Consider the following 56188-nt stretch of genomic DNA (forward strand, 5'->3'; position numbering starts at 1 on the left):
GGCAGCGAACCGCCCGACAGCCTCGAACACGTCGATGACGGTCAGGTCCTCGCGATCCTTATACTGGCCGGGGAGGATGGAGCCGCCATAGACGAAGATGCTGGGCACGTTGAGCCGCAGCATCGCCATCATCATGCCGGGGAGCGACTTGTCGCAGCCGGCGAAGGTGACTAGCGCGTCATAGCAGTGGCCGCGCACCGAGAGTTCGACCGAGTCCGCGATGACCTCGCGGCTGACGAGGCTGCTCTTCATGCCCTGATGACCCATGGCGATGCCATCGGTCACCGTGATGGTGTTGAACCGGAACGGCGTGCCGCCTGCCGCCATCACGCCCTCGCGCGCCCAATTGGCCTGCGTATCGAGCGTGGTGTTGCACGGCGCGCTGTCATTGCCGGCGGAGGCGAGACCTACGAACGGCTTGGCAATATCCTCTTCTTTCCAGCCCATCGCGTAATAATAGCTGCGGTGGGGGGCGCTCTCGACGCCAACGGAGACGTAGCGGCTGGGGAGTTTGGATTTGTCGAAGCTGTGGGTCATTTCATTCACCTTCCTGCGGGCAGCGCTCTAGGCCCGTTGCGGGGCGGCTTGCAAGCATGGAGGGCGCAAAACCCGCCTGTTGCGAGCCGCTCTCAGGAAAAGGCCGCACGGCAGGCGCGCAGCACCGGGCCGATGATGCCCGCCAGCCGCGCCTGACCGGCGCCGTCGCTCACCAGATCCTGCCGCATCTCGATGCCAAGATAGGGCCGCCCATGGGCCTCGGCATGGCGGTTCATCGTCGCATTGAGCAGCTTGCCCGAATAGGGCTCCTGATCGCCCACCACCAGCCCGGCGGCGGCCAGCAGTGGGATGGCGATCCGCGCGCCGCGATCGTCCTGATTGTAGAGCACGCCGATGTCCCATGGGCGCGCCTCCTCGGGCCGGCTGCGCAATTGCGGCGTAAAACTGTGCAACGAGAGCAGGAACGGCCGATGCCCCTGCCCGGCCAGCACGGCGACCTCGGCATGATAGGGATCGTAGAAGCGCGCGAGGCGGTCGGCGACCTCGGCGGTGCTGTTGCCCTCGATAAGGTGGCTATCGCTATGCACCGGCACCAGCCCGGCCGAATCCGCCTCGCGATTATAATCGATCACGAGGCGCGAAACGCCGCCCAGGATGGAGCAGCACCCGCCCTGATCCACCAACAGCCGCGCGACCTGCGCGACGCCGATATCGATCGCGACATGCTCCTCCAGCACGGCAGCGGGCAGACCGAGATCGATATCCTCCGGCACATGGTTGGAGGCATGATCGGCGATGATCAGAATCGGTGCGGACGGATCGCCCAGGATTTGAAACGCATCAGTCATGCCCAAGGCCTAGCGCAGTTTGGGCCCAGCCAAAAGACCACGTGTTCAGCGCAGCAGGCTGGTCATCACCCACCAGTCGGGATGGTCGGCGATGATGCGGTCGGCGGCTGCATCCCGCTCGGCCTCGCTCGCGAAAACGGCAAAGCAGGTCGCACCGGAGCCGGACATGCGGGCAACTTGAGGAAGCTGCGCGCGTAGCACCGCCAGCACGTCCTCGATTTCCGTCACCAGAGCCATCGCGCTCGCCGTCAGATCGTTGCGGCCCCGCGCCCATGCCAGCGGGTCCAGCGCGCCCCGGTCGATGCCGTCCCATCCGCCGAACACAGGCCCGGTCGGGCAGGCGACCAGCGGATTCACCAGCAACACGGGCGTCTCTGCCAGATCGAGATCAATCGTCTCCAGCCGATCGCCCACGCCCGTCCCGAATACGGTGCCCGAGCCAAGGCAGGCGGGCACATCGGCGCCCAGCGCCGAGGCGATGGCCGGGAAATCGATCTCCATCGGCCGCACGTCCCACAGACGCACCAGCAGCCGAAGCGCAGCGGCAGCGTCGGCCGAACCGCCTCCGATGCCGGAAGCAACCGGCAGGCGCTTCTCGAGCAGCAGATCGGCGCCCAGATGGCCGCCAGTCGCGGCTTGCAGGGCGTGCGCCGCGCGCATCACCAGATTGCGCTCATCGGTCGGCAAGCCATCGGCGAACGGCCCTTCGCCCCGCAGCGCGATCTCGCCGTCCTCGCGGAGCGTGCCGCTCAGCCCGTCGCCATCCGCGCAAAAAGCGAACAGGCTCTCCAGCTCATGATAGCCATCGGCGCGGCGCGCGCGGACATGAAGAGCAAGGTTGAGTTTGGCGTAGGCGGTTTCTCTGAGCACGGCCGCGCTCTTAGCTGCTCTGAACGCCGCTGTCTCGCCTGCATATGCTGGTTGCGTGATAAGGGCACGCCGCGCCCTCCGAGGGCGACGGGAACCATTCCGTCCGAAAACCGTCTCCCTATCGTCAAAACATTGTGTTGAAAGGGACCTCCATGCTCTGGACCATCATCGGTATTCTGATCGTTCTGTGGCTGCTTGGGTTCGTCCTGCATGTCGGCGGCGGCTTGATCCACATTCTCCTGCTGATCGCGGGCGTGGTCTTCGTATTCCAGCTCATCACCGGTCGCCGATCTCTCTGATCGCGCCAGATGATCGATGAACAAACGGGGCCTTGATCGGCCCCGTTTTTCTATGCGTCAGCGAGGATATAGGCGCAGCTACATGTTCGGATAAGTCGGCCCGCCGCCGCCCTCGGGCGCCACCCAGTTGATATTCTGGGTCGGATCCTTGATGTCGCAGGTCTTGCAGTGGACGCAGTTCTGCGCGTTGATTTGGAAGCGCGGATTTCCGGCGCCATCCTCTACCACTTCATAGACACCCGCCGGGCAATAGAGACGGGCCGGCTCGTCGTAGAGCGGCAGATTGTAGCGGATCGGCACGTCCGGGTCCTTGAGCTGCAGATGGACCGGCTGGTCCTCCTCATGATTGGTGCCCGAGAGGAAGACCGACGAGAGCCGATCGAAACTGAATACCCCGTCCGGCTTGGGATAATCGATCTTGTGAACGGCATCCTTGCGCCAGAGCTTGGTATGATCGGCCTTGTTGCGCAGCGTAAACGGCAGCCCGATGCCGAGCGAGCGCATCCACATATCGATGCCAGCAAACAGCGTACCCACGACATTACCGAACCTGGCCAGCCCCGGGCCGGCATTGCGCACCAGCTTCAGCTCCTTGGCGATCCAGCTTTCGTCCAGCGCGGCTGGGTAGGCCTCCAGCACATCGCCCGAGCGGTCCGCCGCGACCGCATCCGCCACGGCGTCGGCCGCCAGCATCGCGGATTTCATCGCTGTATGCGTGCCCTTGATGCGCGGCACATTCACAAAACCGGCCGAGCAGCCGATGAGCGCCGCGCCGGGCATCACCAGCTTCGGGATGGATTGCCAGCCGCCCTCATTGATGACGCGGGCGCCGTAGGAGACGCGCTTGCCGCCTTCCAGCACCGCGCGGATATCCGGATGCTGCTTCCAGCGTTGGAATTCCTCGAACGGGCTCAGATAGGGGTTCTTGTAGCCCAGCCCGACCACGAAGCCGAGCGCCACCTGACCATTCGCCTGATGATACAGGAAGCCGCCCCCATAGGCATCGGTCAGCGGCCAGCCTTGCGTGTGGATCACCCGGCCGGGCACATGTTTGGCCGGATCGATGTCCCACAATTCCTTGCAGCCCAGGCCATAGGTCTGCGGATCACTGTCCGCTTCCAGATCGAAGCGGGCCTTGAGCTGCTTGGTGAGGTGGCCGCGCGCCCCTTCCGCGAACAGCGTGTAGCGGGCATGAAGCTCCAGCCCCGGCTGATAATCCGGCTTGCGGCTGCCACCGCGGGCCACGCCCATGTCGCCGGTCGCGACGCCCTTCACGGCGCCATTTTCATCGTACAGGATCTCGGCTGCAGGAAAGCCGGGGAAGATTTCCACACCCAGCCCCTCCGCCTGTTCGGCGAGCCACCGGCACAGCGAGCCCAGCGAGCCGGTATACGTGCCCTTATTGTGCATGAAACCCGGCGTCAGCAGATGCGGCACCGCGAATTTGCTCGAGCGGCTGAGCATCCAGTGATGGTTCTCGGTGACCGGCACCTGCGCCAGCGGGCAGTCGCTGGTCCGCCACTCCGGCAGCAGCTCATCAAGCGCCCGGGGATCGATCACTGCGCCCGAGAGAATGTGCGCGCCGATCTCCGAGCCCTTTTCCAGCACGCAGACGCTGATCTCGCTGCCCGCCGCCTGGGCGCGCTGCTTGAGGCGGATCGCCGCGCTCAAGCCTGCAGGGCCTCCGCCTACGATCACCACATCATAGGGCATGGATTCCCGTTCGGACATGTCTACCTCCCTAGGCGGGGACGCTCTGGAGTTCCGTCCGGTCGCCGCAATATTTTCACGCTTTACAGTCGCCAGCGATGCGGCAGAGTTGACCGCGCCGTCAACCTCTGTCTCTGTAAACCCATGGGTGAGCAGGACATGATGACGCCGGAGCAGGCGGCCTATGCCTATGCGCATTGGTGGCGGGAAGCGGGGCTGGATTGCGCCACCGACGAGGCGCCCCGGCGCTGGCGGGATGGCGAACCCGTTCCATTCTGGCGACGCTCTTCCAACACAGCCAGTGGCGCAGCAGACGTTGCCGCGCGGCCGGCCATTGATGCGCCTGCTGAAGCCCCCGGGCCGGCGCCGCAGCCCGCCCCCGTACAGGCCCGCACGCCGGATCAGGCGCCCAAGAGGATGCCGGGAGATTTACCGGGCTTCCTCGACTGGATTGCGCAGGATGCCGGCCAGCCGGAAGCCGACTGGCATGGCGAGCGGATCGCGCTCCCCGCCCTGCACGCGCCGCGCCTCGTTCTCCTCGTCGAGATGCCGGCCGCCGGTGCAACCGATCTGGCCCAGCTTCTCGAGCCGCAACAGCAGCGGTTCATCGCCTCGATGCTCGGCACGCTCGGCCTTGAGCCCGCACAGGCGCCCTGTCTGCCGCTGGCTCTGCGCCGTCCGCCGGGCGGTCATCTCGATGCCGCTTTGCTCCCCCAGCTCGCTGCGCGGATCAGCCGCTATCTCGATCTGGTCCAGCCGGGCGCGATCATCCTGCTGGGTGACCGGATCGGTCGCGCCATGCTCGGCGAGCGCTGGCGACCCGGCCTCGTGGGACTTGAAAAGATTGACCTGCCGCATGGCAGCGTGGATACGGTCGCCCTCGCGGGGCCTGATCTGCTAATGAACCGGCCGCTTGCCAAGGCCAGAAGCTGGCAAAGCGTGCGTATGCTCCATGGATTGTTGACGCAATGAACAGGTCTCCTTCCCGATCCCGTGTGCGCCGGTCGTTGCTCATTGCCTTGTCGCTGTGCGCGCTCGCTGGCCCGCTGGCGGTAGCCCAGCCGGCGGCGGCGGCTTCGGCGATCCCGACGCCGAGCCAGGATGAGCAAGGCCGATATGGCGCCATTCTCGCCATGCTGGAGGGCAAGCGCTGGGACGAGGCGCGCAGTGCCATTCTCGGCCTCTCCGAGGCGGACAGCATGCGCCCGCATCTGCTAGCCGAGTTGTATCTCGCCAAGGATAGCCCCCGCGTCGAGCTGTTCGACCTGCTCGACCTGCTGCACAAGACGCCCAACCTTCCGCAGAACGACCGCATCGCCTCGCTGGCCCGTAAGCGGGGCGCGCAGACGCTGCCGGACCGGCCGGCCACGCGCCAGCTCATGTGGACCGGCACCTCTCCCCAGCGGCAGATGCTCCGCTCCGTGAAGGGCGATGCCGCGGCTGATCAGTTACGCGGTACGCTGCTCCAGTATATCAAGGACGATCAGCCTAATCAGGGCGAGGCCCTGCTCGCCTCCGCCGAGGCCGGGCTCGGCATGGATGGCCGCACCGAATTGCGTCAGCGCCTCGCCTGGTCCTATTTCATCTGCGGCGATACCGCCAATGCCCGCCGCATGGGCGCGCTGGCCGTCGATGGCGGCACCGGCGAGTTCGTGGCGCCCTCTTACTGGGTGATGGGCCTCGCCGCCTGGCGCGAGAAGCAATGGGCCGCCGCCGCCGACTCTTTCTATCATGCCGCGATGAGCACGTCCGATGCGGACCTGCGCAGCCGCAGCTATTTCTGGGCCGCGCGCGCCATGATGGCCGACCGGAAGCCCGAGCGAGTCAATGCCCTGCTGCGCAGCGCGGCGCGCGATGAAGAGAGCTTCTACGGCCTGCTGGCCCGCGAAACGCTCGGCCTCGGCTTCAGCACCGCGCTCAAGCGGGAGAATGTGTCGTCGCAGGATTGGTCACTGCTCGCGGGCAGCGGCAATGTCCGCAACGCCGTGATCCTCGCCACGCTGGGCCGGAGCGCGCAGGCCGATGCCGTGCTACGCCACGAAGCGGCGCTGAGCGACGACACGCGCTATAGCGCACTCGTGCATCTCGCCAGCGACCTCTCGTTGCCGACCACCCAGCTCTGGCTCGCGCAACGCTCGCCAAGCGGGCGCAAGTCAGCCGCTTATGCGCGCTATCCGCGCCCGGAATGGTCACCGAGCAATGGCTGGCAAGTCGAGCGCGCGCTGGTCTTCGCGCACGCCCTGCAGGAATCCCGCTTTCAGACCGATGCACGCAGCCCAGCCGATGCACGCGGCTTGATGCAGGTCCTGCCGGGCACGGGCGCGCAGCTTGCCCGCTCCAGCGGCATGGCCGTTACGCCCGATCAGCTTTACGATCCGGCCGTCAGCCTCGCGCTCGGCCAGGCCTATCTGCGCAAGCTCAGCCAGATGCCGGCCACGGGCGGACTGCTGCCCAAGGTCGTCGCAGCCTATAATGCCGGCCCCACCCCCATCGAGCGCTGGAACGTGCAGATCCGCGATGAGGGCGATCCGCTGCTGTTCATCGAATCCGTGCCTTATTACGAGACCCGCGCCTATCTGAACGCCGTGCTGCGCAATTACTGGATCTACCAGATGGACGAGCAAGGCGGCCGCTCCCCGGCACTCTCGGCCATGGCGCAGGGCCTGTGGGTCCGCTTCCCGGATGGCAGCAAGGATGTCGCCGTCCGCGTCACCCCGCATGGGACTGCCGCCGGTGCCTATTGACGAGAGCCGCGTCTTCACCCCGGTTCAGATCGCCCTGCTCACCATCTCCGACACGCGGACGCTGGCAGACGACCGATCCGGCGATACGCTCGCCGAGCGGGTGACCGCTGCCGGCCATGTGCTGAAGGCCCGCGAGATCAGCAAGGATTCGGTCGAGACGATCCTTGGCCATCTGCACCGGTGGATCGATGACCCGCAGATCGATGTCATCCTCACCACCGGCGGCACCGGCGTGACCGGGCGCGACGTGACCCCCGAAGCGCTGGAAAAGGTGCAGGACAAGGCCATTCCAGGCTTTGGCGAACTGTTCCGCTGGCTCAGCTTCCAGTCGATCGGCACCTCGACCATCCAATCCCGCGCCTGTGCCTGTGTGGCGCGCGGAACCTACATTTTCGCCCTGCCCGGCTCGACCGGCGCGGTGAAGGACGGGTGGGACCAGATTTTGGTCCACCAGCTGGATAGCCGCTTTCGGCCGTGCAACTTCGTGGAATTGATGCCGCGGTTGCTGGAGAAGTAGGCTCAGGAAATCCACATCCCGTTCGTGTCGAGCGAAGTCGAGACACGCCTAGCACGGCGCTCATGTGTCTCGACTTCGCTCGACACGAACGGGAGATGGGGAGGTGCCCCTAAACCTCCTAAAATCTCAATAAGCGCGGCCGACCAGAACCCGCTCTACAGCCTTCTCGCCGGTAAAGATGCACGTCCCGCTCGCCGGCGTCGCATCCATCGGCACGTTGCGCAGCGTCAGCTTCTCGCCCTTCAGCCAAGCGACCACCTTGTCCAGCGCCGCGCCGGTGGGCTTGCTCCATTCGACTTCGACCCAGCCGGGCTTGTCCCCGCCGAATGCACCCGCCAGCGCCGTCAGTTCGCTCACGTCGCGGCGGATGTTCGCATCCAGACGCGCGCGCGCCTCACTGTGCAGGGTATCCTGAACCCCGCGCAGCATGTCCGCGACCGCCGCCACGAAAGCATCCCGCGCCATGACCTCGCTCGCCAGCTTGCCCGCCTCATTATAGAGCCGGTCTCGCCGCACGACCGAAACATTGCCGCCCGCCACATCGCGCCCGCCGACCTCGACGATGATCGGCGCGCCCTTCTTGACCCAGCCCCAGCGCTTGGGCGCAGCCTTGATCGGCTTCTTGTCGAACAGCACCCGCAGCGGCTCGCGGAACACGTCCACTGCGCCCAGATCCTTCGCCAACGCCTCGCAATAATCGATGACTGCCGCATCCTCGTCTGAATCGCGTAGCATGGGCACGATCACCACCTGATGCGGCGCGATCATCGGCGGGCAGCGCAGCCCGTCGTCATCGCCATGGACCATGATGACGCCGCCGATCATGCGGGTCGAAACGCCCCAACTCGTGGTGTGGCACAGGGCCTGCTGGCCGTCCTGATTCTGATATTGGATGCCGGCCGCCTTGGCGAAGCCCGTGCCCAGATAGTGCGAGGTGCCTGCCTGCAACGCCTTGCCATCCTGCATCATCGCCTCGATGGAATAGGTGGCGACCGCGCCGGGGAAACGCTCATTCTCCGGCTTTTCCCCCGCGACCACCGGCATGGCCAGCTCGGTTTCCGCAAAATCACGGTACATTTCGAGCGCGCGCATCGTCTCGGTCCGTGCATCGGCTTCGTCGGCATGGGCGGTATGCCCTTCCTGCCAGAGGAACTCGCTGGTGCGCAGGAACATGCGGGTGCGCATCTCCCAGCGCACGACATTGGCCCACTGGTTGGTGAGCAGCGGCAGATCGCGCCAGCTCTGCACCCAGCGCGCCATCGCCTTGCCGATCACCGTCTCGGACGTGGGGCGCACGACGAGGGGCTCCTCCAGCTTGCTGTCCGGATCGGTCTGCAATTTGCCGTCGATGTTCTTGAGGCGATGGTGGGTGACCACCGCCATTTCCTTGGCGAAGCCTTCGACATGGTCGGCTTCCTCGGCGAAGAAGGAGAGCGGGATGAACAGCGGGAAATAGCAGTTCTCAACACCCGCCGCCTTGATGCGCGCATCCATCAGCTTCTGGATGCGCTCCCAAATGCCATAACCCCACGGACGGATGACCATGCAGCCGCGCACGCCGCTTTCTTCGGCCAGATCGGCCTCGCTGATCACGGCCTGATACCAGGCAGCGAAATCCTTGGCTCGGGTGACGGGCAGCGCGTGCTTGATGTTGGACAATGTCTGGCTTCCGGGATCTGGATTGGGAATTGCGGCGGTGTTTATTTGGCGGTCTTTAGTGGCGGCGCGGGAAAATACCAAGGTGTTCGCGCAGGAACGCCCGGCGACGACCGGGAACTTTCCCTGACCTCACTCGTCCCGTCTCCAATGGCCCACTTCTCGTCGATGATTCGCACTACGCCCCGCCGCACCCGGATCATCGCGATGATCGCGGCCGCGCTGCTGGTTCTGCTTCTGGCCCTGTTGGTACTGGCTGCAACCTTCCCCGCTTCCTGGTTCAAGGATGCCGCCGAGCGGCGCCTGTCGGACCAGATCGGCACCAAAGCCACCATCGGATCGATGACGCGGGAAAGCGCATTTTCGTTCAGCCCCGTGATTCAGGTGCGGGATATCCGTGTGCCCCAGCCGGCCTGGGCCGGCGAAGGCGATCTGGCGCGGATCGAGGCGTTGCGGTTGCGTCTGCCCGTGATCGGACTGCTGCTCGGGCGCGGCGGGCCGCAGTTGCTCTCCGCCCGTGGCGTGCGGCTGACGCTGGTGCGCGACGAGAATCGCCGCAAGAGCTGGGACGCGCTCGGCAGCAAATCGAATAAGGACGACCAGGGCAGCTCGGAAACGCCTTTGGTCCGCGTCGATGATGCCGTGATCGATTATCGCGATGCCTTCCAGAGGCGGCAGTTCAAGGTCAACCTGTCGGTCGATCCGCAGCAGGGCCTGCGCGGCACCGGGACCGGCACCGTCGAAGGGGAACCGGTCACATTGCGGCTCACCGGCGCGCCAATGCGCGCCGGGCAAAGCTGGCCCTTCGATGCGCGCATTATGGGGGACGCCCTCACCATGCACGCGCGCGGCACGATGGCGGGCCCGATGCGCACGGACGACATGAGCTTCAAGGTCTCCGCCCGTGCCAGCACGCTCAAACTGGTGGACCGGATCATCGAGGCCGGGCTGTTCGGCACGCAGCCGGTTGATATCGCTGCCAATGTCCAACGGCGCGATGGCGTGTGGAGCGTGGCCGATCTGGGCGGCACCGTCGGCCGTAGCCGGTTCACGGGCGTGCTCACGGTTCGCAAGGTGGATGGCCGCACCAAGCTGGATGGCGAGGCGCGCTTCAGCCAGCTCGATTTCGAGGATCTGGCCGACGACAAGGGCAATGCGCAGGCAGTCGCGCTGGAGCGGGCACAGGGCCAGCGGCTGGTGCCCAACACGCGGATCAACATCCGCAAGATCGACAAGACGGACGGGCGCATATCGGTGCGCGTCGACCGGATTCTGGGCGGGCGGCGCCCCTCCTCCCTCACCAATGCCAGCGCGGTGCTAAATCTCGACAACCGCATCCTCACCGTCGATCCGCTGCGCATCGGCCTGACGCAGGGCGTGATGGCCGGGCGGGCCGTGGTCAATCAGCGCGATGGCCAGCCCAAGCCGACGGTCACGCTGGCGCTCGACATGCGCAACAGCAGCATCGCGGCGCTGGCGGGCGGAGACGGCAACAGCGAGGGCGACGTGCAGGGCCGCGTCGACGCCCGCGCGCGCCTGACCGGCGTGGGCGACACGATCCGCGAGGCTGTCGGGCAATCGAACGGAACCGTAGGCGCGGTCACCCGCGGCGGATCGATGCCGGCGCGGTTGGCCGGCCTGCTCGGCTTCGACATAGGCAAGGGCCTGTTTGCGGACGAGGACGGGCGGGAAGCGCTGCGCTGCGGTGTGGTCCTGCTCGATATGCGGGGCGGACGCGGCGTTGTGCGCACCTTGGTCGTCGACACGCCGGTCAGCCAGTCACGTGGCACCGGCACAGTCAGCTTCCCCGCCGAACGTCTCGAGCTGACCCTCAAGGGCCTCGCCAAGAACGAACATGCGCTGCAGCTTCCCGGCAATGCCCATCTGCGCGGCACATTGCGCAATCCCGATCTGGTCGTGCCGGAAAACACGCGCTCGGTCGGCAACATCCTGAAGGCAGTCGGTCGAGCGATCGGTGGTCGCGCGGAAACCGCACCGGATGCCAATTGCGCAGCGCTGATCGCTCGGACCGTGGGCCGCTAAGGCGCGGCCATCCGACCGCGCCAGATTGGTCAGCCGCCCAGCTTGTCAATCTTGGCGTTAAGCGCGGCAAGCTGTGCCTTCAGCTCGGAAACCTCGTCAGTAGAGTCGCCAGCCTTCGCGGGTGCGGCAGGTGCAGCGGGCTTGAAGGCATTGGCTGCGGCATTGAGCATTTCCATGTTGCGCTTGGCAATCTCCGCGAACGGGCCACCGGCGAACGCACCCTGCATCGCTTCCTGGAATTGCTGCTGGTTCTTGCGGAATGCTTCCATGCTCGCCTCAAGATACTGCGGCACCATGGACTGCATCGAGTCGCCGTAGAGCGAAATGAGCTGGCGCAGGAAGCTGACCGGCAGCATGTTCTCGCCGCGCTGTTCTTCTTCCATGATGATCTGGGTGAGCACATTGTGCGTGATGTCTTCGCCGGACTTGGCATCGACCACCACGAAATCGCGCCCCTCGCGCGTCATCTGCGAGAGCAATTCAAGTGTGATATAGCTGGAGGTTTCCGTGTCATAGAGACGCCGATTGGCGTACTTCTTGATGACAATGGTCCCTGATTCGCCACCTGATTTCGATCGTGCCATAGATGATGCTCCACCCTCCGTTGGGCGCAACATAGCATCGTTTCTTTCTGCACCGCAACATGGGCCGCGTCCGCTGCCGCTGTTTCTTTCCATATTGTGGCAAGTTACGGCACAAGATGCCCAATTACGGCGCAAGGCATTGGCAGGATTGCGCCGTTTTCAGACAGCATCGCGACCTGCGCCGAGTGACCTGCCGGAAATTGCTGCGCAAAATGGCCGCGCGGCTTTGCTCACGCGAAACGGCAATGCACAACGCAGCATGAGGGGCGCCGGCGGAGACCGGGCGCCGGTCATCCTCATCCCGTCGCTGATCAACCCGCCCCACGTCCTCGACCTCTCCGAACAACGCTCGTTGCTGCGCTATCTTGGACAGCAGGGCCATAATGCCCTGCTGCTGGACTGGGGGACGCCGGATGAAGGCGAGCGCGACGTCGATCTGGCCGATCATGTCGAGCGCCTGCTGCTACCCCTGTTGCAGCAACTGGATCGCCCGCCCCTGCTCGTCGGCTATTGCCTGGGCGGGACGCTTGCCATCGGCGCGGCTTCGCGGCTGCAGGCGCTGGGCAAGCCGATCGCCGGCGTCGCGACCATCGCGGCGCCGTGGGACTTTTCCGCTTATGACGGCCCCTTTCAGTCCCAGCTTGCCGAAATCTGGGCCAAGGCCAAGCCCGGCTGCGAGGCGCTGGGCCTTGTTCCGATGGAAGTGTTCCAGACCGGCTTCTGGTCGCTCGATCCCGATCGTACCATTCGCAAATATGCCGCCTTCGCCGAGATGGAGGCTGAAAGTCCGGCCTTTGAGGCCTTCATCGCACTGGAAGACTGGGCCAATGAAGGCGCGCCGCTCACGCTGGCGAGCGGACGAGACCTTGCCGAGCGGTGCTATGGCGCCAATATGACAGCGAGCGGCCAATGGTCCATCCACGGCACCGTCGCGGACCCGCAAGCGCTGGATTGCCCGACGCTCGCCATTGCTTCGACCACGGACCGGATCGTCCCCGCCGCCGCCGTGCCACCTGCGGCGGAACGGATCGACCTTGCGCTCGGCCACGTCGGCATGATGATCGGCAGCCGTGCGGAAGCGCAACTGTGGAGAGGATTGAGCGACTGGCTTTCGCGCTGTGGCGGCTGATGCTAGAGGCCCGGCACGAGAGAGAAACCTGCGCCCCTGGCGCCGCAATCGAGGGACTTGCCAATCCATGACCGATATCGTCATCACCGCCGCCAAGCGCACGCCGGTCGGCAGCTTTCTGGGCAGCTTCGCCAACACCCCCGCGCATGAACTCGGTCGCGTCGCCATCGTCGCAGCACTAGAGCAGGCCGGCGTCTCGCCCGATGAGGTGAACGAGCTGATCTTCGGCCAGGTGCTCACCACCGCCCAGGGCCAGAACCCGGCGCGGCAGGCGGCCGTGAACGCCGGCATCCCGATCGACCGCACGGCGATCACCATCAATCAGGTCTGCGGCTCGGGCCTGCGCGCCGTCGCGCTCGCCGCGCAGGCGATCCGCTGCGGCGATGCCAGCATCATGGTGGCCGGCGGTCAGGAGAATATGTCCCTCTCGCCCCACGCCCAGATGATGCGCGCGGGCACTAAGATGGGGCCGATCACGCTGATCGACACCATGGTCAACGATGGCCTGACCGATGCTTTCAACGGCTACCACATGGGCATCACGGCGGAGAATCTTGCCGAAAAGTACGGCATCACCCGCGAAGAGCAGGATGCCTTTGCGGCGGCGAGCCAGAACAAGGCGGAAGCTGCGCGCGCCGCCGGCCGCTTTGCCGACGAGATCGCGCCTGTCACGGTCAAGGGCCGCAAGGGCGACACGGTCGTCGATGCCGACGAGTATATCCGTACCGGCGCCACCATTGAGGCGATGGCGGGACTGCGCGCTGCGTTCAAGAAGGACGGCACGGTCACCGCCGGCAATGCCAGCGGCGTGAACGACGGCGCTGCGGCGCTGGTGCTGATGACCGCCGAAGAGGCCGCCCGTCGCGGCGCGCCGGTGCTCGCGCGCATCGCCAGCTGGGCGACCTGCGGGGTCGATCCCTCGATCATGGGCATCGGCCCGGCCCCGGCCAGCCGCATCGCGCTGGACAAGGCCAGCTGGTCGCTTGCCGACCTCGACCTGATCGAGGCGAACGAGGCCTTCGCGGCGCAGGCGCTCTCGGTCGGCAAGGAACTGGGATGGAACCCGGACATCGTGAACGTGAACGGCGGCGCCATCGCGCTTGGTCACCCCATCGGCGCCTCGGGCGCGCGCGTGCTCACCACGCTGCTCTACGAACTCGCCCGCCGCGACGGCAAGAAGGGGCTCGCAACGCTCTGCATCGGTGGCGGCATGGGCATCGCCATGTGCGTCGAACGCTAAGCCATACATATCCTCATTACAGGCGCCAGCTCTCGCACGGGCTGGCGCCTTTTTAATGGCCACGGCGCCTGACTGAAGATGCTCCAACCGACGGTCAGCGCCGCGCCCCGACAGCTATAAATCGTCAGCGAAGGCCGAAAATTCGGCGCTTTCGGGTTGTCCTCATGCCGCATTGTCTGGATAAGGTGGGCAGACCTTTTGAGGATCGTTCGATCCTGATCACCATCGGCCTGATCGCCATCGGATCGTCAATTACCTGCCGACGCATCACGGGAGCTGCGGATTTTTGTTGCTGATACTCGCCTTGCTGCCATTTCTTGGCGCGTTGCTGTTGGCGATGTTCAGGGACGCCAGCCGAAATCTTCAGGCGTGGATTGCTGCCGGCACGACCGGCGCGGCACTCGCGATCCTCATCGCGCTCATGCCGGCCGCTCTCGCCGGGCAGACGCCTACGATGCAGATCGACTGGGTGCCGGCCCTCGGCCTGTCCTTGGGGTTCTTCCTCGATCCGTTGGGCGCGATGTTCGCGGGGCTGATCCTCGGCATCGGCCTGCTCATCATCGTCTACGCCCGTTTCTATCTGGCAGCGGAAGACCCAATGGGGCGCTTTCTGGCCTTTCTGCTACTGTTCCAGGGCGCCATGCTGGGGATCGCCCTCTCCGACAATGTGCTGCTGCTGCTCGTCTTCTGGGAGATGACCAGCCTTTCCTCCTTCCTGCTGATCGGCTTCTGGCGCGATAGAGCCGAGGCTCGGCAGGGCGCCCGCATGGCGCTGGTGGTGACGGGCGGCGGCGGGCTCGCGCTCATCGCCGGGCTATTGCTGCTGGGCAGCATTGCCGGCTCCACCGATATTCGCACCATAATGGCCAGCAGTGACCTCATTCAGGCCTCGCCGCTCTATCCGGTCGCGCTGGTGCTCATCCTGCTCGGTTGCTTCACCAAGTCGGCGCAATTCCCTTTCCACTTCTGGCTGCCGCACGCCATGGCGGCACCGACACCGGTCAGCGCCTATCTCCATTCCGCGACGATGGTGAAGGCCGGCATCTTCCTGATCGCGCGCCTATGGCCGGCGCTGGCGGGTACGGATCTGTGGTTCTATCTCGTCGCGACAACTGGCCTCGTCACCATGCTGATCGGCGCCGCCATCGCGCTGTTCAAGACCGACCTCAAGGCCATCCTCGCTTATTCGACCGTCAGCCATCTCGGGCTGCTGACCATGCTCTTCGGCTTTGGCAGCGGCACGGCGGCGATGGTCGGCGTTTTCCACATCCTGAACCACGCCATCTTCAAGGCGGCGCTGTTCATGAATGCCGGCATTGTCGACCATGAGGCTGGCACGCGGGATATCCGCCGGCTGGGCGGTCTCGCCACGCTGATGCCGATCACCGCGACGCTGGGCATGATCGCGGCGGGATCGATGGCCGGCCTGCCTCCCTTCAACGGCTTCCTATCCAAGGAAATGATGCTCGACGAGGCGGCGCATACCGCCTGGCTGGGGATGGGCTGGCTGGTGCCAGCCATCGCGGTGGTCGCCGCGACGCTCTCGGTCGCTTATGCGCTGCGCTACGCTTTCCAGGTCTATCTGGGCCGCCAGCGCGATGACTATCCCCATGCGCCGCATGATCCGCCCTTCGGCCTTTGGGCGCCCTCTGGGCTGCTCGTCCTTCTGGTCATCCTCGTCGGCCTGTTCCCCGCCACGCTGACGACATGGCTCGTGCAACCGGTCGCCGATACCGTCACCGCAGGCAGCGCCGGGACATTCGCGCCGGCCCTCTGGCATGGCGTGAATGCTGCTCTGCTGATGAGCCTGTTTGCCGTGGCGGTGGGCGCGCTGATGCTCTGGCGGTTCGGCCTCGCCGAGCGCATCTGGCAAGCGCTCCCGCTGCCGGAAGCCAAGCGCCTGTTCGACAGCGGGATTGCGACGCTGGTGGACGCCGCCCGCGGCTTCATCCATGCCGTGCACAACGGTTCGCTGCAGCGGCAGCTTGCGCTGATCTTCGTGCTTGCCATTGCGCTGACGGTCGAGGGCGTGCTGGTCGGGGGCGGCAGCGGCACCGGGCCGCGCGCGACCCTGCCCGCCTCGCCCCTCGCAATCATCGGCTGGCTGCTGCTGGTCGGCGCGACGGTGGCGGTCGTCATCTCCCAGCGCGAGCGGTACCTCACGCTCGTCTTCATCAGCGTGGTCGGCCTCATCGTCTCGCTGGGCTTTGTCTATCTCTCCGCGCCCGACCTGGCCCTGACGCAGATTTCCGTCGAGACGGTCACGATTCTGCTGCTGCTGCTGGCGCTCAACCTGCTGCCCAAAAAGCCCGCCCGGCTCTCCAGCAATGGACTGCGGCTGCGGGACGGCTTGCTCGGCCTGGTGGGGGGCACCGTGGCCGGGCTCGGGGCGTGGGCCGTGCTCACCCGCGCGCCCAATCAGCCCATCTCGACCTTCCACTGGGAGAACAGCTATTCGGGCGGTGGCGGCACCAATGTCGTGAACGTGACGCTGGTGGATTTCCGCGCCTTCGACACCTTCGGCGAGATCATCGTGCTCGGCATTGCCGCGCTGACCATCTTCGCCCTGCTGCAGCCCGCGACGCGCGGCGCGGCCGGCGCGCGGTTGCGGGCCTGGCTCCCGGACCTCATTCGCTCGCCCGAACGGCACCCGATGATGTTCGTCGTCGCCACGCGCCTCCTGCTGCCGCTTGCGATGATGGTCGGCATCTACATCTTCCTGCGCGGGCATAATCTGCCGGGCGGCGGTTTCATCGCCGGGCTCATCATCTCCATTGCCGTGCTGATGCAATATATGGCGTCGGGCTTCGAGTGGGCCGAACAGCGCCGCAAGTTCGACGAGCATCTGATGATCGGCCTCGGGGTCATCATCGCCGCGCTTACGGGCATCGGCTCGCTCGTCTTCGGCGCCCCGTTGTTCACCAGTGCCTTTGGCTATGTCACCCTGCCCGTCATCGGCACGTTCGAGCTGGCGACCGCCATGCTGTTCGACATCGGCGTGGCGATGACCGTGATCGGCGCCGTCATGCTCGCGCTGGCCGAACTCAGCCACATCGCCCAGCGCGCCGACAAGGAAGATCATAGCGACGACGCGCCCATGGATGTCGACCCTGCGCGCAACCTGGAGGCCAAGGCATGATCAGCATGGAAATGCTCGTCGCCAGCGCCATCGGCATCCTTACCGCGGCCGGCATCTATCTGTGCCTGCGCGGGCGGACCTTCCCGGTGGTGCTCGGCCTTGCCATGCTGTCCTACGCCATCAACGTGTTTCTCTTCGCGATGGGGCGGCTGGTCGTGGATCGCCCGCCGATCTACGAGAAAGGCATCACGGATTATACGGACCCGCTGCCGCAGGCACTGGTCCTCACCGCCATCGTTATCGCCTTTGGCATGACGGCGCTGGTGGTGGTCCTTTCCCTGCGCAGCTTCCTCGAGACGGGCACGGACCAGGTCGACGGCAAACCGGATGACGAGCCGGAGGACATCGTGCCATGACCGCGCTGATCGCCGCGCCCCTGCTGTTGCCCGCGCTCATGGCCGCAGCCACGCTGATCTTCATGCGCCGCCACCGCTGGATCGGCGCGGCGATTTCCATCGCCGGCGCGACCGGCCTCCTCGCCCTCGCCATCTATCTGCTGGGCGTCGCCAGCAGCGGCACGATCTCCGTTTACGCGCTGGGTGACTGGGCCGCGCCCTTCGGCATCGTGCTGGTGCTGGATCGGCTCTCGGCGATGATGTTGCTGGTTACCGCCCTGCTCGCCCTGCCCGTGCTGTGCCATGCCGTGCTGACCGGGCTGGACCGCAAGGGCTGGCATTTCCACCCGCTGTTCCAGTTCCAGTTGCTCGGCATCAACGGCGCGTTCCTGACAGGCGACCTGTTCAACCTCTTCGTCTTTTTTGAGGTCTTGCTGATCGCCTCCTACGGCCTGATGCTCCACGGCCAGGGCGCAGAGCGCCTGAAGGCCGGCGTGCAATATGTGATCGTCAATCTCATCGGCTCGACGCTGTTCCTTTTCGCGATCGGGCTGCTCTACGGCATCACCGGCACGCTCAACATGGCGGACATGGCCGCCCGCATCCCGGCCCTGCCGGCTGCAGATCAGGGCCTGCTGCGCGCCGGCGCGCATCTGCTGACGCTGGTCTTTGCACTCAAGGCGGCCCTGCTGCCGCTGCAACTCTGGCTGCCGCGCACCTATGCCGGCACCTCCGCGCCCGTGGCGGCTTTGTTCGCCGTCATGACCAAGGTCGGCGCTTATGCGATCATCCGCACATCCTCGCTGATCTTCGGCGATCAGGCCGGCGCGGCGGCGTGGGCGCCGGAGGTGTGGATGATGCCGGCCGCACTGGCGACGATGGTGATCGGTTTTGCGGGCCTGCTGGCAGCGCGCTCCCTACGCGATCTTGCCGCATTCGGGCTGCTCGGCTCCACCGCCACATTGCTGGTCGCCATTGCGGCGTTCGACCCCATAGTGCTGACGGCGGGACTCTATTATCTGACGCACACCACATTGGCTGCGGCCTTGCTCTTCCTCGTCGTCGATCTCATCCGGCTGCGGCGCGGTCGTTACGGCGACACGATCGTCCCCTCCCCACGCTTTGCCGGCATCGAGCCACTGTCCGCGCTCTACCTGCTGGCGGCCATGGCCCTCGCGGGCCTCCCGCCGCTTTCGGGCTTCATCGGCAAATTGCTGATCCTGCAGGCGACATTGGCGGACCCTTGGGCGGCGTGGATCTGGGCGGTCATTCTCGGCACCACGCTCCTCGCCATTCTCGGCCTCGCCCGCGCCGGCAGCGCCATCTTCTGGAAGAGCGCAGCGCACCCCGACAATCCACACGAAGATGCCGCGACGGCAAAGCCCGATGCCCGTCTGGTGGAGATGTTGCCCGCCACTGCCTTACTCGCTACGCTGGTCGTGCTCACCGCCGCGGCGGGGCCGGTCACGCGATACATGGACGCAACGGCCCAGCAGCTTTTCGCGCCGACGCACACGATCGAGGCCGTTTTCGGCCCGGCGACGGGAGGGTGAGGCAATGCTGACCAAGCTCTTCCCCCATCCGGGCCTGACGGTGATGCTGCTCATCGTCTGGATCCTGATCCAGAACAGCCTGACGGCCGGTGGCTTCCTTCTCGGCCTCTTGCTAGCGACCGTCATACCGGTGTTTACCGCACCGTTCTGGCCCAACCGCCCGCGCCTGCGCTTCGGCTGGGCGATGCTCGATTATCTCGGGATCGTGCTCTACGATATCGTCGTGGCGAACTTCCATGTCGCCAAGCTCATCCTGTTCCGGCGCAACTGCGACCTCAATTCCCGCTGGATGACCATCCCGCTCGACCTGCACTCGGCCGAAGCCATCACCGTGCTGGCCGGCACCATCAGCCTCACGCCCGGCACCGTCTCTGCCGACGTGTCGGCCGACGGGCGCTATCTGCTCGTCCACACGCTCGACACAGGCGATGTCGCGCACGAGATTGCCCATATCAAGGCGCGCTATGAGGCCCGGCTGCAGAGGATTTTCCGATGATCGCGCTCGCGCTGACCTTCGCCTTCGCCTGCATCGCGCTGGCCGTGCTGCTCAACCTCTACCGGCTGCTGCGCGGCCCGACGCGGTGCGACCGGATATTGGCGCTGGATACCATGGTCATCAACGCCATCGCGCTGATCGTGCTGTTCGGCATCGACGAAACCAGCACCACCTATTTCGAGGCGGCGCTGCTGCTCGCGATGGTCGGCTTCGTCGGCACGGTGGCGTATTGCAAGTTCCTCCTGCGCGGCGACATTGTGGAGTAGGCCATGGCAGTGATCGCAGAAATCCTGATCGCCGCTCTCATCGTCCTCGGTGGCGCCTTCGCGCTGATCGGCAGTTGGGGCCTTGCCCGGCTGCCCAGCCTGATGACGCGGCTGCACGGCCCGACCAAGGCAACCACCCTCGGCGTCGGAAGCTGCCTCGTCGCATCCATGGTCTACTTTCCGTTCCGGGACGGCACCTGGTCGGCCCACGAACTGCTCATCACTCTGTTCCTGTTCATTACGGCGCCGGTGTCCGCCAACCTCATTGCCAAGGCGCATCTGCACCGGCAGCGCACCAATACCGACGTGCAGCCAATGGACGGTGTGCGGGATGCCTTGCCTGAGCCGGGCGGCGACACCGAATGGGCGACGTTCGGCGTCGATCGGCCGGAGGGGCGCTGAGCTATGGGTTTCGCTGCATGAATCCGGACGACGAGACGCCCGGCGGCCTTCTCCACTGGCTACGCGAACGGCTGCATATCGTCATCGGCACGGGCGGTCTGATCGCCTGGCTGGTCATGCTGTGGCTGATGTTCGGCGACGTCCTTTAACCCTCAATCGGGCGCGCCCCTAGCCCCGGGCGGCCAGTTGGTCTAGCATCGGGCCATGACAGGACTCTCACCGACCGAAATCGGGATCGTGGAGCATCTTAGGAGACGACAGGCGGACATGGCGACGCAAGTCGTCGACTGGGCGCAGGTCAACTCAGGTAGCCGCAATCTCGCCGGGCTGGAGCAGATGCGCCAGCATCTCGCGGCTCGACTGACGGAGATTGCCGATACCGTCGCAACCGTTGCGCCAGAACCCGCTGAAACGCTGGATGAGGCCGGCCGCACCGTTGCGCTCGCTCATGGCGCCAATCTGCTCGCCCGCAAGCGTGTCGCCTGCGCCCGTCGCATGATCCTCACCGGGCATATGGATACGGTGTTCCCGCCCGATCACCCCTTCCAGACCTGCCGCCTGATCGATGACGACCGCCTCAACGGCCCCGGCACCGCCGATATGAAAGGCGGGTTGCTCGTGATGATCGAGGCGCTGGCTGCGCTGGAGGCGGCGAATGCCATTCCCGATTTCGGCTGGGATGTGGTGGTCAATGCCGATGAGGAAGTGTCCTCGCTGGGGTCTGCAGCGCTGCTGCGCGAGACGGCGCGGCGCTGCCAGACCGGCATGACCTTCGAGCCTTCCGTCACGGTGGATGGCACGCTGGCGAGCGCCCGGCGGGGCAGCGGCAATTTCACCGTCGCTGTGACTGGCCGATCCGCCCATGCTGGCCGCAATCCGCTGGATGGCCGCAATGCCGTGGTGGCCGCAGCCGATCTCGCGGTGCGGCTGGACGCACTTAAGCATGAGATCGAGAGGCTTTCCGTCAATGTCGCGCGCCTGTCCGGCGGCGGCGCCAACAATGTTGTGCCCGATCAGGCGCTGCTGAGCTGGAACATGCGGCCCGTGGACTTGGCCGGCCAGCAGACCGCCGAGCAGGCCATCGCCCGGATCATTGCGCAGGTCAGTGCGGATCATGGCGTGACGATCGCGCTCGCAGGCAGCTTTGCGCGACCGCCCAAGCCCTTCGACGCGAAGCATCAGGCGCTGTTCGGGCTGGTCCGGGAAACCGGCGCGGACCTCGGCCTCGCTATCGACTGGCAGTCCAGCGGCGGCGTTTGCGACGGCAACAACATCGCCGCCCAGAATGTTGCGGTGGTGGACACGATGGGCGTGCGCGGGGGCGCCATCCATACCGATGAGGAGTTCATGATCCTGAGTTCACTGAGCGAACGCGCCGCGCTGGCCGCCATCACCATGCTGCGGATCGCGCAAGGACGGCTCGACCACGCCCTCGGTTCCGCGCCGGATATGGCAGGGGCCGCCCATGACTGACGGCTCTTTTAACAACTGGTTCGTCCGCCCTGCGACGACCGCAGACATCGACGCTATCTACACGCTCGCCGGCCAGACCGGCCCGGGCTTCACCAATCTGCCCCATGATCGCGAGGCCCTGTTCGCACGCCTCGAACGATCCCAGCGCAGCTTTGAGGCGCAGTTGAGCCAGCCCGATGATGAGCTTTACATGTTCGCGCTGGAAGAAGCCGGCACCGGGCGGATCGGCGGGACGGCGCTCATCTTCTCCAGCGTCGGCACCAAGAAGCCCTTTTATTCCTATAAGCTCACCCGCCTCTCTCAGCACTCGCGCCAGCTGGACCGGATCGTGACGACGAGCGTGCTCAATCTGGTCAACGACTTTGCCGGCGCGAGCGAGGTCGGCGGCCTGTTTCTGGTGCCCGAACTGCGGCGCAGCGGGCTTGGCGTGCTACTCGCGCGCAGCCGCTATCTGTTCATGGCGATGCACCGCACCCGCTTCGGCCAGCAGGTGCTCACCGAATTGCGGGGCTGGCAGGAGCCCGAAGGCGTCTCGCCATTTTGGGAAGGGCTGACCCGGCGCTTCTTCGACCTGGAGTTCGCCGATGCCGACCGCTTTCACGCCCTCAACGGCAACCAGTTCATCGCCGATCTCATGCCCAAGCACCCGATCTACACCACCCTGCTGCCACCCGAGGCGCAGGCAGCTATCGGCAAGCCGCACGCCAGCGGCGCTGCGGCCATGAAGCTGCTCGCGGCCGAGGGCTTCCGCTATGATGGCTATGTCGATCTGTTCGACGCCGGGCCAACCATGCAGGCCGACGTCGATGATTTGCGGGCGGTGAAGGAAAGCCGCGAGGCGGCTGCCTTCAGCGATGCACCTGCATCTCAGACCCAGGCCCGCCCGATGTTGCTGGCCGCCGGAGATTTGCTCGATTTTCGCGCCTGGCGCGCCGCCGGGCAGATCGAGGCCGAAGCAGAGCGCCTGACCCTGCCAGTGGATGCGATGGCGCTCGGCCGCCTGAACGAGGGCGCAACGGCCCGTTATCTGACGACCGACTGACCGAACAGACCAGAGACGAAACGAGCGGAAAAGCCATGACCGACCTGATTTCCACCGACCCGTGCACGGGAGACGTCGTCTGGCGGGGCGTTGCTGCGGATGCCGCTGCCGTCGATGCCGCCGTCGCGCAGGCCCGCGCCGCCCAGCCCGGCTGGGAACGCACGGCGCTGGAAGAGCGCATCGCCATTCTGCGCGCCTATGCCAGCGCGGTGAAGGCCCATGCAGATGACGTCGCGCGGGTGATCTCGCGCGAGACGGGAAAGCCTTTCTGGGAGACCAGGACCGAAGCGGTCAGCGTCGCTGCCAAGGTGGAGATTTCCATCGCTGCGCAGGCCGAGCGGGCGGGCGAGACGCTGCGGGATGGAGACGGGTTCGCTCTGGCGTTGCGCCATCGGCCCCATGGCGTGCTGGCGGTGCTCGGGCCTTATAATTTCCCGGCGCATCTGCCCAACGGGCACATTGTCCCGGCCCTGCTGGCCGGCAATGCCGTGGTCTTCAAGCCCAGCGAACTGGCGCCGGCCACGGCGGAACTGATGGGCCAGCTTTGGCGGGAAGCTGGCCTGCCCGACGGTGTGCTGCAGATCGTGCAGGGCGGCGGCGAGACCGGCAAGGCAGTGGCCGCGAATCCCGGCACGGATGGCCTGCTGTTTACCGGCAGTTCCACCACCGGCAAACTCCTCGCGCGCGCATTCGCCGATACGCCGGGGCGTATTCTCGCGCTGGAAATGGGCGGCAACAATCCGCAGCTCGCCTGGGAGATAGCTGAGGCGGACATGGACGCTGCCGTTGCGCTTATCGTCCAGTCCGGCTGGCTTTCCGCCGGACAACGCTGCACCTGCGCGCGCCGGCTGATCGTGCAGGACGAGATCGCCGACGCGCTTATCGAGCGGGTCACGGCAACACTGGACAGGCTGATCGTCGGCGCGCCCTTTGACGATCCGCAGCCCTTCATGGGGCCGGTGGTGGATAATCGCGCCGCCGATCTGGTCGAGACGCGCGTTGCGGATCTGCTTGCGCTCGGCGGGCGCCCAATCCGTCCGCTGGTCCGACGAGATCCCGGCTTGCCCTTCCTCTCCCCGGCGCTGATCGACATGACCGGCATCGAGACTGCCCCTGACGAGGAGATTTTCGGCCCGGTGGTCCAGCTCTGGCGCGAGACGCATTTCGACCGCGCCATCGCCCGCGCCAACGCGACGCGCTTTGGCCTCTCCGCCGCTATGCTGGGGGGGAGCCGGGCGCAGTTCGAGCAGTTTCGCGCCGCCACTCGCGCCGGCGTCGTCAACTGGAACCGGCCCACCAACGGCGCAAGCTCCGCCATGCCCTTTGGCGGCATCGGGGACAGCGGCAATCTGCGCCCCAGCGCTTATTATGCGGCCGATTATTGCGCCTTCCCCGTAGCGGGCATGGAGGCCCCGGCGCTGGACGGTACGCTTTCCACCGGACTGCGCGCATGAGCACCGCGCCCGCCTTTCGCGAGGTCAATTTCGATGGGCTGATCGGCCCGACCCACAATTATGCGGGCCTCAGCCTCGGCAATCTGGCCGCCACGCTCCACGCGGGCGAGGTCTCACAGCCCCGCAAGGCAGCCCTGCAAGGCATCGCCAAGATGCGCACGCTGCACGGGCTGGGGCTGGGACAGGGCTTCTTTCTGCCGCACGATCGACCCAACGCGGGCTGGTTGCGCCAGTTTGGCTTCGATGGATCGGACGCGCAGGTTTGTGCCCGTGCCTGGACGGAAGAACCGCTGCTGTTCGCCCAAGCCGCCAGCGCATCCGCGATGTGGGCGGCCAATGCGGCGACCGTCTCCCCCGCCCCGGACACGGCGGACGGGCGGACGCACTGCACCGTCGCCAATCTCGCGACCATGGCGCACCGCAGCCATGAATGGCCCGAAACGCTACGGCAGTTGCGGCACATCTTCGCGGACGAACGCTATTTCGCGGTCCATGATCCGGTCCCGGCCCGCTTCGGCGATGAGGGCGCAGCGAACTTCATGCGACTGGCCTCCCCCGTGAACGGACCCGGCGTCGAGGTCATGGTCTATGGCGAACCGGGCGGGCGCTTTCCGGCCCGCCAATCGGCCGAAGCCTGCCGCGCGATCTTCCGTCGGCATGGCATTGAGGACGGCCTGACCGTGCAGCAATCCGCCGAGGCCATTGCGGCCGGCGCCTTCCACAATGATGTCGTCGCTGTCGCGCATGAAAACATCCTCTTTGCCCACGAGCAGGCCTTCGCGGACAAGGCGGCCTTTTATGACGCGCTGGCGCAGCGCTGCCCGGATCTGATCATCCTGGAGGTGCCGGCTAGCGAAGTCTCGCTGGAAGCCGCCATTGCCTCCTATTTGTTCAATTCCCAACTGGTGACGCTGCCGGACGGGCAGCGAGCGCTGATTCTCCCGATGGAGTGCCGGGAAACGCCGGCCGTCAAAGCCTGGCTGGACAGCAATGTCGGCGCCAACGGCCCGATCCACGCCGCCCATTTCGTCGATGTGCGCGAATCCATGCATAATGGCGGTGGCCCTGCCTGCCTGCGCCTGCGCGTACTGCTCTCACGCGAGGCGGAACAGGCGGTTCACCCTGCCCATCTGCTCGACGAGCGCGGACTGGACCGCCTGGAGACGATCGTCGGCAATCACTGGCCCGAGCGCCTCGCCCCGTCCGATCTCGGCCTGCCCGACCTCTGGGCGCAGGCTCAGACGGCGCGGACGGCCTTGTGCCATGCATTGGAGCAAGCCTTGCCATGACCCGCTTCGTCGACCCTGCCGACATTCGCCTCGCCTTTTCAGAGGCGATGTCCGCGATGTACCGGGCCGAGGTGCCGCTCTACGGCACGCTGCTGGAGATCGTCGCCACGAGCAATGCTCGCGTGCTGCGTGACAATCCCGCTTTGAACGAACGGCTCGCAGCGCAGGGCGAACTCGACCGGCTCAGCGCCGAGCGGCACGGCGCCATCCGGGTCGGCACGCCGCAGGAACTGCACCTCATGCGGCAGCTGTTCGCCGTGATGGGCATGGTGCCGGTCGGCTATTATGATCTCGGCGTCGCCGGCCTGCCGGTGCATTCCACGGCATTTAGGCCGATCGACACGGCATCGCTGAACCGCTGCGCCTTCCGTATCTTCTGCTCGCTGCTCCGGCTTGAGCTGATCGAGGATGCAGCCTTGCGCGAGCAGGCCCAAGCGCTGCTCGCCCGGCGCTGCATCGTCACCGACGGCGCGCTGGCGCTGATCGACCGCTTCGAGCGGGAGGGCGGTCTGGGTACCGAAGAGGCAGAAGCCTTCGTGCTGGAGGCGTTGGAAACCTTCCGCTGGCATGGCGAAGCGCTGGTGGACCACGCAACCTATGAAGCCTTCAGTCGCGCGCACCGGCTGATCGCCGACATTGTGTGCTTCCGCGGCCCGCACATCAATCACCTGACGCCCCGCGCGCTCGACATCGACGCGGTTCAGGCCGAGATGATCGCGCGGGGCATCAAGGCCAAGGCCGTGATCGAAGGTCCGCCGCGCCGGTCTGTCCCGATCCTGCTGCGTCAGACGAGTTTTCAGGCGCTGGAAGAGGCCATCCTGTTCCGCGATGCCGATGAGACCGTAGCCGGCGTCCACACCGCACGGTTCGGCGAGATCGAGCAACGCGGGATTGCGCTGACGCCACATGGCCGCGCACTGTACGATGCAATCCTCGCGGAAGCCGAGCAGGCCCCCAGCATGGGCGGCAAAGGCTATGAAGCGCGCCTGGCGGAGATCTTCCAGCGCTTTCCCGATGATCTGGATGCGATCCGCGAACAGGGGCTGGCCTATTTCACTTATGCGCGGACGCCCAAGGCCGCCGCGCTGCCGGCGGGACGCCAGCTGCCATCCGGCGCGCCGGACGAGCTGGTCGCCGATGGCTGGCTGGAAGCGAGCCCGATCACCTATGAGGACTTCCTGCCGGTCAGTGCCGCCGGCATCTTTCGCTCCAATCTCGCCGATGCGGAGGCTGGATCCCGCGCTGGCGCGTCATCGCAGGATGAGTTTGAGGCCGCGCTGGGTGTCCCGTGCCTCGACCCGTTCGGATTATATCTCGATCAGGAGCAGGCCTCGTTCGACATGCTGGGATAGCAAGCCGGCGTCACGCCGCAGCCGAACTCTCGCCGCTCAATGCCCGGGCGCGAACCATGAGACGGCTCACAATGGCCTGATAGAATGCCCGATCCTCGGCGCTTGCCTCACTCCAGAGGCTGGCATCCCGCACCGAGGCCTCGCGATGGAGCGCCTTGTACACCACGGCGCCGGCCTCGGTCGGTTGCAGGACGATATCGCGGCGACGAGTGGGCCTGAATCGCTCGATCAGCCCGCTCTCTTCCAGCGCCGAGACCGTCCGGCCGATCTGGCTCTTGTCCCGCCCCATCGCCTTGATCAGCTGCGCCATCGGCAACGGCGCATACAGGCCGATGAGCGCGAGAACCTGGCCCTGAAAGTTCGACAGGCCGTGCATCCGCTGGCAGGAGAGCATGGCGCTGCGCTTGAGATAAGCGACCAGTCCGACCAGCTTGGGCGCGATCAGATCCGGCGGCGGCTCGATCTTCTTGCCCTCCGGCCCCACAGGCCATGAGGGCGTGCCGGCCCCGCCCGGTGCCGCACCAATGATCCCGGCCTCGACACTCAGGCAGCGCTCCTGATTGTAGATGCGGGCGGCCTTCTGCGCCAACTGGTCGGTGAGCAGGCCAAAGCGTTCGAGCTCGTCGCGCCCCAGACCGCTTACCAGCTGGCCGTCACGGGCGCGGACGATGGCGCGAATCTTTTCGAACAGCACCCGCCCCTCCGGGGAGAGGGTGAGCTTGGCGCGCAGCTTCTCGCGCACGATCAGCCCGTCCCGCTCCAAGGGCTTGATCGCACGACTGACCTGCGCCTTTTCGTAGCCGGCAAAACCGACGATGTCCTGAGAGGTCATGCCGCCGGAGAGCCCGAGCAGCAGCAGCAAATGGCGATGGATCTCCTTATAGCCCACCTCCGCCTCGAACAGCGGCAGGCCGCCTTCGCGGATCGCGCGCATGAGCAGCATGAGGCGCATCCCCAGAAGCCCGGCATCAAGCTGGGCGGGACCGATATCCGCCTCTTGCGTCACGATATTTTTGCTCCTCGCCCCTGGCATGCTGTCATCTGCATGATAAAGCCCATCGAACCCGATCAGGCAACCGGCGCGACGATATCGTGTGAGTCTTGCGACAGAGCTGTGATCGCGACGCGACAGGTCATCGACCGCTCAGGAGACACCATGCTCAGGATTTTCCGCTATATCGCCCTGGTGGAAGGCATCACGACCCTCGCGCTGTTCCTCATCGCGATGCCGCTCAAATATGGCTTCGACAATCCCGCGCTGATCCGTCCGGTCGGGATGACCCATGGCATCGCGTTCCTGCTCTACATCGGCGCGATGCTGTTCGTGCTGCCGGGCAAGGGCTTTGGTGTCATGGGCTGGCTGCGGACGACGCTGGCGGCGTTCTTCCCGTTCGGCACGTTCCTCAACGATCCCTATCTCAAGCGGCAAGAGGCCGCCCTCACCCAAGGACGCGCACGCTCCGTCTAAGCCTGCGCGCCGAAGAGGCCGCGAAGATCAGGCCTTGAGGCGCTCGGCGTGCCAGCGGATATGCTCGGCCATGAAGGTCGAGATGAAATAATAGCTGTGGTCATAGCCCGGCTGCATGCGGATTGTCGCGGGCTGACCGGCCTTGGCACAGGCCGCTTCCAGCAGATGCGTGCGCAACTCCTGCTCGAGGAAATTGTCCGCACCGCCCTGATCGACCAGCAGGTCGGGCAGTCGCGCACCACCTTCGATCAGCGCGACAGCATCATGCTGCGCCCAGGCCGATGCATCGTCACCCAAATAGCCGCCGAGCGCCTTCTGCCCCCACGGCACCTGGCTCGGCGCAACGATGGGCGCGAAGGCGGAGACGGACCGGAAGCGCTCGGGATTGCGCAAAGCGATGGTCAGCGCGCCATGGCCGCCCATGCTGTGTCCGGTGATACCCTGCCGCGCCATATCGACCGGGAAATTCGCGGCGATCAGCGCCGGCAATTCCTGCTCGATATAGCTTTTCATGCGATAATGGGTCGCGAAGGGTGCCTGGGTCGCATCGACATAGAAGCCCGCGCCCAGGCCGAAATCATATTTGCCTTCCGCATCGTCGGGCACATCCTCGCCGCGCGGACTGGTATCGGGCGCCACGAAGACGACTTTCTCCGCCGCGCAGGCCGCGCGATACTCGCCCTTCTCCATGACATTCGCATGGGTGCAGGTGAGGCCGGAGAGGTAGAAGAGCACGGGCAAGGTTTCGCCCGGCTCATGCTCGGGGACGAAGACGGCGAATGTCATTGCCGTCCCCGTCTCCGAAGATGTGTGCCGGTAGACGCCCTGGACGCCGCCATAGGCCTTGTTCGTCGAGAGCGTCTCCAGCGTCATCGATCAGGCGCCTTCAGGCAGCTGGCAGAAGACGCAGATCTTGTTGCCGGTCGGATCGCGCAGATAGGCGCCATAGGCATTGCCCGGCGCCTGCGGGCGCTTGCCCGGCTCGCCTTCGCTGGTGCCGCCATTGGCCAAACCGGCAGCGTGGAACGCGTCGACCTGATCCTTGTCGGCAGCGGCAAAGCCGATGGTGCCGCCATTGGCATGGGTGGCCGGCTCGCCATTGATCGGCGAGATGATGCCGAAGGTGCCGCCATTGTGCGAGTAGAAAGCGCGATCGCCAATGTTGTGGCCAGCGCCAGCGCCCAGCGCGCCGAGCACGGCGTCATAGAATTTCGCGCTCTGCGCGAGGTCCTTCGCGCCAACCATGATATGCGTAAACATTGTAACTCTCCTCTTGGTTACTCAAAATCCTGCGCGCGCCGGAGCATCACTGGGGTTCGTCCCAGGCCGCGCAAAGCTTGTTGCCATCCGGATCGCGCAGATATGCGACCCAGATACCCCGCCCGGTGGCGGGAGAAATCCGGTTCTCCGGCTCTCCCTCGCACGCCTGGCCGCCATGCGCCAGGCCGGCGGCATGCCAGGCCTTCACCGCCTCCGGTGAGGGCGCCAGAAAGCCGACGGTCCCGCCATTGGCATGGGAGGCCGGTTGGCCATCAATGGGGTGGCCAACGATGAACAGACCCCCGCCATCCCGATAGAGCAGCCGCCCCTTCGCATCGGCCTGCGCCGGCGCGATGCCCATCGCCGCGAACGTCGCATCATAGAAGACGCGCGCCCGCTCGATGTCGTTGGTGCCGAGAACCAGATGCCTGAACATGGATGCCGCTCCTCAGCGCAACCGCCGCCCTGTGGACCTAGAACACCACCACGGAGCGGATGCTCTTGCCGGCACGCATCAGGTCGAAGGCGGTGTTGATCTCTTCAAGGCCCATGACGTGGGTGATCATGGGATCGATCTCGATCTTGCCGGTCATATACATGTCGACGATCTTGGGGACGTCCGTGCGGCCCTTGGCCCCACCGAACGCGGTGCCGCGCCAGTTGCGGCCGGTGACGAGCTGGAACGGCCGCGTGGCGATCTCCTTGCCCGCTTCCGCTACGCCGATGATGATGCTGGTGCCCCAGCCGCGATGGCAGGCTTCCAGCGCCGTGCGCATCACTTCGGTGTTACCGGTCGCGTCGAAGGTATAGTCCGCGCCGCCGTCGGTCATCGCCACGATCTTGGCCACCACATCCTCGCGGCTCATGCCCTTGGAATTGAGGAAGTCGGTCATGCCGAACTTGCGGCCCCATTCCTCGCGATCGGGGTTGATGTCGACGCCGATGATCTTGTTGGCGCCAGCCAGGCGCGCGCCCTGGATGACGTTGAGGCCGATGCCGCCGAGGCCAAAGATCACGACATTGTCGCCGACCTGAACCTTGGCGGTGTTGATAACCGCGCCCACGCCCGTCGTCACGCCGCAGCCGATGTAGCAGCTCGTCTTGAACGGCGCGTCCTCGCGGATTTTGGCGACCGCGATCTCGGGCAGAACGGTGAAGTTCGAGAAGGTCGAGCAGCCCATATAATGGTAGATCGGCTGGCCCTTGTAGGAAAAGCGCGTCGTGCCGTCCGGCATAAGGCCCTTGCCCTGCGTCGCGCGGATCGCGGTGCACAGGTTGGTCTTGCCCGAGAGGCAGGACTTACACTGGCGGCATTCCGGCGTGTAGAGCGGGATGACATGGTCGCCCGGCACCACGGAGGTCACGCCCGCGCCGACCTCGCGCACAATGCCCGCGCCTTCATGGCCGAGCACGCTGGGGAAGATGCCTTCGCTGTCGAGGCCGTCGAGCGTGTACGCATCGGTATGGCAGATGCCCGTCGCCATGATCTCGACCAGAACCTCGCCCGCCTTGGGCCCTTCCAGATCCAGCTCGACGATCTCCAGCGGCTTCTTTGCCTCAAATGCTACCGCAGCCCGCGTTTTCATGCCCCATCTCTCCAGCAAGGAACGGCGCTCGCGCGCCAGTTGCCGCTTGTTGGAACCTGAGACTGATTCTTGCAACCCCGCCCAAGCCGGTCGAACGCTTATTTCGCGCGGCACAGGGCCAGCAGGCCGGCCTCCCCGGCGCCGAGGCTGAGCAGCGCGCAGAGCAGGATCGCGAGGGCAGCGAGCGTCCGCACGCCGGGCTTGCGGGCCAGCCCGGCCAGCATCGTGGCGCCGCCCTGCACCGCCAGCAGCGCCGGCAGTGTGCCGATTCCAAAGCCGGCCATGACCAGCAGTCCGCCGGTGAGCGACCCGGCAAAGGCTGCATATAGCAACGCACCGTAGACCATTCCGCACGGCATCATGCCCCAGCCAAAGCCGGCGGCGATCATGCGCAGGCGCGGCGGCAGCATCGATCGCGCCGCGCCTGCGACGGAAGCCAGCACATGCACCTGCCCCCGGATCGCGTGCCCGACCACAGCGGGGCTCGGCATGAGACCCAGCATCGAGAAGCCGACCCAGGCGAGACTCATCGCCGCCGCCCAGCGCAGGAGCAGATGGCCGAGTGTCGCATCCAGCCCGCCCAGCGCCAGTGCACCAAGCGCGCCCGCCGCGCCGCCCATCACCATATAGGCACCGATGCGACCGGCATGGAGCCGCGCTGCGAAGACCGCAGGATGATCGTCCTCCGCCCGCGCCTGACCAAGCAGCAGCGCTATGCCGCCGCACATGCCTACGCAATGCAGGCTGGAGGCAAAGCCCAGCAGAAATCCGCCGCCGAAGGTCCACGGGTCGGCCATCGCTCAGATCGCGCTACTGAACCGCTGCTGGGATAGGGCGCGATGCCGGTCGAACAGCACCGCGACGGCGCGCCCATAAGGCCGGCCCTGTTCGGCAATGCGCAGGCTGTTGCCCTCCAGCGTAGCGAGGCCCCGATCCAGGAAGGGCACGAGTCCGGCACGCAGGTCCGTCCGGTGCAGATCGGTGCCGACATCAGCAGCCCGGCCGCAGAGCAGATCCTCGATGATCGCGCCGCGCCGCTGATCATCCGCGTCGCGCAGGATGCCGCGCTCGCCGGTCAGGCGGCCGGCGCCGGCGCGCATCCGGTAGCGGCCGCTATTCTTGTCATTCTGCACGATGAGATGCGGAAACTGACCGATGGCCGTCGCGCCGATGCCGATCAGCACATCGGCCCGATCCTCGGTGAAGCCCTGAAAATTGCGGCGCAGCGTGCCCTGCAGCTGCGCCTTGGCGAGATCGTCATGGGGCAGCGCGAAATGATCGAAGCCCACCGGCACATAGCCAGCCGCAACGAGCTGATCATGCCCCAGCGCCGCCATGGCGAAACGCTCGGCCTGATCAGGCAGATGGGTGGCATCGATCCGCTTCTGGCGGGGCAGCATATGCGGCACATGCGCATAGCCGAACAGGGCGATCCGGTCTGGACGCATGGCGATGGCCTCGTCCAGCGTCTGCTCGAGCAACGCGCGATCCTGCCCCGGCAGGCCGTACATCAGATCGAAATTGATGGATCGCACGCCGTTGCTGCGCAGGCGATCAACCGCGCTGACGATGAGATCGCGCGGCTGGACCCGCCCGATTGCGGCCTGGATGGCGGGATCGAAGGTCTGCACGCCAAGGCTGGCGCGTTTGGTGCCGGAGACGCCCAGCGTCATGGCCCAGCGCTGGTCGAACCCGCGCGGATCGATCTCGACCGAGAGCACCGGCGCGCCGCAGTTGAAGGCCAGCATCATCTCATCGACCAGCCGGGCAAACTCCAGCGGCGGGATGGCATTGGGGCTGCCGCCCCCAAAGGCGATGCGCTCGACGCGGGCGCGTCCGCCGAGGCGCTGGGCGACAGTGCGAATTTCGGCATGAAGCGCATCGAGATAGCTGGTCAGCCGCTGCGCCTTGTTGGAGCGCCCGGTGTTGCACCCGCAATACCAGCAGATCTCCTCGCAAAAGGGGATGTGCACATAAAGCGAGACGGGTTGCCCCGGCTGCACCGCATCCAGCGCATGGCCGAGATAGGCCTCCCCCAACCGGTCCGTGAATTCGGCCGCCGTCGGATAGCTGGTGTAGCGCGGCACCGGCCGGGCGAGCAGATCGGGATAATAGGACCACATGGAAATGGCTCTACTTTGTCGAGCCTTGGCTGCCCTTGACCTCGATCAAGCCAAGTCTTGCGCTGGGTCAATGAGCGGCGCCCACCCCGATCCTAATGAGCGATGCAGGTTCAGGGAAAGAAAGGAAAGAACCCATGAATGCTCGTTTACTCAGCTGTGTCGCCGGTCTTGCGATGCTCGCTGCCCCCGGGGTCGCGCAGGCGCAGCAAGGCAAGGTGCAGGTCAAGCTGATGGCAACCGGCGTGCTGCCGAATGGCAAGATCGATACGGTCAAATCCGCCACGGTGACGCTGCCTGCGGGCGCGGACACCGCCGCCAGCGACAATTGGGTGCCGACCGCCGCAATCGAATATTTCCTGAGCGATGCCGTCTCGGTAGAGACGATCTGCTGCATGACCGCGCATCATGTGGATGGCGCGGGCGCGATCAAGGGCGTCAACCGGCTGCTCGATGACATCAAGATCGTGCCGGCGACGGTGACGCTGAAATATCACCTCAATGCCGGCCCCATCAAACCCTATATCGGCGCCGGGCCGAGCTACTTCTGGGCGGTGGACTCCAAGGTGGGCGCGGGCGGCACTGCCGCGCTGGGCGCCGCGAGCGCCAAGCTCAAGAGCAAGGTGGGCTTCGCGCTGCAGGCCGGCGTCGACATTCCGGTGAATGATACCGGCCTTGGCATCTCCTTCGACGCCAAGCGCTACTTCGTCCGGCCGACTGCCGAATTCTACAATGCCTCCGGCGCCACCGTGCTGGCAACGCGGCACGAACTCGATCCCTGGGTCGTCAGCGGCGGCGTCAGCTACCGCTTCTAAGCCCAGTTCCCGGCACGCGCCGGCAAGGCGGGTCTGCTCCTCCCTCTCCCGGAGCAGGCCCGTTTTTTTTGGTGTTCGAATCGCGACCGTTCGTGCTGAGTAGGGTCTGAGGTGCGCCGCAAGCGCGCATCGAAGAGCCGTATCGAAGCATCGCAGCGCACGGGCTTGTCCTTCGATACGCCGCTTCGACAAGCTCAGCAGCTACTCAGGACGAACGGCGTTCACTGTCCGTAATGCCACAGGGTCGCTAAGACGCCGGCTTATCCTGATCCTCGATCAGAATGCGCATGGCAGCGCCGTCCGGGTCGTCGAACTGGCCGTTCCGCAGCGACCACATGAACGCGACGAGGCCGGTCAGGCCGAGCAGCAGGGCGACGGGGATGAGGAAGATCAATCCGTTCATTTGACAGCCCAGCGCAGACGGAGGGAATTGGCCACCACGATGAGCGAACTGCTCGACATCGCGACGGCAGCAATCAGCGGCGTGACATAGCCGGCAATCGCCAGCGGCACAGCCAGCGCATTATAGCCGATCGCCAGACCGATATTCTGCCGGACAATGCGCATGGTGGCGCGCGAGGCCCGCACCGACTTGGGGATGCCGGAGAGGCTGTCGCCCAGAAACACGATGTCCGCCGCCTGCTGGCCGACATCGCTCGCCGAGCCGGGCGCCATGGAGACATGGGCCGCGGCAAGTGCCGGGCCGTCGTTCAGTCCGTCGCCGACCATCAAAGGCTTGTGCCCGGCCTCGGCCAGCGCCTGCAGCCGCGCCAGCTTGTCGGCCGGGCGCATCCCGCCCTCGGCCGGCACGCTGAGCTGATCGGCTAGCGATTGGACCGCCTCCTCCCGATCGCCCGACATGATCGCCGGCGGCAGACCAAGGCCGCGCAGGTCCGCCAGCGCCCGCGCGGCATCCGGGCGCAGCGCGTCGGCGAAGCGAATGATGTGGCGGCGCCCGTGCGCCAGTTCCAGCGCGACCGCCATGGTCGGATCGTCACTTGCGCCAGCCTGATCGCTCAGATCCTGTGGCGTGGGCTTGCCCATCGCGACGGGGTGCCCCTGCCAGAGCGCGCGCACGCCCTCGCCGGGAATATCCTCGACGTCAGCAAGAACCGCCGGGCCGACATGCTCGCCGCCCAGCGCCTGCCGGAGCGCCACTGCGAGGGGATGGCGGCTGGTCATGGCCAGCGCGCGGGCAATGCTCCGCTCCTCCTCGTCCAGCGCCTCGACACCGAAGGCGCGCGGGCGACCGAGCGTGAGGGTGCCGGTCTTGTCGAACAGGGCCTGATCGGCCTGCGCGAGGCGTTCCAGCGCGCTGCCATCCTTCACCAGCAGCCCCGCCCGCATCATCGCGCCGCAGACCACCACCTGCGCCACCGGCACAGCGAGGCCCAGCGCGCAGGGGCAGGTGATGATCAGCACGGCGATGGCAACCAGTAGCGACTGGTGCCAGCCCGCCCCGGCGATCATCCAGCCGGCAAAGGTGATGGCAGCGAGCAGATGCACCACGGGCGCGTAAAGCCGCGAACATTTGTCGGCGAGGCGGACATAGCGGGACTTGGCCTGGCCGGCGCTTTCCATCAGCCTGGCAATCTCGGCAATCGCTCGCCCCTCACCCACGGCGGTCACGCGCAGCGTCACCGGGCCATCTAGATTGAGCGTGCCGGCGGTCGCCATGTCGCCCGCGCGCAGCGTGACAGGCGCGCTTTCGCCGGTGAGCAAGGAGAGATCGAACCGGCTGCTGCCCTGCTCGATTACGCCGTCCGCCGCGAGGCGCTCGCCAGCAGCGACCAGAACGCGGTCGCCCACGGCCAGCGCATCGGCCGCGACCCACTGGCTCGCGCCATCCTCGGCCAGTCGCATGGCACCGGGCGCGGTGCGGCGTACCAGCGCTTCGGCTCCGCTGGCGGCGCGCGCGCGCATCATCTCGTCCAGCACCCGCCCCGCGAGCAGGAAGGTGAGCAGCATCAACGCGCCATCGAACCAGGCATGGCGACCGCCGATGATCGTCTCGTAGAGGCTCATCGAGGTCGCCAGAATGACGCCGATGGAGATCGGCACATCCATATTGGTCGTGCCCGCCCGCAGCGCCTTGAAGGCCGACCGGAAGAAGGGCTGGCCGGAATAGGCCACGGCGGGAATGGCGATCAGCGCGGAAATCCAGTGGAACAATTCGCGCGCGCTGCCATCTGCCCCGGACCAGACCGAGACCGAGAGCAGCATGACGTTCATCGCCGCAAAGGCTGCCACGGCAAGGGCGCGGATCAACTTACGCAGCGCCTGGCTGCGCTCATGCGCCGCCGCGCTGTGGAGCGGTTGCGCCTCGAACCCGATCGCGTCGAAGGCGCGCAGCAGGTCAGGCTCGGCCAGATCGGCGGCATGCGAGACGATCACCGTCTTGGCCGAGAAGTTCACGCGGGCGGCGTGGACTCCTGGCTGCAATGGCAACAGCCGCTCGATCTTGGAAATGCAGCCGGCGCAATGCATGTCCGGCACGGCGAGGCGGGTTTCCACCGCATCCGCCGACCAATCGGGCCTTGGCGCCACATAGGTCATGACAGATCGACCACCCGGTTGATCTCCCGCCCGTGGGCGCGGGCCCGCACATGGACGATCCAGCGGCCTTGCGGCAAAGGCTGCAGGCTCTCATACACGCCATCGCCGAGCGCCCGGAACTGCAGCGCGATATCCGGCTTGCGGCCAAGCGGGTGACGGGCGGTGGCGGTCAGCGCCACATCGTTCATGGGCGCATTCGCACTGCGCAGCGTCGCGCTCAGCCGTGTCTCCGCAGTCCGATTCAGCGTGAGCGCCCAGCCCAGCGCGTTTTCGGCGCGAGCCTGCGCCAGCCATTTGTTGAACTCCTGGCTGGCGACATAACTGTTCTGCACCACCAGCCCGCCGAAGGTGGAGCTGGCGAGGAAGGCCATGGTGAAATTGACGGCCATGACCACGCCGAAAAAGCTGACGAGAATGACGGTGATATGCCGTCCGGTGAACTTGCGGGTCATTGGCCTACCTCCGGGCGAACAAAGCTCTCATCATCCTGCGCTGCCTCTTTCTGCTCGTCGAGCGTGCGCAACGTGAAGGCGAAATCCTGGCGGGCAATGCCCTGCGGCGGCGCGACGACGTGCACCCGCTCCTTGAGCACCTGATCAGGCGGCACGTCGATTTGCAGGGTCCGGCTCGCCTGATCGCGGGTCTGGCCCTCACGCCACATCAGCGCGCCGTCCAGCCCATCGAGGCCGATGGCCATAGGGCGCGCGCGGCTCTGCATGTTGCGTATCTTGATCAGATAGCTGTTGCGGATCGACCCGTCGGACAGGCGGACATAGACCGGATTGCGCTCCGCATTGGCCGCGATGTCGATGCGCGAACGCACGCCCAGCGCGAACAGCATGGCGAGGCCAATGCTCGCCCAGATCGCGAAATAGGCAATTGTGCGCGGACGGAAGAGGCGCTTGCGCACGGGCGCCGGCGCCTCGCCCTTCATTTCGGCCTCGCAGTCGATCTCCGTGGCATAGTCGATCAAGCCGCGCGGGCGGCCGATCTGCGCCATCACCTTGTCACAGGCATCGACGCACAAGGCGCAGGTGATGCACCCGATCTGCGGACCCTCGCGAATGTCGATCCCGGTCGGGCAGACCTGCACGCATTGCAGACAGTCGATGCAGTCCCCGGTCGGCAGCCCTTCATCCTGCGCCTTCTTCAGCCCCTTGGTGCGGGGCTCGCCGCGCCAGTGCTTGTAGGTGACGATGAGCGATTTCTCATCTGTCATCGCGGTCTGGATGCGCGGCCAGGGGCACATGTAGATGCACACCTGCTCGCGCATGAAGCCGCCGAAGATGAAGGTCGTCATGGTCAGCACGAAGGTGGTGCCATAGGCGACGAACGGCGCCTGCCCGGTCCAGAACTGGTGTTGCAGCGTCGGCGCATCGGCAAAGTAGAAGATCCACGCGCCGCCGGTTAGGAACGAGATGACCAGCCAGACCGCCCATTTGCGCAGCCGCTTCCAGACCTTCGTCGGGGTCCAGGGCGCTTTCTCCAGCCTGATCTGCGCGTTGCGATCGCCATCGAGGAAGCGCTCGACATGCTGGAACAGATCGGTCCAGACGGTCTGCGGGCAGGCGTAGCCGCACCAGGCGCGGCCGACGGCCGAGGTCACCAGAAACAGGCCGACGCCCGCCATGATGAGCAGGCCGGCGACATAATAGAATTCGTGCGGCCAGATCTCGATGCCGAACATGAAGAAGCGGCGATTGGCGAGATCGACCAGCACCGCCTGATTGGGCGCGTGCGGCCCGCGGTCCCAGCGGATCCAGGGCGTGGCCCAATAGATCGTCAGGGTGACGGCCATCACCAGCCACTTGAAGCGGCGGAACGGCCCATCGACCTGCTTGGGGAAGACCGACTTGCGCTTGGCGTAGAGGCTTTCCGCTGGCGCGGTAACATCATTCACGGGGGACATGGCAGCGTCCGTTGTTGGCGTCTTCGGCATCAGATTGCCTCCGATCGATCTTCGCTTAGGCGCAGTCGGCTCAAACGACATTGAGCAGGATCAACGAAATGAACGGCAGCCGGCCCCTCCCCCAACGCGCGGAGGAAGGGCCGGCTGCGCCTTATGGTGTTGCGGCGTTGGCCTGCGCCTCCGGTACCCCGGCAGCCTCAGCGGCAATCTGCGCTGCGACCGGCGTCGCCTCGCCACCGCCAAGGCTGTGGACGTAGACGGCCAGCATGCGGATCGTCGCCTTGTCGAGCGCATGGCCCCAGGCGGGCATCACACCCCGACGGCTGTTCGTCACGGTCTGGGTCAGCGTCTCTCGATCGCCGCCATAGAGCCAGATCGGGTCGGTCAGGTTCGGCGCACCGAATTCACGCAGTCCCTTGCCCGCGGGGCCGTGGCACACCGCGCAATTCTGCTGGAACAGCACGTCGCCGCGCCGTGAGGAAGCGCTGGCCTTCTCCTGCCCGCTGATCACGCGGACATGGCTCACCACATCCTGAACCTGCGTGCCGGTGAGAATGCCGTCCTTGCCGAAGGCGGGCATCAGGCTCATGCGAGTCTGCGGCTCATCCGGGTTCCGCACGCCATGAGTGATCGTATATTCGATCGACTGCAGGTCGCCGCCCCACAGCCAATCATCATCCACCAGATTCGGATAGCCCTTGGCGCCGGCAGCGCCCGAGCCATGGCACTGCACGCAATGCACCTTGAACGCGGCTGCACCACCCTGCATCGCCGCTTCCATGAGCTTTGGCTGGGCGACCAGCTTCTCGATCGGCGTGGCAGCGATGGCCGAGAAGATCGGCGTCCGGCGCGCGGTCTCGGCATCCATCACCTGCTGGAGCTGCCCGCGGCTGGACCAGCCGAACAGCCCCTTGCTGGCTTCATGCGCGAAGGGGATAGCGGGATAAACCACCACATAGCCGATCGCGAACACGATCGTTGCGTAAAAAGTCCAGACCCACCAGCGCGGCATGGGGGTATCGAGTTCCTCGATCCCGTCCCATTCATGGCCGACGGTCTGGGTGCCGGTCGGCGCGTCGATGCGTTTCTTCTCAGCCATGGTTGTTCTTCCTGTCATGGGCTGCAGCCTCGCCATCTTCGGCGAAGATCAGGTGCGCGGCGTCTTGGTTGCTCCGGCGCGAGCCGGGACGGAACGCCCATGCGCACAGGCCGAAATAGAGCACCACCATTGCCGAAAGCCCGTAGCTGTCCGCGAAATGGCGCAGATCATTATAGCTCATCGCTCCACCTCCTGCGGAGCAGCGCTATCCAGATCGACAAGCGTGCCAAGCATCTGGAGATAGGCGACGAGCGCATCCATCTCGGTCAGCTTGGCCGGGTTGCCGTCGAAATCGCGGGCCTGCGCCTTGGGGTAGCGCTTGAGCAGATCGGCGGTGTCAGCCTCGGGATCGGCCTGCGCCAGCAGATCGGCATTCGCCTTCTCGATGTCCTCATCGCTATAGGGCACGCCCACCCGGCGCTGCGCCGTGAGATGGGCCGTCATGTCGCCTGCCTTCAGCTCACGCTTGGTGAGGAAGGCATAGGTCGGCATGATCGATTCCGGCACGACGCTACGGGGATCGATGAGGTGCTGGACGTGCCACTCATCCGAGTAGCGCTTGCCGACGCGCGCCAGGTCCGGCCCAGTCCGCTTGGAGCCCCACTGAAATGGGTGGTCATACATGCTCTCGGCGGCGAGGCTGTAATGGCCGTAGCGCTCCACCTCGTCGCGGAACGGGCGGATCATCTGCGAGTGGCAGTTGTAGCAGCCCTCCCGCATGTAGATGTTCCGGCCCGCCAGCTCCAGCGGCGTGTAGGGACGCATTCCCTCCACTTTCTCGATCGTGTTGTCGATCCAGAAGAGCGGTGCGATCTCCACGATTCCGCCCACGGTAACCGCGGCGAAGGCAGCGACGGCAAGGAGCGTGACGTTGCGCTCCAGCTTCTTGTGCTTCTGTGCAAAGCTCGACATGGTTTTCCGTCCTTATTCCGCGGGAACCGCAGCAGGTTTGTGGGTGATCGGCCGGTCCTTCGCGGCGTCATAGGCAGCGTCGCTCATCGGCGCTTCGACGCGCTGGTGGCCGAGGATGGTGCGCCACACATTGATGGTCATGCACACCGCGCCCGAGAGGTAGAGCAGTCCGCCAAAGGCGCGCAGCACGTACATGGGGAACATCGCGCGGACGGTGTCCGAGAAGGCGTAGACAAGGTAGCCGTCCGCGCCATATTCCCGCCACATCAGGCCCTGCATGATGCCGGCGACCCACATCGCCGAGGCGTAGAAGACGATGCCGACGGTCGCGAGCCAGAAGTGCCAGTTGACCATGCGCAGCGAGTAGAGCCGGTTGCGGCCCCACAGCCGCGGCGTAAGATAGTAGATCGCCGCGAAGGTGATCATGCCGTTCCAGCCGAGCGCGCCCGAGTGAACGTGGCCGATGGTCCAGTCCGTATAGTGCGAGAGGCTGTTCACGCTCTTGATCGAGAGCATCGGCCCTTCGAAGGTGCTCATGCCGTAGAAGGCGAGCGCCATCACCATCATGCGGATGATCGGATCGGTGCGGACCTTGTCCCAGGCGCCGTTCAGCGTCATCAGGCCGTTGATCATGCCGCCCCAACTCGGCATCCACAGCATGACCGAGAAGACCATGCCCAGCGTCTGCGCCCAGTCGGGCAGCGCGGTGTAGTGGAGGTGGTGTGGGCCGGCCCAGATGTAGAGGAAGATCAGCGACCAGAAGTGGATGATCGACAGGCGATAGCTGTAGATCGGCCGCTCGGCCTGCTTGGGCACGAAATAGTACATCATCGCCAGGAAGCCGGCGGTGAGGAAGAAGCCCACGGCGTTATGGCCGTACCACCACTGGGTCAGCGCATCCTGCACGCCCGCAAAGGCGCTGTAGCTCTTGGAACCAAGCAGGCTGACCGGCATCGACAGGTTGTTGACGATGTGGAGCATCGCGATGGTGAGGATGAAGCTCAGGTAAAACCAGTTCGCCACATAGATATGCGGCTCGCTGCGCTTGACGATCGTCCCGACGAAGACCGCGAGATAGGCGACCCAGACGATGGTGAGCCACAGGTCGACATACCATTCGGGCTCGGCATATTCCTTCGCCTCGGTGATGCCGAGGAGATAGCCGGTCGCGGCGAGCACGATGAAGAGCTGGTAGCCCCAGAAGACGAAGCGCGCGAGCGAGGGGAAGGCAAGCCGGGCGCGGCAGGTGCGCTGCACGACATAAAAGCTGGTCGCGATCAGGGCATTGCCACCGAAGGCGAAGATGACTGCCGAGGTGTGCAGCGGCCGCAAGCGCCCGAAGCTGGTATATTCCAGCCCCAGGTTCAGCGCTGGAAAGGCGAGCTGCAAGGCAATGTAGAGCCCGGCGAGAAAACCGGCCATGCCCCAGAACACGGTGGCGATAACGCCCCAGCGCACCGGATCGTCATCATAATGCCCCTGATCGGGCATGCGCAAAATGCCGCGCGCCATGCCGCCCCAATCGGCGGAGCGGAGCGTCCCCATCATGGCGAGCAGCGCCGCGAGCGACGCAATGACCATGTGGATGGCAAATCCGGAATCCACGGCGAGCGCGGAGGCGAGCATCGCGAGAATGGCGAGCAGGAGCCAGCCTCCCGCCTTCATTGTTAGACCGGTCATAGAAACCCCTTGAGCAGCACAGTCCTGGGACTGTGCTGTCGCTGTGGATCAGCGGGGGCTCGGCATCATTGACATGGGTCAACGGGAAGAGTGCGGTGAGCGGGTGGCCGGCGCGCCACGATGCGCGCCGATGAGGAGCGCGGTGCTCAGCCGTTGCCGGCTTCGGCCTCCATGGCGTCATGGTCGAGAATGACGACGGTCCGCCGATCCGGCAGATCGATGATCCCGGCCTGCCGCAGCCGGGTGAGTTGGCGACTCACAGTCTCGATGGTGAGGCCCAGCAGATCGGCCATCTGCTGGCGGGTGAGCGGCAGTTCGAAGCGCTCGACAAGATCGCTGCCGCTACAGCTCGCGTCGGCAAGCCGTTGCGCCATTTCGAGCAGGAAGGTCGCGACACGCTCTCCGGCGCTCTTGCGCCCGAGCAGCAGCATCCAGTGACGCGCGCGATCCAGTTCGGTGAGGGTCCGTTGGAGCAGCTTGTGCTCCAGCTCCGGATGCGTGCGGGCAAAATCGTCGAACGACGAGCGCGTAAACAGGCACACCTGCGCATCGCACAGGGCGGTGACGCTGTGCTGAGTCGTGCTGCCAAACGGACGCCCGATGAAATCGGACGGATAGACAACGCCGACGATCTGCTCGCGGCCATCCGCTGTCGAGGTGGACAGCTTGAGTACGCCGTCGATCACATTGGCGACCAGCAAGCTGTCATCGCCTTCCCACATCAGCGTCTGCCCGCGATGCACGGGCACGCGACGACCGATCTTGTTGAGTACCTCCAGCTCGGAGGTATCCAAAGATGAACAGATCGCGCGGTTCCGCACGACACATTGTTGGCAGCTAGTCACCGCGACTCTTTACAGCAGTCGTCGAGACTTTCCAACGGCCTAAGCAGGCCGTGCATACCAAAGGCATATTGGAAGCCCCGGCCCTCGCCGTTTATGGAGGACACCGCGTCAGTAGCCGACGGTGAACCGCATGTTCTTGTGCTTGGGCGTCTCGATCTCATCGATCATCGCGACGGCGAAATCCTCATAGCTGATCGAGCTTTTACCGTCCGGCGCCGTCAGCAGCGTCTCGGTGCCGAGGCGGAAGGTGCCGGTGCGCTCGCCCGGCCCGAACATCATGGCCGGCGACAGGAACGTCCAGTCAAAGCCCGGTCCTGCCTTCAGCTGGTTGAGGAAATCGCGCGCTGGCGCGGCCTCGACCTTGATGAAGTCCGGGAAACCCGGCGTATCGAGCAGCACCACGCCATCCTCGGTCTGCAGGCTCGCCGCGCCGCCGACCACCAGCAGCCAGCACCCGGCCTTGCGCGCCACAGCGAACACATTGTCCGCATCCAGCGACTTGAACGGCATGGAAAGAATGACCGCATCATGGCCGGCGATCTTGCTCGCCATGTCGTCGACATCATTGATGTCGGCCTTCACCCACGTCACGCCCCCGCGCGGGGCCTGGGTGTCTGCGCTACGCGAAATGCCCGTGACATTGTGCCCACGACTCACGGCCTCATCGACCAGACGCTGGCCTGCATTGCCAGTGGCACCCATGATTGCGATCTTCATGCCTGCATTCCTCTCTTATCGGGCAGATCGCGCGGCTCGCCCGCGACACCCAAATTGACTTTGCCTGTTCTAAGAGCCTGTTCTTAGGGTCAAGCCGGACAAAGGCAAGAGACCAGCGCCGGGTTTCCCGACGTCAGCGATCAACGGCCAGCTTTTCCGCCATGTTCGGGTCATCCGCAGCGATCTCGACAGCATGCGAGGTGCGGAACGGCTGGTTGGAATGCGGCGCAGTCAGCAGCGTCCATTGTGCCAGATCGCAACCGAGCAGCAGCGGCCGCTCCGGCAGGCCGGCGGCGGCGAGCTGGCTCTTGGTCAGCGCTTCCAGCTCCTGCGGACGGATGGAGAGATAGAAGATCTTCTGCCCCTCCGCCGCCAGTTTCTGCACTGTCTCGATCGCTACCGGATTGGGCTTCACTTCCTGGAAGCCGGGCTTGAAAAACAGCGACCCCTGCTCGAACAGGAAGCCATCGACGCTGATGAAGAACACCCGGTGGCCCTGCAGATATTCGCGCCACTCGTGGACCGTCCCCCAGTCCTGATACTGCTTGATCCGCTGGATGCGAAAGACCGAACCCTGCATCGCAAGATAGCCGATGATCTCGGAGAGATAGAGCTCACCGGCTGACAGGCGCGGCTGGCCCATCAGCTCGTCATAGGCGGTCAAAAACTCGCGCGGGCTGGAGAAATAATAGCCGCCGACGCTGAACAGATCGGAGATGACCTGCTTTTCGCGGAAATTGACGATCACATCTTCCTGATCGACCTGAACATAGCTCTTGTTCTGCGGATTGACCTGGCTGAAGCTGCTCAGCGACGCGACGCACACATAATTGTACGTCTGATAGAGGTGCGGCACCTCGAAATAATTGTCGCTGTCCTTCACCATGAAGGGCTCGTCGATGCCGCTCTTGAGCAGCGTCTGGGCAACCGTCTCGGACTGGCTGCGCGTCGGCTCGTCGAGAATGACGCAGTTAACCTTCTGTCCGAAGGCGGCGCGCAGACCTTCCTGGGCCTGGAAGCGCTCTTCATGCTCGCGCAGGATCGTGAAGATGAAATCATCCACATTGGCGCCGAGCCCCTGCACCGCCTTGAAGACCATGGGCAGGCCATCATTGTCAGGCAGCATCCACTTAGGCGCCATGTTGGGGAAGCGGGAGGAGCGGCCGGCGCAGGGTACGATGATCTTCATGGGTCTTCTCTCTCGCGTCAAAGATTGTCCAGGGCAGCACGGCCGCATTCGGCCACCCGCCGGGCAACGAAGGCCCGGTCCTCGTCGGTCTTCGCATAAGGCAGGATGCGCGCGAAGGTGAGGCCGAGCAGGATGTAATGGCGTGCGGGATACGCCGGGTCCAGCGCTGTCGCGGCAGCATGGAAGCGCTGCCGCAGCCACCATGTCACGCCCCGGGCCAGAGGCCGGCCACGATGGGCGTGCCAAAGCCCCTCGCACTCCTGAAACAGCTTGGACCAGTCGATCCAGACATGGTCGAAGGGCGATGTGATCGTGTCGATCAGCCACAAGGCGCCGCGCCGGTCGACGAGGATGTTCTCGAAGGTCAGATCGCCATGCGCGGCCGTGGGCTTTTCGTCCGCCACCAGCACATCCATGCGCTGCGCCGCCTCCACCAGAGAGGCGAGCGCTTGCTCGTGCATCGCGCCAGTCTTGTCGGCGATCTGCTGCAGCTTGTCCACCAGCAGGCTCTTGCGCGGGGCGAGTGGCGGCTGGCTTACCGGCACCGAAACCGCCAGGCGGCTCATCAGCCGCTCCACGCGGTCGGCGAAATCGGCGACATTATCAAAGGTGCCATTGGAGAGGAAATTGACCGCATCGCGCGACGGGATGAACGCCATGTCGAAATAGAACAGTCCGTCCTGCTCGCCCATGTCGAGCACCTCGGGCATCCCGGCACAGCCTTCCACCAGCCCAGCCAGCGCCTGCTGCCGCACCGCCTGATCGCGCAACGACCCGTTGGCATCGACAAGATTGGCCGCCTTGCGCACGAAGGGCTGCCCCCCATCACGGACCAACGCGACGGTCGCGCCGGAAAAGCCGGAGAGCGGAATGACCTCGCGAAACATCCGCAAGGCCGGGTGGCTGTCGAGGGTCAACTCTGGTCCTGTCATGATTTGCCCGGACGATGGATGACGCCGGCTTGGGTCACGTCAATGACAGTCATGCCCGCGGCAAGCCCGGACGCGATTCCGACCGGCGTATCCTCGAACACGAGGCAGCGTGCGGGCGCCACCCCCAGCAACGCCGCGCCGGCGAGATAAGGTTCGGCATGCGGCTTGCCTTGCGCCACATCATCGCCGCTCACCACGGCGCCGAAATGGAGGCGCCATGCCATCGTTTCCAAGATCGCTTCGACGCCATCCCGATTGCCCGACGACACCAGCGCCATGGGGATCGTGCCGGCATGACGCGCCAGCAAATCCGAGGCGATGAGGGCCGGCGCCTTCTCCTGCCGAAGCACGGTCTTGAAATGCGCCTTCTTCTCGGCATGCAGGGTCGCGATCATCGCATCGTCGATCTCGCCCATGCCCGCCGCTTCCGCAAAAGCCGGGATCGCGATCCGAGCGGGCGGGCCGACATTTGCAAGATAATCATCCATGGTGAAGCGATAGCCGCGCGCATCGAACACGGCTGCGTAGGCGAGCCCGTGGAGCGGCATGGTATCGACCAGCGTGCCATCCAGATCGAACAGCAGGGCGTCGTAAGCGGAGAGGTCCACGCCGAGCGGCCATGGCTTCACGGACACGTCCGGCGTCATTTCCGGCCCCGCGACATAACTAAAACGACCATCGACCCTCAAATAACCCCCTGCAATCGACGCACATCTGTCGCGCTGGCGAGCATTCTCTCAGCTGGCCGTCGTGAGAATGTGGAAATGGGTTGAATTCTTAATCCGAAATCTTGCTAGGTTGAACGCGCGCGCCATTGGCCATCGAGGAAAACCCGTGAAGTCTGTAAATGGAAAACCTGCAAGCGAGTTCCTCGACGATCGGCTTGCCGCAGCCAAAGAATTGACCGAGGCCTCAAACTATACCCCTGCCTTGGAGATTTACGAGGCAATATTTAAGGAGGGCATAACGGCCCACCGCGCCTTTGAGGGCGCCGGGCGCGCGCTGACCGGCGCGCTGATCGACGAGGCTTTGCCGACGGACTGGGGTCGGGAGCGGCTGGACGATCTCCTCCGGATCCTCGTCCTTGAGCGCGATCGCGACGGCACGCCCCCTGCCCTCTGCGCGCGGGTCGCAGCAGCCCACGCGGGCGGCAATCAAGGCGTGCTTAAGAAGGCGGCCGAGCTTCTTCGGCCCGTTCTGACAGCTTTGTGGGATGAGGGCGCGCGCGACCGCGGCTTTTTGATCGCCGTACTGCTGCTGCGCCACCCCCTGCAGGGCTGGCAGGACGAAGCCGCGATCTCGCGCTGGCATCTCGACCTGCTGCCGCAACTGGACCGACACGAACTCAGCCTGCCCTATAATGGCATGTTCGATGCGGTGCATTTTCAGCGCAACATCGCCGATCTGGCCGGTCTCGCCGAGAACACACCGCCCGATGCGCTGGTGCGTCGCTTTCCCGCCTGGCAGCTGCTGCTCTTCCTGTGGATCACGGGATCACGCCGTGCAGACGCACAACTTGCAGCATGGTTGGCCGCCTATCGCCGCGCTTATCCCGAGGGCGCAACCGATGAGGACGATGGCGCGGCGGTGCGCTCTCTGGCACTGTGCTGGGCGGTTTCGCCGGATGGTCCCGCGAGCGCCGCAGCAGTCACGACGGCCCTCGGTCCGGACCTAGCCGCGCTGGCGCAGCCGGGCCTCAAGCTGCGCTCGACTGCTAATCGCGCGCGGTCAAACGCAGCGCTAGCCCGGCTGGACTCCAGGCCGTGGCAGGCCGCCGCTTTCGTGGAGGACAAGGTCACGGGCAAGGCGCCTGTCCTCAAGCTCGGGCGGCGCCGTCCGCGCATTGCTGTGTGCGTTTCGGGCCAGCTGCGTGGGTACCGCGCCGCCTTTCCGACCTGGCAGGCCGGCTTGCTGCGCGACGCGGACTGCCATTTTTTCGTCCATAGCTGGAGCAAGATCGGGCGCTCCGGCGCCGAACCGTTCCGCGCTTATCTGCCCTTTGCCGGCGAAGCCTTTTGCGACGCGTGGCGCCTGCACGCCGGGCGGCTTGGCATGCCCGGCATGGCCGATCGATACCCGGCGCTATTCACTGCGTTGGCGGATGGCGGGATTGTTAGCAAGGCTGACCTCGAAGCCTTCTACGGCACGGAACATGTGGTGCTGGAGGACGATAGCGACCCGGATTTTGCGGGTTGGTCCAACCCCCGCAAGATGCATTACAAGCTCAAGGCCGCATCGGACATGGCGACGGCCCGAGGCGACGAATTCGATCTCATTCTGCGTATCCGCCCGGACAAGGTCATCGGCGCGAAAGCCTTCCGCTGGAGCGACGCCTTGGCCGCCTGCCGAGCGGCGCCCACGCTGCTTGCCGATGCGGCGATGGGCCATCAATATGGCACACTCATGATCGGGGATCAGGTCGCGCTCGCCAGCGCCGCAACCATGGCGCTCTATGCCGAAACGCTGGACATCGCGCCGCGCTTTCATGAGATGGCGCTCTATGATGCCAAGCCGGATTTGATGGGTCATGTCAGTCTTGCCCAGACCTCTTGGTATGCCGGCATCACCGTGGCCAGATTGCCGGCCCAGATGGGCAAGTTGATGGAAGCAGCGCCGATGGCGAGCAGCGCCATCTGCGCTGCCGTTGAGCAGGACGCTGCCGGCCGTCACGACGCCGTGGACAAGGCTTTGCTCACAGCGGCGCGAACGGACATGCAGAGGCGCTGAACTCAGGAGCCGACGACCATCCCGCCATTGGGGTGGAGCACCTGCCCGCTCATATAGCTGGAATCCTCGCAGGCGAGGAACAGGAAGCACGGCGCGACTTCGTTCGGCTGGCCCGGGCGACCCATCGGCGTGCTCTCGCCGAAATGCGCCAGCTTCTCCTTGCTGGCACCGCCAAACGGGTTGAGCGGCGTCCAGATCGGCCCCGGCGCCACGGCGTTGACGCGAATGCCCTTTTCGATGAGATTTTCGCTGAGCGAGCGCGTGAACGCCGTGATGGCGCCCTTGGTGCTCGAATAATCGAGCAGTTCCTTGGAGCCCTGATACATCGTGACGGACGTGCAGTTGACGATCGCCGCGCCCTCGCGAAGATGCGGCATCGCCGCCTGCACGACAAAGAACATCGAGTAGATGTTCGTCTGGAACGTGCGCTTGAGCTGTTCCTCGGTGATGTCTTCGATCGACTTGTCCGGGTGTTGCTCGCCGGCATTGTTGACGATGATGTCGAGACTCCCGAACGCGCCCACGGTGCGATCGATCAGGTCCTGACAGACAGCCTTGTCACCTAGGTCACCCGCAAACACCAGCGCGCGAGCGCCTTCCTGCTCGACCAGCTTTTGCGTCTTGGCGGCGTCTTCATGCTCGCACAGATAAGCGATGGCGACATCGGCGCCTTCACGCGCGAACAGCACCGCGACCGCCCGGCCGATACCGCTATCCGCACCAGTCACGACCGCGACCTTGCCTTTCAGTCGGCCCGACCCCGGGTAGCGCGGCATGAACTCCGGCTGGGGATCGAGCTTATGCTCGTCACCGGGCAGATTGTCTTCGTGGATCATCTCGATTGTGTCAGTCATGGATCATTCTTCCGTTCAGCACGTCACTTGACGTGGTCCGGCTTGCCCTTGCGGCTGCCGGAGGCAAAATCCTCAAGCTGGCTCTTGCTCATCGAGTCATACATCTCGCGTGAGGCACCCTTGAGGTCGGATTTGGCGCTGTCGCCGCGTTTGGCAGACAAGGCTGCCCCGGCGGCTTTCTGCTGCGCTTTGGATTTGGCTGGCATGGGTAAGCCTTCAAATTAAAAGGCCGCCCGTTCGTGCCGGGCGGCCTGTGCCTGTCGATCAGACGAAGGGATAAGGGATGCCCCAATATCCGTAGACCTGCCGGCCGTAGCCATGGTCGTAGACGGGGTCTTCCTGCGCATATCGCGGCGCGCCTTCGAGACGGGATTTCTCGATATCGACGACATAGCCGCCATATTCGGTATCATAATCGAGCATGTCCCACGGCAGCGGATAATAATCGCTACCAAGGCCGAACAGCCCGCCAAACGACATCACGGCATATTCAGCCTTGCCGCTCCGCTTATCGACCATGAAGTTGCGCACCGTCCCGAGCTTCTCGCCCTGCCGGTTGTACACCGTCGTGCCCTCGACCTTGTCGGAGGAGATGAGGCGCTGAGTTTCGTCAATTGCGATTTCGGTAGCCATGAGCCTGGTCCTCTTCCTGTTGAAGGTGGGCCTCGATCCACGGAAGGGGTTTGCCGATCCAACCGGGACCAAGGTGCCAATGCCGGACTATGCCGGCCCTGGGTCTTGAGGCGGCGCGTCAGCGCGACGCCATCTGCCAAACCAACGGCCAGATAGCGCAGGGGTTCCGGGTAAAGCGGCAAACCGATCGACAGCGAGTCACGCCGTGGCGCATCGGCGGCCAGAAGGCCGTCAGATCATGGACTGCGGCTGCACCAGACGATCGAAGGTCGCCGCATCGACAAGCCCGAGCGCAGAAGCCGCCTCGCGCAGGCTCAGGCCCTGCTCATGGGCATATTTGGCAATCTTGGCGGCGTTGTCATAGCCGACCTGGGGTGCCAAGGCGGTGACCAGCATCAGCGAGCGCTCGACCAGGTCTGCGATGCGCGCCTCATTGGGCACGATTCCTTCCACGCAGCGCTCGGCAAAGCTCTCCATTCCCATGCTCAGCAGATCGATGGAACGCAGGATCGCCGCACCGATCATCGGCTTGAAGACGTTGAGTTCGAGATGCCCCTGCAAGCCACCGACCGTCACGGCCTGATGATTGCCGATCACCTGCGCGGCAACCATCGTCAGCATCTCGCACTGGGTGGGGTTGACCTTGCCGGGCATGATCGAGCTGCCTGGCTCATTGGCCGGCAATTCCAGTTCGCCCAGCCCCGAACGCGGCCCTGAACCCAGCAGGCGAATATCATTGGCGATCTTGGTCAGCGCAACGGCGAGCGTTGCCAGAGACCCGGAGAGCTGGACCAGCGGATCGTTGGAGGCCAAGGCCTCGAACTTGTTGGGCGCGGTCTTGAACGGAAGATCGGTCAACGCCGCGATCTGCTTCGCCACCGCCTCGCCGAACCCTTGCGGCGCATTCAGGCCTGTGCCGACCGCCGTGCCGCCCTGCGCCAGCGGCATCAGCTCGTCTTCCAGGGCGCGGGAGAGACGGTTGCGGCAGTTGAGCAGTTGCTGAGCATAGCCGGAGAACTCCTGCCCCAGCGTGAGCGGCGTCGCGTCCTGCAAATGCGTCCGGCCGATCTTGACGATGCCGGACCAGGCCTTCGCCATCGCGCCGAGCAGATCGGCAAGATGATCGAGCGCAGGCAGCAGCCGTTCGACCAGCGCGCGGGCCGCCGCAATGTGCAGCGCCGTCGGGAAGCTGTCGTTGGACGACTGGCTCATATTGACATGATCGTTGGGATGGACCGGCGTCTTGCCGCCGCGCTGGCCGGTCAGCGCCTCGTTGGCCCGGCCGGCGATCACCTCGTTCACGTTCATGTTGGTCTGGGTGCCGCTCCCGGTCTGCCAGATGACCAGGGGAAACTGATCGTCCAGCTTGCCGGCCACGATCTCCGCCGCTGCCGTCTCGATGGCATCGGCGATGTCCGGGGCCAGTCCGTGCGCGCGGTTCACATGCGCGGCGGCGCTTTTCACAATGGCCAGCGCATGGACGATGCCGATCGGCATTCGCTCGGCCGGGCCGAACGGGAAATTCTCGATGCTGCGCTGCGTCTGGGCGCCCCAATAGGCCGCGTCAGGCACGTCGATGGGGCCCAGGCTGTCGCGTTCTTCCCGCATCTTCGTCACCGGTTTCTCCACTGTCATCTGCCGGGCCTGTCTATGTGCGCCGCCGGCTGGGTCCAAACCCACAGCTTGCGCGTTGTGCGCTCGTCCATGCCCATGGACAAGCCCCGTGGATAGGCAAGGAGCAGACCCCGAGCATGACACACGCGCTGATTTTCGTCGACGACAGCATGCCGGGCATTCGCCGCCGACCGAGTGGAAAACGCGGCTGGGCCTATTTCGATGCGGAAGGCCAACGTATCAAGGATCGCGCGGAGATCGACCGGCTCAACCGCATCGGCCTGCCGCCGGCATATACCGATGCCTGGTTTGCGCCCAATGCCCATGCCCATATTCTGGCAACGGGCATCGATGCGCGCGGGCGCAAGCAATATCGCTACCACCCGGATTTCACCGCCGAGCGGGACGCCCGCAAATATGAGGGCTGCGCCGCTTTCGGCGCCCTGCTGCCGCTGCTGCGCCGCCGGGTGGAGGATGATCTGGCCGGGCGCGGCCTGACTGCCGAGCGGGCCATCGCTTCGGTCGTCCAGCTGCTCGACAGCGGCCGCATCCGCGTGGGGAACGAGGCCTATGCCAAGAGCAATCGCAGCTTTGGCGCCACCACCCTGCGCCGGCGCCATGCCAAGGTCACCGGCAGCCGCCTCACCCTGCGGTTCAAGGCCAAGTCGGGAAAGCTGAGCGAAGTCAGCATGACGGACCGCCGCCTCATTCGATTCGTTCGCCAGATGCAGGATCTGCCGGGCCAGCACCTCTTCCAGTATTTGCGCGACGATGGCACTGCCTCGCCGGTCTCCTCATCGGATGTGAACGGCTATCTGCGCGAGACCATGGGCGCGGACTTCACCGCCAAGCACTTCCGGACATGGCGGGCGAGCGTGCTGGCGTTCGACTGGCTGCTGCACGAGCAGGAGGTCTCCACCCTCACGGCGATGCTGACCCATGTCTCCGAACATCTGGGCAATACGCCGGCCATCGCCCGCAAATCCTACATCCACCCCAATCTCATCGCCCTTGCGCGCGACGGGGCGAGCGAATTCCGCAAGCAGACGCGCCTGCCGCGCCAGACCAAATGGCTCAGCCGCCCCGAACGCGGCCTGATCGCCTGGCTGGAAGAGCAGCAGGTCGACGCCGGCTGATCAGCGGCAAACGCCCCAGCTGACCCCGCCCCGATCCGCCTGATCGAAGTGGAAGTGATCGGCATGCTGGCGGTTATAATCCGGCGAGAGCACGGTCGAAAACACGCGGCATGCGCCATCTCGCACGGTCCGCAGGAAGGCGGCCTCTTCGCCCTCCCCGTCCCAATCCCGCAGCACCGAGATCCGGCGGCCGTCGCTTAGCACGAAGCCGGCAATGTCCAGCGCATTGGCGGTGGCATGTTCGCTCCATGCGCCTTCGCCGCGCCCGTACATCCGCCGGCAACTATAGCTGCCCAGATGCTCGATGCGGATAACCGACGCGCCAAGAATTTGCTGCGCGGCAGGCTGGACGACCTGCCAGGTCCAGAGCGCGGTGGCGGCCATAACGGTGCAGGCCGGGGCCACGTCCGTCGGCGAAAGGGCGAGCATGTCCTGGCCAGCCGCAAGGCGGGTGGCGGTCGTAACCCGGCATTGGTCACTGCCGAAAGCCGGGATCGCCGTCGTCTCCAACCCGGCGCGATGCAGCAAGGCGCGACATTGTGGCGCATCGTCCCGCAACCCTGAGAGCTTGTGCCGCGTGAACAGGCCGATGGGCTGATCGAGCGTAAGCGGCGTCCAGGGGAGGTCCTGCGGGGCCGGGCGGAACAGTGCGAACGCCAGCAACGCTGCCAGAACCAGGGCGCCCGCCCAGACGAGCCAGCGGATCGCGCGATAAAAACGGGATGCCTTCATAGCTGCCTAACGCGGCAGGACGCGTTCCGCTTCCGACAGGGCCATGCAACTGCTGGCGCACGCAGGCGTTGATCGATCAGACGACAAGGAAATCACGAAAGGATTTGAGATGTCGATGCCCGAAGACCCCAAGACGAAAACCGAGACGGACGAAAACCCCGAGGTCCGCGATGCCGGGCCGGATGCGATGAAGCACAAGCCCGCCCCGGGCAAATGGGACGAGATTGACGAAGCCTCGGACGAGTCCTTTCCCGCCAGCGACCCGCCAGCATTCCAGCCGTCGATAACCTGACGATCAGGCGGACGCGGGCGGTGCCACGGCGCCTGCCCGCGCCACGTCGATCGTCGCGATTTGCCCATTGCGCAATCCGTACACGACGAACACGCGCACCTGAATGCTCTCGCCTTGCTTGAGCGGCGCGACCACGAAATCGGGCGCGTCCTGCTGCGCCGTGAAGGTGCTGGTGCAATCCACCGCAATTCCATTATCGTCGATCACCAGCCCATGGATGGTGAGATCTTCCCGTACCGTCTGGAACATGGTGCGATAGAAGTCGCAGATGCCATCGCGTCCGTTGATGACAGGCACTGAGGGTAGCCGCAGCACACAGTCCTCTGTGTAGTAACGCCCTGCCCGCTCCATATCGCCAGCGCTGAACGCCGCCGCATAGGCATGATAGGCCGCACGCCCGCCCGCATGGGATGAGAGCATCGGCGCCTTGGTGACGCCCTGCTCCGCCGGCCAGGTCATGGAGCACAGTTCCTGGATTTGCCCGGCCTCGTTCAACAGATAGGTCACGAAGAACCGCACCGTCAGAATATCGCCCGGCAGCAAGGGCGCGAAGGGGAAATCGGGGCGCGGCGCGTGGCAGATGAAATCCATGTCCACATCGACGAACAGCCGGTTGCCCTCCCGCAGTACCAGCCGGGGCCGGATGACCTCGCGTACGCCGTCATGGGCCCAGTCGAGGAAATCGAGCAGGCCATCGCGCCCACGGCAGACGCGGGTGCTGCTGTACATCACGCAATCCGGCGCGAACCATCGCTCGACAAGGCGATCATCCTGACCTTCGTTGAAGTCGGCGACATAATCGTCGTAATTCAAGGCTTTTTCCTCGCTGAAGGAACGCCTTCACGCCCCATTTGGTCGGCCCTTTTGGCCATGCGCAGCAACATGCCGTCCAGGTCCGACAGTTCGGACTCGCTGAAATCGGCCGTCAACATGCTGAAGAACTTGCGCCGGTCCATATGGACCCGCTTGTAGCTGTCCTGCCCCTTTTCGGTCAGTACCAGCAGGCTGCTCTTGCGGTTTCGGGGGTTTTCCTCGCGCCGCAGAAAGCCTTCTTCTTCCAGAACCCGCACCGCGCGGCTGACTTCCGCCCGGTCCACCAGCGCTGCGGCCGACACTTCACTGGCACTTTTGGTGCCCATCACCGCGAGATGGGCCAACACGCGCCACTCCGCCAGCGAGACACCCGCATTGTCCCGGATGTGCTGGACCGAAAGCCGGTCCAGCATCTTGCCGAGCATCAGCAGACGATAAGGAAGGTGGCGGGAATCGAAGATGCGCCAGGCTTCTTCGAGAGGACCCGCCGCCCCGTTATTGTTATCCTTTGCGCTCAATTGCGCTCCCCCTCTCCTCGGGCCGCCCCGGTTAGACCCGAGGCGGCACTATAATTCGCAGCGCGCCCTTAGAGGGCGACGCTGACCGCCTTGAGTTCAGTATAGGCCTCAACTCCGGCCTTGCCATTCTCACGGCCCCAGCCGGATGCCTTGTAGCCGCCGAGCGGAAGCGCGGGATCGACGCCGCCCGAACCGTTGATGCGGATGGTGCCGGATTTGAGGCGCCGGGCCAGCTTGTGTGCAGTGGAGATATTCTGGGTGTAGATGGATGCGGACAGGCCGAACTCCGTCTCATTGCCCCGCGCGGCCAGCGCCGCGACATCGTCCTCATCATTGAAACGCATCGCACAGAGTACCGGGCCGAAGATTTCCTCGGCGCGCACGCGCATGTCGGGCTTGGTATCCACCAGCACGGTGGGCTGGACGAAATAGCCGCCTTCATAGCCCTCGCCGGAAAGGCGATCGCCGCCGGCAAGCACGCTGGCGCCTTCCTGGCGGCCGGACTCGATATAACCGGTCACGCGGTCAAGCTGCGCCGCGCTGACCAGCGGGCCGATCATAGTCGAGGCATCGAGGGTCTGGCCGACCTTCATGCCACGGGCCATGTTCACCACGCCTTCCAGCACGGCATCGGCCACCTTCTCATGCACGAACAGGCGCGATCCCGCCGCGCAGACCTGACCGGCATTGAAGAAGATGCCCATCGCCGCCGCCGGAATGGCCTTGGAAAGGTCGGCATCCGCAAAGATGTAGGTCGGCGACTTGCCGCCCAGTTCGAGCTGCACGCGCTTGAAGTTGGTTTTCGAGGCTTCGATGATCGCCTTGCCGGTCACCGTCGAACC

General features: G+C 65.2%; 58 protein-coding genes (2 of these 58 cut by a window edge). 24 read left to right on the forward strand and 34 right to left on the reverse strand.

Annotation, left to right across the window (positions count from 1 at the left end; all coding sequences use genetic code 11):
• From ilvD to M2343_RS06365, 3 genes are all read right to left on the reverse strand, one after another.
• Window positions 1–537, reverse strand: the beginning of a protein-coding gene (ilvD, locus tag M2343_RS06355; RefSeq protein WP_264576010.1) for a dihydroxy-acid dehydratase. The gene continues 1188 nt to the left of window position 1, outside the view; only the first 537 of its 1725 coding nucleotides appear in the window; the start codon lies at window positions 535–537; its stop codon lies off the left edge, out of view.
• A gap of 92 nt (window positions 538–629) precedes the next feature.
• On the reverse strand, window positions 630–1346 hold the full coding sequence (locus tag M2343_RS06360) for an N-formylglutamate amidohydrolase (protein ID WP_264576011.1): 717 nt from the start codon (window positions 1344–1346) through the stop codon (window positions 630–632).
• A gap of 45 nt (window positions 1347–1391) precedes the next feature.
• Window positions 1392–2216 carry a 4-(cytidine 5'-diphospho)-2-C-methyl-D-erythritol kinase gene (locus M2343_RS06365; protein ID WP_264576012.1) on the reverse strand — a complete coding sequence of 275 codons (825 nt, stop codon included), beginning with the start codon at window positions 2214–2216 and terminating at the stop codon, window positions 1392–1394.
• Between the two features lie 152 nt (window positions 2217–2368).
• Between M2343_RS06365 and M2343_RS06370 the strand changes: the two genes are divergently transcribed.
• Complete coding sequence (locus M2343_RS06370; RefSeq protein WP_181559368.1) at window positions 2369–2515, forward strand: lmo0937 family membrane protein; 147 nt, start codon at window positions 2369–2371, stop codon at window positions 2513–2515.
• A 78-nt stretch (window positions 2516–2593) separates the two neighbouring features.
• Here the strand turns inward: M2343_RS06370 and M2343_RS06375 are convergent, their stop codons facing one another.
• A complete protein-coding gene (locus M2343_RS06375; protein ID WP_264576013.1) occupies window positions 2594–4246 on the reverse strand; it encodes an electron transfer flavoprotein-ubiquinone oxidoreductase in 1653 nt (550 codons plus the stop codon).
• Between the two features lie 138 nt (window positions 4247–4384).
• Between M2343_RS06375 and M2343_RS06380 the strand changes: the two genes are divergently transcribed.
• Genes M2343_RS06380 through moaB form a run of 3 tightly spaced genes read left to right on the forward strand, consistent with a single transcriptional unit; the run spans window position 4385 to window position 7486 of the window.
• On the forward strand, window positions 4385–5197 hold the full coding sequence (locus M2343_RS06380; protein WP_264576014.1) for a hypothetical protein: 813 nt from the start codon (window positions 4385–4387) through the stop codon (window positions 5195–5197).
• Window positions 5194–6969, forward strand: a complete 1776-nt coding sequence (locus M2343_RS06385; RefSeq protein WP_264576015.1) for a lytic transglycosylase domain-containing protein — start codon at window positions 5194–5196, stop codon at window positions 6967–6969. Before M2343_RS06380 ends, M2343_RS06385 begins: the two co-directional genes overlap by 4 nt.
• A complete protein-coding gene (moaB, locus tag M2343_RS06390; protein ID WP_264576016.1) occupies window positions 6959–7486 on the forward strand; it encodes a molybdenum cofactor biosynthesis protein B in 528 nt (175 codons plus the stop codon). The genes M2343_RS06385 and moaB overlap by 11 nt, the downstream gene beginning before the upstream one ends.
• A 126-nt stretch (window positions 7487–7612) precedes the next feature.
• Here moaB and M2343_RS06395 read toward each other — a convergent pair whose 3' ends face one another.
• The gene (locus M2343_RS06395) at window positions 7613–9136 is read right to left on the reverse strand and encodes a proline--tRNA ligase (protein ID WP_264577509.1); all 1524 of its coding nucleotides are present in this window, start codon (window positions 9134–9136) and stop codon (window positions 7613–7615) included.
• Between the two features lie 174 nt (window positions 9137–9310).
• On the opposite strand from M2343_RS06395, the gene M2343_RS06400 reads away from it, so the two are divergent.
• Window positions 9311–11185 carry an AsmA family protein gene (locus M2343_RS06400; RefSeq protein WP_264576017.1) on the forward strand — a complete coding sequence of 625 codons (1875 nt, stop codon included), beginning with the start codon at window positions 9311–9313 and terminating at the stop codon, window positions 11183–11185.
• A 29-nt stretch (window positions 11186–11214) separates the two neighbouring features.
• Here the strand turns inward: M2343_RS06400 and phaR are convergent, their stop codons facing one another.
• Window positions 11215–11769: a polyhydroxyalkanoate synthesis repressor PhaR gene (phaR, locus tag M2343_RS06405; protein WP_264576018.1), complete on the reverse strand. Its 555-nt coding sequence runs from the start codon at window positions 11767–11769 to the stop codon at window positions 11215–11217.
• A gap of 259 nt (window positions 11770–12028) precedes the next feature.
• On the opposite strand from phaR, the gene M2343_RS06410 reads away from it, so the two are divergent.
• The 14 genes from M2343_RS06410 (at window position 12029) to M2343_RS06475 (ending at window position 26939) form a co-directional block, all read left to right on the forward strand.
• Complete coding sequence (locus M2343_RS06410; RefSeq protein ID WP_319799392.1) at window positions 12029–12898, forward strand: alpha/beta fold hydrolase; 870 nt, start codon at window positions 12029–12031, stop codon at window positions 12896–12898.
• Between the two features lie 67 nt (window positions 12899–12965).
• The gene (locus tag M2343_RS06415) at window positions 12966–14138 is read left to right on the forward strand and encodes an acetyl-CoA C-acetyltransferase (protein WP_264576019.1); all 1173 of its coding nucleotides are present in this window, start codon (window positions 12966–12968) and stop codon (window positions 14136–14138) included.
• A gap of 289 nt (window positions 14139–14427) precedes the next feature.
• Entirely contained in the window at window positions 14428–17277 is a 2850-nt protein-coding gene (locus M2343_RS06420) for a monovalent cation/H+ antiporter subunit A (RefSeq protein WP_264577511.1), read from the forward strand.
• Window positions 17278–17282: 5 nt separating this feature from the next.
• The gene (locus M2343_RS06425) at window positions 17283–17633 is read left to right on the forward strand and encodes a Na+/H+ antiporter subunit C (RefSeq protein WP_181561385.1); all 351 of its coding nucleotides are present in this window, start codon (window positions 17283–17285) and stop codon (window positions 17631–17633) included.
• Entirely contained in the window at window positions 17630–19165 is a 1536-nt protein-coding gene (locus M2343_RS06430) for a monovalent cation/H+ antiporter subunit D (protein ID WP_264576020.1), read from the forward strand. The genes M2343_RS06425 and M2343_RS06430 overlap by 4 nt, the downstream gene beginning before the upstream one ends.
• 4 nt (window positions 19166–19169) lie before the next feature.
• Window positions 19170–19661 (forward strand): Na+/H+ antiporter subunit E, encoded by a 492-nt coding sequence (locus M2343_RS06435; protein ID WP_264576021.1) that lies wholly within the window; start codon window positions 19170–19172, stop codon window positions 19659–19661.
• Entirely contained in the window at window positions 19658–19927 is a 270-nt protein-coding gene (locus tag M2343_RS06440) for a K+/H+ antiporter subunit F (protein WP_264576022.1), read from the forward strand. Before M2343_RS06435 ends, M2343_RS06440 begins: the two co-directional genes overlap by 4 nt.
• A 3-nt stretch (window positions 19928–19930) precedes the next feature.
• Window positions 19931–20329: a Na+/H+ antiporter subunit G gene (locus M2343_RS06445; protein WP_181559356.1), complete on the forward strand. Its 399-nt coding sequence runs from the start codon at window positions 19931–19933 to the stop codon at window positions 20327–20329.
• Between the two features lie 17 nt (window positions 20330–20346).
• The gene (locus tag M2343_RS06450) at window positions 20347–20478 is read left to right on the forward strand and encodes a hypothetical protein (RefSeq protein WP_264576023.1); all 132 of its coding nucleotides are present in this window, start codon (window positions 20347–20349) and stop codon (window positions 20476–20478) included.
• A gap of 55 nt (window positions 20479–20533) precedes the next feature.
• Window positions 20534–21802: a hydrolase gene (locus M2343_RS06455; RefSeq protein ID WP_264576024.1), complete on the forward strand. Its 1269-nt coding sequence runs from the start codon at window positions 20534–20536 to the stop codon at window positions 21800–21802.
• Window positions 21795–22844 (forward strand): arginine N-succinyltransferase, encoded by a 1050-nt coding sequence (locus M2343_RS06460; RefSeq protein ID WP_264576025.1) that lies wholly within the window; start codon window positions 21795–21797, stop codon window positions 22842–22844. The genes M2343_RS06455 and M2343_RS06460 overlap by 8 nt, the downstream gene beginning before the upstream one ends.
• 35 nt (window positions 22845–22879) lie before the next feature.
• Window positions 22880–24298 (forward strand): succinylglutamate-semialdehyde dehydrogenase, encoded by a 1419-nt coding sequence (gene astD, locus M2343_RS06465; RefSeq protein ID WP_264576026.1) that lies wholly within the window; start codon window positions 22880–22882, stop codon window positions 24296–24298.
• Window positions 24295–25587, forward strand: coding sequence for an N-succinylarginine dihydrolase (locus M2343_RS06470; protein ID WP_264576027.1), 1293 nt, complete (start codon window positions 24295–24297; stop codon window positions 25585–25587). The genes astD and M2343_RS06470 overlap by 4 nt, the downstream gene beginning before the upstream one ends.
• The gene (locus M2343_RS06475) at window positions 25584–26939 is read left to right on the forward strand and encodes a VOC family protein (RefSeq protein WP_264576028.1); all 1356 of its coding nucleotides are present in this window, start codon (window positions 25584–25586) and stop codon (window positions 26937–26939) included. The genes M2343_RS06470 and M2343_RS06475 overlap by 4 nt, the downstream gene beginning before the upstream one ends.
• Before the next feature lie 10 nt (window positions 26940–26949).
• Here M2343_RS06475 and M2343_RS06480 read toward each other — a convergent pair whose 3' ends face one another.
• Complete coding sequence (locus tag M2343_RS06480; protein ID WP_264576029.1) at window positions 26950–27945, reverse strand: MarR family winged helix-turn-helix transcriptional regulator; 996 nt, start codon at window positions 27943–27945, stop codon at window positions 26950–26952.
• 150 nt (window positions 27946–28095) lie between these two features.
• Between M2343_RS06480 and M2343_RS06485 the strand changes: the two genes are divergently transcribed.
• Entirely contained in the window at window positions 28096–28407 is a 312-nt protein-coding gene (locus M2343_RS06485) for a DUF3817 domain-containing protein (protein ID WP_264572568.1), read from the forward strand.
• Window positions 28408–28434: 27 nt separating this feature from the next.
• On the opposite strand, the gene fghA is transcribed toward M2343_RS06485, so the two are convergent.
• The 6 genes from fghA to hemN form a co-directional block, all read right to left on the reverse strand.
• Window positions 28435–29280, reverse strand: a complete 846-nt coding sequence (gene fghA, locus M2343_RS06490) for an S-formylglutathione hydrolase (protein WP_264576030.1) — start codon at window positions 29278–29280, stop codon at window positions 28435–28437.
• Between the two features lie 3 nt (window positions 29281–29283).
• Window positions 29284–29667, reverse strand: coding sequence for a VOC family protein (locus tag M2343_RS06495; RefSeq protein WP_264576031.1), 384 nt, complete (start codon window positions 29665–29667; stop codon window positions 29284–29286).
• Between the two features lie 46 nt (window positions 29668–29713).
• On the reverse strand, window positions 29714–30103 hold the full coding sequence (locus M2343_RS06500) for a VOC family protein (RefSeq protein ID WP_264576032.1): 390 nt from the start codon (window positions 30101–30103) through the stop codon (window positions 29714–29716).
• 37 nt (window positions 30104–30140) lie between these two features.
• A complete protein-coding gene (locus M2343_RS06505; protein WP_264576033.1) occupies window positions 30141–31253 on the reverse strand; it encodes an S-(hydroxymethyl)glutathione dehydrogenase/class III alcohol dehydrogenase in 1113 nt (370 codons plus the stop codon).
• 98 nt (window positions 31254–31351) lie between these two features.
• Window positions 31352–32050: a sulfite exporter TauE/SafE family protein gene (locus M2343_RS06510; RefSeq protein ID WP_264576034.1), complete on the reverse strand. Its 699-nt coding sequence runs from the start codon at window positions 32048–32050 to the stop codon at window positions 31352–31354.
• 3 nt (window positions 32051–32053) lie between these two features.
• Window positions 32054–33376: an oxygen-independent coproporphyrinogen III oxidase gene (hemN, locus tag M2343_RS06515; RefSeq protein WP_264576035.1), complete on the reverse strand. Its 1323-nt coding sequence runs from the start codon at window positions 33374–33376 to the stop codon at window positions 32054–32056.
• A gap of 134 nt (window positions 33377–33510) precedes the next feature.
• On the opposite strand from hemN, the gene M2343_RS06520 reads away from it, so the two are divergent.
• Complete coding sequence (locus tag M2343_RS06520) at window positions 33511–34188, forward strand: OmpW/AlkL family protein (RefSeq protein WP_264576036.1); 678 nt, start codon at window positions 33511–33513, stop codon at window positions 34186–34188.
• Window positions 34189–34435: 247 nt separating this feature from the next.
• Here M2343_RS06520 and ccoS read toward each other — a convergent pair whose 3' ends face one another.
• The 13 genes from ccoS to M2343_RS06585 all read right to left on the reverse strand — a co-directional run bounded on the left by ccoS (window position 34436) and on the right by M2343_RS06585 (window position 46662).
• Window positions 34436–34591, reverse strand: a complete 156-nt coding sequence (gene ccoS, locus M2343_RS06525) for a cbb3-type cytochrome oxidase assembly protein CcoS (RefSeq protein WP_181559343.1) — start codon at window positions 34589–34591, stop codon at window positions 34436–34438.
• Entirely contained in the window at window positions 34588–36744 is a 2157-nt protein-coding gene (locus tag M2343_RS06530; protein WP_264576037.1) for a heavy metal translocating P-type ATPase, read from the reverse strand. The genes ccoS and M2343_RS06530 overlap by 4 nt, the downstream gene beginning before the upstream one ends.
• Entirely contained in the window at window positions 36741–37196 is a 456-nt protein-coding gene (locus M2343_RS06535) for a FixH family protein (protein ID WP_264570021.1), read from the reverse strand. The genes M2343_RS06530 and M2343_RS06535 overlap by 4 nt, the downstream gene beginning before the upstream one ends.
• On the reverse strand, window positions 37193–38653 hold the full coding sequence (gene ccoG, locus M2343_RS06540; RefSeq protein ID WP_264577512.1) for a cytochrome c oxidase accessory protein CcoG: 1461 nt from the start codon (window positions 38651–38653) through the stop codon (window positions 37193–37195). Before ccoG ends, M2343_RS06535 begins: the two co-directional genes overlap by 4 nt.
• Window positions 38654–38804: 151 nt before the next feature.
• Window positions 38805–39752 (reverse strand): cytochrome-c oxidase, cbb3-type subunit III, encoded by a 948-nt coding sequence (gene ccoP / locus M2343_RS06545; protein ID WP_264576038.1) that lies wholly within the window; start codon window positions 39750–39752, stop codon window positions 38805–38807.
• Entirely contained in the window at window positions 39745–39933 is a 189-nt protein-coding gene (locus M2343_RS06550) for a cbb3-type cytochrome oxidase subunit 3 (protein ID WP_181559338.1), read from the reverse strand. Before M2343_RS06550 ends, ccoP begins: the two co-directional genes overlap by 8 nt.
• Window positions 39930–40664, reverse strand: a complete 735-nt coding sequence (gene ccoO / locus M2343_RS06555; RefSeq protein ID WP_264576039.1) for a cytochrome-c oxidase, cbb3-type subunit II — start codon at window positions 40662–40664, stop codon at window positions 39930–39932. The genes M2343_RS06550 and ccoO overlap by 4 nt, the downstream gene beginning before the upstream one ends.
• 12 nt (window positions 40665–40676) lie before the next feature.
• Window positions 40677–42344: a cytochrome-c oxidase, cbb3-type subunit I gene (ccoN, locus tag M2343_RS06560; RefSeq protein ID WP_264572558.1), complete on the reverse strand. Its 1668-nt coding sequence runs from the start codon at window positions 42342–42344 to the stop codon at window positions 40677–40679.
• Window positions 42345–42490: 146 nt separating this feature from the next.
• A complete protein-coding gene (locus tag M2343_RS06565) occupies window positions 42491–43189 on the reverse strand; it encodes a Crp/Fnr family transcriptional regulator (protein WP_181559335.1) in 699 nt (232 codons plus the stop codon).
• 108 nt (window positions 43190–43297) lie between these two features.
• Window positions 43298–43906 carry an NAD(P)-dependent oxidoreductase gene (locus M2343_RS06570; RefSeq protein WP_264576040.1) on the reverse strand — a complete coding sequence of 203 codons (609 nt, stop codon included), beginning with the start codon at window positions 43904–43906 and terminating at the stop codon, window positions 43298–43300.
• 133 nt (window positions 43907–44039) lie between these two features.
• Window positions 44040–45095 carry a hypothetical protein gene (locus tag M2343_RS06575; protein WP_264576041.1) on the reverse strand — a complete coding sequence of 352 codons (1056 nt, stop codon included), beginning with the start codon at window positions 45093–45095 and terminating at the stop codon, window positions 44040–44042.
• A 17-nt stretch (window positions 45096–45112) separates the two neighbouring features.
• Window positions 45113–46012: a phosphotransferase gene (locus M2343_RS06580; protein WP_264576042.1), complete on the reverse strand. Its 900-nt coding sequence runs from the start codon at window positions 46010–46012 to the stop codon at window positions 45113–45115.
• An 11-nt stretch (window positions 46013–46023) separates the two neighbouring features.
• A complete protein-coding gene (locus tag M2343_RS06585) occupies window positions 46024–46662 on the reverse strand; it encodes an HAD family hydrolase (protein ID WP_264576043.1) in 639 nt (212 codons plus the stop codon).
• A 199-nt stretch (window positions 46663–46861) separates the two neighbouring features.
• Between M2343_RS06585 and M2343_RS06590 the strand changes: the two genes are divergently transcribed.
• Entirely contained in the window at window positions 46862–48754 is a 1893-nt protein-coding gene (locus M2343_RS06590) for a hypothetical protein (RefSeq protein WP_264576044.1), read from the forward strand.
• 2 nt (window positions 48755–48756) lie between these two features.
• Here M2343_RS06590 and M2343_RS06595 read toward each other — a convergent pair whose 3' ends face one another.
• From M2343_RS06595 to fumC, 4 genes are all read right to left on the reverse strand, one after another.
• Window positions 48757–49608: an SDR family oxidoreductase gene (locus M2343_RS06595; protein ID WP_264576045.1), complete on the reverse strand. Its 852-nt coding sequence runs from the start codon at window positions 49606–49608 to the stop codon at window positions 48757–48759.
• Between the two features lie 23 nt (window positions 49609–49631).
• Window positions 49632–49814, reverse strand: a complete 183-nt coding sequence (locus tag M2343_RS06600; RefSeq protein ID WP_264572550.1) for a DUF3008 family protein — start codon at window positions 49812–49814, stop codon at window positions 49632–49634.
• Window positions 49815–49872: 58 nt separating this feature from the next.
• The gene (locus M2343_RS06605; protein WP_181559327.1) at window positions 49873–50241 is read right to left on the reverse strand and encodes a PRC-barrel domain-containing protein; all 369 of its coding nucleotides are present in this window, start codon (window positions 50239–50241) and stop codon (window positions 49873–49875) included.
• A gap of 231 nt (window positions 50242–50472) precedes the next feature.
• Window positions 50473–51876, reverse strand: coding sequence for a class II fumarate hydratase (fumC, locus tag M2343_RS06610; RefSeq protein WP_413716011.1), 1404 nt, complete (start codon window positions 51874–51876; stop codon window positions 50473–50475).
• A gap of 116 nt (window positions 51877–51992) precedes the next feature.
• Here fumC and M2343_RS06615 point away from each other — a divergent pair, with 116 nt between their 5' ends.
• Window positions 51993–52991: a DNA topoisomerase IB gene (locus tag M2343_RS06615; RefSeq protein ID WP_264576046.1), complete on the forward strand. Its 999-nt coding sequence runs from the start codon at window positions 51993–51995 to the stop codon at window positions 52989–52991.
• Here M2343_RS06615 and M2343_RS06620 read toward each other — a convergent pair whose 3' ends face one another.
• Window positions 52992–53723: an extensin family protein gene (locus tag M2343_RS06620; RefSeq protein WP_264576047.1), complete on the reverse strand. Its 732-nt coding sequence runs from the start codon at window positions 53721–53723 to the stop codon at window positions 52992–52994. It abuts the gene before it with no gap.
• A gap of 109 nt (window positions 53724–53832) precedes the next feature.
• Here M2343_RS06620 and M2343_RS06625 point away from each other — a divergent pair, with 109 nt between their 5' ends.
• Window positions 53833–54015 carry a hypothetical protein gene (locus M2343_RS06625; RefSeq protein ID WP_264572224.1) on the forward strand — a complete coding sequence of 61 codons (183 nt, stop codon included), beginning with the start codon at window positions 53833–53835 and terminating at the stop codon, window positions 54013–54015.
• Window positions 54016–54018: 3 nt separating this feature from the next.
• Here the strand turns inward: M2343_RS06625 and M2343_RS06630 are convergent, their stop codons facing one another.
• From M2343_RS06630 to M2343_RS06640, 3 genes are all read right to left on the reverse strand, one after another.
• Window positions 54019–54828 carry a nuclear transport factor 2 family protein gene (locus M2343_RS06630; RefSeq protein WP_264576048.1) on the reverse strand — a complete coding sequence of 270 codons (810 nt, stop codon included), beginning with the start codon at window positions 54826–54828 and terminating at the stop codon, window positions 54019–54021.
• Window positions 54825–55253, reverse strand: a complete 429-nt coding sequence (locus M2343_RS06635; RefSeq protein WP_264572545.1) for a MarR family winged helix-turn-helix transcriptional regulator — start codon at window positions 55251–55253, stop codon at window positions 54825–54827. Before M2343_RS06635 ends, M2343_RS06630 begins: the two co-directional genes overlap by 4 nt.
• Window positions 55254–55414: 161 nt before the next feature.
• On the reverse strand, window positions 55415–56188 hold the 3' portion of the coding sequence (locus tag M2343_RS06640; RefSeq protein WP_319799394.1) for an aldehyde dehydrogenase family protein. The gene runs 738 nt beyond the window's last position; only the last 774 of its 1512 coding nucleotides appear in the window; the start codon falls outside the window, past its right edge; the stop codon is at window positions 55415–55417.

Origin of the sequence: Sphingobium sp. B8D3B (assembly GCF_025961875.1) — a bacterium.
Classification (GTDB): domain Bacteria; phylum Pseudomonadota; class Alphaproteobacteria; order Sphingomonadales; family Sphingomonadaceae; genus Sphingobium.

Bases quoted from the DNA above. Each gene is read 5' to 3' on its own strand.
- fumC (WP_413716011.1), bottom strand. From the start codon at position 51,876: ATGACAGTGGAGAAACCGGTGACGAAGATGCGGGAAGAACGCGACAGC.
- M2343_RS06415 (WP_264576019.1), top strand. From the start codon at position 12,966: ATGACCGATATCGTCATCACCGCCGCCAAGCGCACGCCGGTCGGCAGC.
- fghA (WP_264576030.1), bottom strand. From the start codon at position 29,280: ATGACGCTGGAGACGCTCTCGACGAACAAGGCCTATGGCGGCGTCCAG.
- M2343_RS06550 (WP_181559338.1), bottom strand. From the start codon at position 39,933: ATGAGCTATAATGATCTGCGCCATTTCGCGGACAGCTACGGGCTTTCG.
- M2343_RS06485 (WP_264572568.1), top strand. From the start codon at position 28,096: ATGCTCAGGATTTTCCGCTATATCGCCCTGGTGGAAGGCATCACGACC.
- ccoS (WP_181559343.1), bottom strand. From the start codon at position 34,591: ATGAACGGATTGATCTTCCTCATCCCCGTCGCCCTGCTGCTCGGCCTG.
- M2343_RS06620 (WP_264576047.1), bottom strand. From the start codon at position 53,723: ATGAAGGCATCCCGTTTTTATCGCGCGATCCGCTGGCTCGTCTGGGCG.
- M2343_RS06625 (WP_264572224.1), top strand. From the start codon at position 53,833: ATGTCGATGCCCGAAGACCCCAAGACGAAAACCGAGACGGACGAAAAC.
- M2343_RS06450 (WP_264576023.1), top strand. From the start codon at position 20,347: ATGAATCCGGACGACGAGACGCCCGGCGGCCTTCTCCACTGGCTACGC.
- M2343_RS06535 (WP_264570021.1), bottom strand. From the start codon at position 37,196: ATGACCCGCAAGTTCACCGGACGGCATATCACCGTCATTCTCGTCAGC.
- astD (WP_264576026.1), top strand. From the start codon at position 22,880: ATGACCGACCTGATTTCCACCGACCCGTGCACGGGAGACGTCGTCTGG.
- M2343_RS06605 (WP_181559327.1), bottom strand. From the start codon at position 50,241: ATGGCTACCGAAATCGCAATTGACGAAACTCAGCGCCTCATCTCCTCC.
- M2343_RS06495 (WP_264576031.1), bottom strand. From the start codon at position 29,667: ATGTTTACGCATATCATGGTTGGCGCGAAGGACCTCGCGCAGAGCGCG.
- M2343_RS06400 (WP_264576017.1), top strand. From the start codon at position 9,311: ATGATTCGCACTACGCCCCGCCGCACCCGGATCATCGCGATGATCGCG.
- M2343_RS06470 (WP_264576027.1), top strand. From the start codon at position 24,295: ATGAGCACCGCGCCCGCCTTTCGCGAGGTCAATTTCGATGGGCTGATC.
- M2343_RS06475 (WP_264576028.1), top strand. From the start codon at position 25,584: ATGACCCGCTTCGTCGACCCTGCCGACATTCGCCTCGCCTTTTCAGAG.
- M2343_RS06445 (WP_181559356.1), top strand. From the start codon at position 19,931: ATGGCAGTGATCGCAGAAATCCTGATCGCCGCTCTCATCGTCCTCGGT.
- ccoN (WP_264572558.1), bottom strand. From the start codon at position 42,344: ATGACCGGTCTAACAATGAAGGCGGGAGGCTGGCTCCTGCTCGCCATT.
- ccoG (WP_264577512.1), bottom strand. From the start codon at position 38,653: ATGTCCCCCGTGAATGATGTTACCGCGCCAGCGGAAAGCCTCTACGCC.
- M2343_RS06600 (WP_264572550.1), bottom strand. From the start codon at position 49,814: ATGCCAGCCAAATCCAAAGCGCAGCAGAAAGCCGCCGGGGCAGCCTTG.
- M2343_RS06375 (WP_264576013.1), bottom strand. From the start codon at position 4,246: ATGTCCGAACGGGAATCCATGCCCTATGATGTGGTGATCGTAGGCGGA.
- M2343_RS06410 (WP_319799392.1), top strand. From the start codon at position 12,029: ATGAGGGGCGCCGGCGGAGACCGGGCGCCGGTCATCCTCATCCCGTCG.
- M2343_RS06360 (WP_264576011.1), bottom strand. From the start codon at position 1,346: ATGACTGATGCGTTTCAAATCCTGGGCGATCCGTCCGCACCGATTCTG.
- M2343_RS06530 (WP_264576037.1), bottom strand. From the start codon at position 36,744: ATGACCTATGTGGCGCCAAGGCCCGATTGGTCGGCGGATGCGGTGGAA.
- ccoO (WP_264576039.1), bottom strand. From the start codon at position 40,664: ATGTCGAGCTTTGCACAGAAGCACAAGAAGCTGGAGCGCAACGTCACG.
- M2343_RS06595 (WP_264576045.1), bottom strand. From the start codon at position 49,608: ATGACTGACACAATCGAGATGATCCACGAAGACAATCTGCCCGGTGAC.
- M2343_RS06455 (WP_264576024.1), top strand. From the start codon at position 20,534: ATGACAGGACTCTCACCGACCGAAATCGGGATCGTGGAGCATCTTAGG.
- phaR (WP_264576018.1), bottom strand. From the start codon at position 11,769: ATGGCACGATCGAAATCAGGTGGCGAATCAGGGACCATTGTCATCAAG.
- M2343_RS06370 (WP_181559368.1), top strand. From the start codon at position 2,369: ATGCTCTGGACCATCATCGGTATTCTGATCGTTCTGTGGCTGCTTGGG.
- M2343_RS06520 (WP_264576036.1), top strand. From the start codon at position 33,511: ATGAATGCTCGTTTACTCAGCTGTGTCGCCGGTCTTGCGATGCTCGCT.
- M2343_RS06380 (WP_264576014.1), top strand. From the start codon at position 4,385: ATGATGACGCCGGAGCAGGCGGCCTATGCCTATGCGCATTGGTGGCGG.
- M2343_RS06440 (WP_264576022.1), top strand. From the start codon at position 19,658: ATGATCGCGCTCGCGCTGACCTTCGCCTTCGCCTGCATCGCGCTGGCC.
- M2343_RS06500 (WP_264576032.1), bottom strand. From the start codon at position 30,103: ATGTTCAGGCATCTGGTTCTCGGCACCAACGACATCGAGCGGGCGCGC.
- M2343_RS06635 (WP_264572545.1), bottom strand. From the start codon at position 55,253: ATGCTCGGCAAGATGCTGGACCGGCTTTCGGTCCAGCACATCCGGGAC.
- M2343_RS06425 (WP_181561385.1), top strand. From the start codon at position 17,283: ATGGAAATGCTCGTCGCCAGCGCCATCGGCATCCTTACCGCGGCCGGC.
- M2343_RS06430 (WP_264576020.1), top strand. From the start codon at position 17,630: ATGACCGCGCTGATCGCCGCGCCCCTGCTGTTGCCCGCGCTCATGGCC.
- M2343_RS06510 (WP_264576034.1), bottom strand. From the start codon at position 32,050: ATGGCCGACCCGTGGACCTTCGGCGGCGGATTTCTGCTGGGCTTTGCC.
- M2343_RS06435 (WP_264576021.1), top strand. From the start codon at position 19,170: ATGCTGACCAAGCTCTTCCCCCATCCGGGCCTGACGGTGATGCTGCTC.
- M2343_RS06570 (WP_264576040.1), bottom strand. From the start codon at position 43,906: ATGAAGATCGCAATCATGGGTGCCACTGGCAATGCAGGCCAGCGTCTG.
- ccoP (WP_264576038.1), bottom strand. From the start codon at position 39,752: ATGGCTGAGAAGAAACGCATCGACGCGCCGACCGGCACCCAGACCGTC.
- hemN (WP_264576035.1), bottom strand. From the start codon at position 33,376: ATGTGGTCCTATTATCCCGATCTGCTCGCCCGGCCGGTGCCGCGCTAC.
- M2343_RS06460 (WP_264576025.1), top strand. From the start codon at position 21,795: ATGACTGACGGCTCTTTTAACAACTGGTTCGTCCGCCCTGCGACGACC.
- M2343_RS06505 (WP_264576033.1), bottom strand. From the start codon at position 31,253: ATGAAAACGCGGGCTGCGGTAGCATTTGAGGCAAAGAAGCCGCTGGAG.
- M2343_RS06385 (WP_264576015.1), top strand. From the start codon at position 5,194: ATGAACAGGTCTCCTTCCCGATCCCGTGTGCGCCGGTCGTTGCTCATT.
- M2343_RS06615 (WP_264576046.1), top strand. From the start codon at position 51,993: ATGACACACGCGCTGATTTTCGTCGACGACAGCATGCCGGGCATTCGC.
- M2343_RS06575 (WP_264576041.1), bottom strand. From the start codon at position 45,095: ATGAAGATCATCGTACCCTGCGCCGGCCGCTCCTCCCGCTTCCCCAAC.